This is a genomic window from Candidatus Fukatsuia symbiotica (genome assembly GCF_003122425.1).
Classification (GTDB): Bacteria; Pseudomonadota; Gammaproteobacteria; order Enterobacterales; family Enterobacteriaceae; genus Fukatsuia; species Fukatsuia symbiotica.
This window is the reverse complement of record NZ_CP021659.1, coordinates 1,437,138-1,494,808: the sequence shown is the minus strand read 5'-3', so window position 1 is coordinate 1,494,808 and position 57,671 is coordinate 1,437,138. Positions and strand designations below refer to the sequence as shown.

The following is a 57,671-nucleotide window of genomic DNA, read 5'->3' as shown; positions in this document are numbered from 1 at the left end:
CCGTGAACGTATCCGCCAGATTGAAGCCAAAGCATTGCGTAAACTGCGTCATCCAAGCCGTTCCGAGGTGCTACGTAGTTTTCTCGATGATTAATATTACCACCACCTACTCTCCCTACCCAAGGTAGGGAGATACTGCGTTAATATGGCGAGATCCTTATCAGTTTCCAGACACTGCCACCGAAATTAACGGAGTCACCATGAGTCAGGAAAAACTCTACACCGAGAAAGAACTGAGCTGGTTGTCTTTTAATGAACGAGTACTGCAAGAAGCGACAGACAAAAATAACCCACTGATTGAGCGAATGCGTTACCTTGGCATTTATTCCAATAATCTGGATGAATTTTATAAGGTGCGTTTTGCCGAATTAAAAAAGCATATCTTGATTAGCGAAGAACAGGGTTCACGCGTCGCGTCGCGCCATTTGCTAAAAAAAATTCAGGTCAAAGTCGTCACGGCCGAACAGGCCTTCGATAGCCTATATAACGAATTGTTATTGGAGATGGCACGTAAACAAATATTTTTGGTTAATGAACGACAAATTTCAGAAAATCAACAAATCTGGTTGCGATACTATTTTAAACAGTGTCTGAGGCAACATGTCACGCCGATTTTGATCAACCATGATACCGACCTGGTACAGTTCCTAAAAGACGATTATACCTATCTGGCAGTCGAAATTATTCACGGTGCCGATACAAAATATGCACTGCTAGAAATCCCGTCAGATAAAGCGCCACGTTTTGTTAATTTACCCCCGATGCACCTCGGCGCCGCAAGCCCATCATACTACTGGATAATATACTACGTTATTGCCTCGATGAAATTTTCAAAGGCTTTTTCGATTACGATGCCTTACACGCCTATTCGATGAAAATGACCCGTGATGCCGAATACGATTTAGTCACAGAAATGGAATCCAGCCTATTGGAGCTGATGTCATCCAGCTTAAAACAGCGTCTGACCGCAGAACCAGTGCGCTTTGTTTATCAACAGGATATGCCCAAAAAAATGGTGGCGCTGTTGCGCAAAAAACTGGCGATCTCTAATGACGACTCGGTGATTGCTGGCGGGCGTTACCACAATTTTAAAGACTTTATCAATTTCCCCAATGTTGGCAAAAACAATTTACTTCATCGCCCAATGCCCCGCTTACGACATAGTCGTTTCAATCAATTCCGTAATAGTTTCGATGCGATCCGCGAACAGGATATTTTATTGTATTATCCTTACCACACCTTTGAACACGTCCTGGAGCTATTGCGCGAAGCTTCCTTCGATCCGAGTGTCCTTGCGATTAAAATCAATATTTATCGAGTAGCAAAAGATTCACGTATTATTGATTCCATGATCCATGCTGCACATAACGGTAAAAAAGTCACGGTAGTCGTGGAATTACAAGCCCGCTTTGATGAAGAAGCGAATATCTATTGGGCAAAAAGCCTGACGGCAGCGGGAGTGCAAGTTATATTCTCGGCACCTGGCCTAAAAATTCATGCCAAACTGTTTTTAATATCTCGCTATGAAAATGAGCAAATTATCAGATATGCACACATAGGTACCGGTAATTTTAACGAAAAAACCGCTCGCCTTTATACCGATTATTCCTTGTTAACAGCAGATGCACGTATTACTAATGAAGTACGCCGTGTATTTAGTTTTATCGAAAATCCTTACCGTCCGGTTAAATTCGATCATTTAATGGTCTCACCGCAAAACTCACGGTTAATGTTATATCAGTTAATCGATCAAGAAATTATCCATGCCAAAAATGGAAAAAATGCAGCCATTAAACTGAAAATTAATAACCTAGAAGATCACGGATTGATCGACAAATTGTACAGTGCTTCGAGTGCTGGTGTGCAAATTCGCTTATTAATACGAGGTATATGCTCACTGATACCCAATATAGCCGGTATCAGTGATAATATTCAGGTCATCAGTATTGTTGATCAGTTTTTAGAACATGATCGCGTCTATGTATTCGAAAATAAAGGCGATAAGTTAGTTTATCTATCATCTGCCGACTGGATGACCAGAAATATCAATTACCGGATTGAAGTCGCCGTTCCTATACTCGATGTACGGCTTAAACAACGAGTATTAGACATTTTGGATTTGTTGTTTAGCGACACAGTCAAAGCCCGTTATCTTGATAAAGAACTGAGTAATCGTTATGTGCCTCGCGGCAATAAGCGCAAAGTACGGGCGCAAAGTGCTATTTATAATTATTTACAAGCGTTAGAACAGCCAGAAAAAGACGCCGCGCAATAGGTTTTGCAGTCAGTCTCATGTAATATTGCATTGCACAAACCCATCACAAGGCAGTTCGTAATGAATCAGTCCACTTACGATGCGATCCAGGAAAAACGCTTAAAGCCATGGCAAGGCGAAGAAGAAGTTCGGTATACATGGAATAAAGCGATTGAAGATGAAACCGGGCTCCACTTAAATGCTGAACGAGAGCGAAAGGATGCCAGCCTCAACCATGTGATTATTGAGTACAAAGCACCGGGCTTGTTCAACGGTAAAAAGGGTAGCCCTGCCTTTAAAAATGCATCTCAAGAGCGCTTATTACCTTATATTCAAAAAGAATCAATAAAGACCGGAATTCCAGAGTCCGATTTCATCGGTATTGCGATTGACGGGGAGCATATTTGCTTTACCCAGGTCATAGACGGTGAGATAAAAACACAGCATCTCATGCCATTCTCCCCCTATTCTGTGGAGATGGTGCTCGATGCTTTTCGTTCTGATACCCGTAAAGGGTTGACAGCCGAGAACTTGCTTGCAGACTTCGGGCATGGCTCATCAAATGCAAGAGCCTTTATGCAATGTCTATCTGATGGCCTATACCACTATGTCACTGCAAGTAGTAACAATAAAGTTCAAATGTTATTTGAAGAATGGAGAACGTTATATGGCCAGGTTGCCGATATGTCGGTTCTGCAAGCGGAAGCCATAAATAAAGAACTCGCATTTAGCTGGATAGGTACAGAGAAAGATTCAATTCCAGCAAGGCTGTTCGTCATTCATACTTATAATTCGATGTTAATCAAACTGCTTGCGGCAGAAATCGTTGCCGCCCATGGCATTACGTCATCTGAACAACCTGCTCAAAACATGGCAGCACTTAAAAGTGACGATCAGTTATTAGATTTTCTTTATCAAGCGATTGAACACGCATCATTGTTTAAAGATGCAGGGATAAATGGATTCATTGAAGAGGCCATTTTTAGCTGGTATATCGATCTCGCCCGACACGACATCCTACCCTCGTTACTACCTTCATTGCGCCGTCTATTGTCAATGCTGTCGCTTTACCGTTTGGATAAACTTGAGCGCACCCGGGATGTTTTACGTGACTTATACCAGGGGTTAGTTCCCGGCAAACTGCGTCAAAGCCTAGGGGAATTTTATACACCAGACTGGCTGGTTGACTTCACGCTAAGTCGTGCCTCCGATGATGCGATTTTACATCAGCGAGCGCTCGATCCGACTTGTGGCTCTGGTGCATTTTTGTTGGCAGTGATACGCAAGAAACGAGCATTAGCCCAGCGAAAAGCGTGGTCGGCTGAGACAACGCTAAAAAATTTATGTAACAGTGTATGGGGTTTTGATCTCAACCCGCTTGCAGTTCAAACAGCCCGTGTAAACTTCTTAATTGAAATCGCGGATTTACTGGCCCAATGCCCAGGCACTGAATTTGAAGTACCTGTTTTAATGGCAGATGCTGTCTATTCTCCAGCGTCTTTGCCTAATGGCAATACGTCTGTCGTTGAATATAGCATTGGTAGCCAAATAGCAAAACTTAATATCCGCTTGCCTGTTGAACTTGCGTTTAACCGCAAGCTGCTTGATGATGTTTTCGAGCGTATGGCGCAAGATGTAGAGCAGAGCCTTGAATACGATGAATCAAAGAAGAAACTATCGAGCTATCAAGTCATAGATCCGCAACAATTAGAATTGTGGGAAAAACCGCTACGCTACACCTACGACCAAGTATTGCATCTCCATAAAAAACAATGGAATGGTATTTGGTTTCGTATTGTCAGAAATTTCTTTTGGTCTGCAACAGCAGGCAAATTTGAACTGATTATCGGCAATCCACCCTGGGTACGCTGGTCAAAATTACCGGATCTTTATCGTGAGCGAGCTAAACCCACATGTGAAGACTACGGAATATTCTCAAAAACCAAGCGGCACGGGGGTAATGAACTCGACATTTCCGCCATGATTACCTACATAGTGTCGGACAAATGGCTAAAAGATGATGGTAAGCTGGCGTTCGTCATCACGGGAACCTTGTTCAAGAACCCTTCATCAGCGGGTTTTCGAACATTTAAGCTTAAACCTAAACACTGTGATTCCATGTATCTACAGCCGTTATCAGTGGATGACATGAAGGCGCTCAAACCTTTTGAAGATGCAAGTAATCATACATCGGTCGCTCTCTTTGCCAAGGCAGCTTCACAAACAAGCTACCCTGTTTCATATCAGCTTTGGAGACCTTCTGCAGGACAAAAACGTACCATAAACGCAAAACACTCTCTCGATATCGTACTAGGGCAAATTGAGTCAATTGAGCACGAGGCATTTCCCGTGGAAGAACCGGGTTCTCCCTGGGCAATTTTGCCTCCTGGCCGATTTGAGGCGATTAAGTATTTATCTAAACCATGCACTTGGACCAAAGGCCGTAAAGGAATTACCACAGATTTAAACGGGGTTTATTTCGTCCCAATACTTCAAGACAACGGTACAGCAGTCCAAGTTCAGAGTCGACCAGAAGCTGGACGTAAAGACATTGCGGCTCAGAAAAAAGCATGGGTTGAACCTGACATGTTGTATCCCTTGATAAAGGGGGCTGGCGACTTTGAAGAGTGTTACCTCAAGTTTGCATCTGAAAAACACACTGCACAGCGACTATATGCGTTTGTACCAAACGTTGGTATTTCAAACTCTGATTACGAGAAGGCAGAAACGGATCTTGGCTCTCCACGATTAAAGAAAACATCAGCGTGGTTTAAGTCGTATCAACAGCTTTTACTTGATCGATCTACTTACCGCAGACAAATGAAAGGTGCTCCGTTTCATGCCGTTTATAACGTCGGTGATTATACTTTTAAACCTTGGAAGGTTATTTGGCCGGAAATGTCCTCATCGTTCTATGCTGCGGTTGCCGGTAGTGCGGATGTCCCAATTGTAGGAAGTCGCCCATACGTACCCGATCACAAAGTTTACTTTGCATCGTTTGACGACAGAAAAACGGCCTTTTATCTCTGTGGGTTACTCAATTCGACCACAGTTCAAGAGTGGATAAATTCTCACAACGTATCCATTCAAGTGGCAAATGTTTTTAAACATCTTAATTTACCCGAGTACGACTTTGGGAACATTCAACATCAAGAACTGGTTAAACTCGTTGAGTCGGCTCATTATGAACATAATAGTGAGTCCCGCAAAGGCATTGTTGGGAAAGTTAAAGCTACAGCCGAGAGAATTTTAACTACTTGGAGTGGAACACTAAAGGCCCCTATTTCAATCTTAAAATCTGAATACCCCAGAAAAACAGGATTAACGACTACTCCCGTTGATAATATATAATAATTTATGTTTGTCCATTATCAATAATGGGTATAAGTGGGTTTCGGTGCTTGTACCAAGCCATCGAATATCAATAACGGTTACTCAAAATACTATGCCGCTACACAGTAAATGTATTCCACAAGAAATTGCCGCCATCGATCTCGGCTCCAACAGTTTTCATATGGTCATTGCCCGTATCGTTAACGGAGCACTTCAGGTTCTGGGTCGTTTAAAAAAACGGGTTCACTTGGCTGAAGGATTAGATAACAATAACCTGCTTAGCCAAGAAGCGATGGAACGCGGGCTATCCTGCCTGGCATTGTTTGCTGAACGTTTGCAAGGTTTTTCACCGGATAATATCCGCGTCGTGGCAACACACGCGCTGCGACAAGCAGCCAACGCCGATGTTTTTCTGCAACGAGCAGCGTTAGTGATCCCCTATCCAATTGAAATTATTTCCGGTCATGAAGAGGCTCTCCTGATTTTTAGAGGTGTTGAACATACTCAACCAGAGAAAGGCCGTAAATTAGTGATCGATATTGGCGGAGGCTCGACAGAACTGGTGATCGGCGAAGATTTTAAACCCTTGCTAGTAGAAAGTCGTCCTATGGGTTGTGTCAGTTTTGCGAAAAAATTCTTTCCTGATGGGGAAATCAATAAAATTAATTTTCAACGTGCCCAACTGGCAACAACGCAAAAATTGGAAACCCTCGCCTCGCAATATAAAACCCAAGGCTGGCAATATGCGTTAGGCACTTCCGGTAGCATCAAAACGGTAACTGAAATTTTGCTGGCAATGGGCGAAAAAGATGGACTGATCACAGTAGAACGTTTGCAATTGTTGCGTGACCAAGTACTACAATTCAATCACGTTAACACACTTAAATTACCAGGCTTGCCCGAAGATCGTCGGTCGATATTTATCCCTGGATTAGCCATCATCAGTGGCATATTTGACACCCTCGCCATCAACACACTGCGCTTTTCCGATAGTGCCTTACGTGAAGGTGTTTTATACGAGATGGAAGGACGTTTCCGTCATCAGGATATTCGCCAGCGTACCGCCCAAAGTCTGGTTGATCATTATAATATTGATCGTAATCAAGCACGGCGCGTGATGCAAACCAGCCAACAACTTTATGCACAATGGCAAATGCAAAATAGCAAACTAGTGCAACCACACCTGACACCGCTACTAAAATGGGCAGCGATGCTACATGAAATAGGTTTAAGTATCAATCACAGTGCAATGCAACGGCATTCAGCCTATATACTACAACACACCAACTTGCCGGGTTTCAATCAGGAACAACAACTCTTACTGGCGATGCTGGTGCGTTTCCATCGTAAGACAATCAAATTAGAAGAATTGCCCAAATTCAACCTATTTAAGAAAAAACATTATCTGCCCCTGATTCAACTATTACGGCTCAGTACCCTACTTAACAACCAACGCCAAGCTACCACCACACCCGAAAGTTTACAGTTAATTACCCATGATAATCACTGGACATTGCGTTTTCCCCAAGACTATCTCGCGCAAAATAATTTGCTAGCGCTGGATTTTGAGCGTGAACAAGCTTATTGGAATAACGTCACCGACTGGCAATTAACTATCGAATAAATTAATCTACATTCTTTAGACAGGATATCTTCCTTAAGTTATCAGATTTGAGTTGCATATAGATCAAAAATTCAGTATCTTGACATTATTAAGAAATTATTAGGAAAGGATCATTTGCATGGCACTGGCAGCACTTGATACACAACAGGTTGTAGAAGAACTTGAAACAGCCGGCATCTTAACAGCTCACGCTAAAGCAATTTCTTTTGTTATCCGTAAGTCTCAGGAAGCCGTAGACGTCGTGACTAAGCGTGACCTCGATGACTTACATAGGGACATAGATACCAAATTTGAAAAAACTGACGCCAAAATAGCCGAAGTCCGCAAAGACATGGAAGCAGGCTTTGAAAAAACTGATGCTAAAATAGCCGAAGTCCGTAAAGACATGGAAGTAGGTTTTGAAAAAACTGATGCTAAAATAGCTGAAGTCCGTAAGGACATGGAAGTAGGTTTTGAAAAAACTGACGCCAAAATAGCCGAAGTCCGTAAGGACATGGAAGTAGGTTTTGAAAAAACTGACGCTAAAATAGCCGAAGTCCGCAAAGATCTGTCTGCTGAAATATCAGAAGTCCGCAAAGACATGGAAGCAGGTTTCGAAAAAACTGATGCCAAAATAGCTGAAGTTCGTAAAGATATGGATGTACGCTTCGAACAAGTCGATAAACGCTTCGAACAAGTCGATAAACGCTTTGAGCAGGCGGATAAATCACTGAACGACTTTAAACAAGAAACGATAAAACGTTTTGATAAACTTGAATCGAAATTTGATCGTGTACAATGGTTCATCGTTGCTGCTGCGCTTACCCTGATATTCAAGGAACACATTACCCGTTTGCTTGGCATGTAATTTTGTCACCGGAGCCTTCATGCTCAATCAACCACTGTTTGATGGTTAATCCTGCTGCGTAGCCAGTAAGATGGCCATTGTTACCTATCACGCGGTGGCATGGAATGATAATCGCAATCAAATTTTTCGCATTGGCAGCACCGACGGCTCGACAATAATTCGCCGATTCAACAGCTAATGCCAGTTGTTTATAGCTCCAGGTTTCGCCAAATTTTATTTTTTGTAATTCACACCATACTTTTTTCTGAAAATCAGTCCCGCCAGGATCGAGAGCAACAGTAAATGTTTTCAGTTTTCCGGCAAAATACTTTTCTAGCTCATCGACACAATGTAGCAATAGAGAAGTAGGCTTCACCTCAACGGTTTTTTCATTAACAAAGTCAATACGTTTAATGCCGATTTCGCTTGCCTGTATCTGCAAAAATCGGGTAGCAAACCCTGGAGGTGAATCAATATAATAATGATACATTTAAACCCTGCTCCTATGCGCTGTCGCTTCACCTTGTGATCAAAGGACTCGATATGCGTTAACCTGACGAAATACCGACTCTACTCCGCTCGCTACCGCTGCACAAGCCATCTTTTTTACTCAGTTCATGTATAAATAATCATCAAAAACGATTACCGACCTGTGGTTGAACTCGTGGTACATTGGGTCCCATCCCCCATCCTGATGATCCAGGTGAAAGAACCACTTTTTTGGGTGCATTAAGCTGTACCCATTTCCCTTTATCATTCTTTTGCCACCCTCCTATTCCTGTTCTCGCTTCAGGCGGCGCTTCTTTATTCTGCTCTTTGGGTTCTGATGGCTGAGCCTCTTCATGGATACGTGGATCGGGGACAGCCTGTTTGTGTCCATTTCGCGGTTCTTTTATTTCATTAGCCCGCTCTTCTACTAATAATTCCGTTTGATTCTTTGCATCAGCGGTCTCTTTTTTTCTTGACGGTGGTAAATTTGGGCGTTCAACCTCCTCCTCCGACGTTGGCAACTGTGCTTCAACAGTAAACTCAACGCTGAATGGTCCGAATGGTCCGAATGGTCCGGCAAGTTCTTGCTCATTACTTTGAGGTTCAGGTACTCTTAATGAAGAGTCGGGTGAAACACTGTGCTTTTCAGGCATTTCCTTCGGATCCGCTTTCTGACTGCTAGCACCAAAATTTAGTAGCATCGCAGCTACACCTTGCCTATGAGTACACAGCTTATAAGGGTCTAAAGATGCTGGCTGTTGCATCAGTGTTTCAATCATCGTTCTAACATTTTTGCTTAAACTGTCATAGTCACAATCAAGAAGTGATTTAATGTGCTTTAGATATTCAGCATTGATTTCTTCATTTGTAATGCGTTTTGATTGCCTATAAGCACTGACTTGTTCTTTGATTGCCTCAAATTTACCATATTTTGTTCCGTTCCCACTATTGATAAAGAGCTTATGTAATTTTTCTGTTTTAACGGTTTTAAGTAATTCAGAAAATTCTTTAACTATTTTTTTCAATTCAGAATCGTCTTTTGTACCTGATATACCTTCGATAATAGAAACTGTTCGATAGAAGTCATTAATCTCATTATTAACAGTGATATTTTCTTTCGAGATACTTGCAAGCTTAGCGTCAATTTCTTTAATTTGCTCAGCATTCATCCCTATTTTTTTCAACCAAGTCTCTCTGTTAGCCTTGCCTTCATGAGTCAAAAAAACATCTGAGCGCGACTTTGTTGTGGCAACATTTGGCGTTGTCGTTTCATTACATTCATTGGTACTAGCAGCCTGGTTATTTTCGTTGGCACTACTATTACTCTGGTTCTTTCCGTTGAGACCAGTAGTCTGACCCTTTCCGTTGGTATGGGTATTAGGAGGAGTGCTGCCAGTCACTCGTTCTAATTCCCCAGAAAATGTTCCGCTGCTTTCAAGTGAGCTGCCGTTCTCACTGTTACACGATGATAAAACTTGAGGATCATTACCCCCAAATTTAAACATTACTGTAAAAGTAAGACCCAATCCTTCATTATTTTTACCATGAGGAGTGGCTGTCTGAATAACCGCACCTCTTGAAACACTTCCCGTTACCGCTGTCATATTTCACCCTGATTAATAAAATAATTTTTAATTATTATAAGAACGCCTTATCGGTTTCTAATAAAGTTTGTATAGTTTGACTCAATATCCTTACCACATTATCATACACGGCGTTAGCTTGACTTAATTTTTTGAATAAAGTATTTACCCTGTTTTCTATCGCATCTTTTTGTATATCAAATCCGACCTGAAATTTTTGATGTTCAGTGGCGGTCATATCCTTATTTGGTTCTGGTAAGCTGGCTATTATCTTTTCCACAGGATCAAAATCAATATAAACAACGAACTTCTTGCTATTTCTATCAAGATGAACGTTTGAGCTTGAGAGTCCGAAATTTTCTGCCCACTTTTCTGCTTTAGCTTTAGCTTCCGCTATACTATCTCCATCGCTTTCGATATAACCAACGCTATACAATTTTCCACCCTCTGAATTCGCTGAAAAAGGAGCATAGTGGTCACGTTTCAAAGCATCTAATTCAATTTTTAGATTAGCAACATCTATTTTAATTTTATCGCCATTACTTGTGGTTAACTTGCTCATTTTGGTAACCAGAGCACTGAAATCTTTGTAAAAATCAGCATATTTTTGCGCTGCAGCTTGATAAATATCTAAATAATGATTTTTTACATTGTTGATCCCTTCGACAAGTTTGTCAGCAATTTCAGAACTGGATAACATCTTTTCTTCCGTTGTTCCATTTTGCTGTATAGGAGGAGAAAACATATGATTATCCAATAATGTATCAGATACAGCCTGCATTTCAGGATCTTTCTGTAATCTGGGTACCTCCGCCATCTCTCCCTTTATCTGTTTTTCTAATTTTTCGGGATCTATTTTAGATAGCCAAGGCGTTACCTGTTTTAAAATAGTCTGATGTGCCGCGGCATTGCTTGACATTGAATGTGTGGCTAATTCTATTTTAGTAAAGCTACGGGATAAAGATTTTTCTAAACCGGCGAGACGTGGTAACTCGCGATTTTTTTTCTGTGTTAAATCTTCTAGTTTTTTGCTGGTCTCTTTTATTTCTTCGCTATTTTTTTCTATATCATTTTCTGAACTGCTGTTACCCTGTAACAAGTGATCTCTTTCTTCATTTAACCGGGTTAACTTTTCAATGTTCTGATATATTTCTATATTATTTTCACTTTGTGCTTTTTTTGATTCAAAGATAGAACATAAAAAACCACATTCTTCCTGAATTTTTTTGTTGTCAATCCTTAATTCTCTGGTGAATTGTTTTAACTCTTCTACTCGTTCATTACCTGTCGTCAGGCTATTAACGCTTTCTTTTCCCAATTGGACAAAATCACCAGCCGGCCTGGTATCCGGTTCAATGCCCCCTCTTCCTTTTGCATGATGAAGCCCTACAGAAAGAAATGTAACATTATTTGATGTATTAAGAACCTCACCCATAGTAGAGTATCCTTTTATCTGTTGCTTAATTTAAGCATTAAAATTGCGTGATGCTATTATAATGAGATTATTTTGATTAACCGTCAGAAAATGTAATTTCATGACAGTGATTATTAAAGTTATTTAAAGAACAATCCGAAAATAAACGCATACCGTCTTTATCATTTGAAATCCCCGTTGATTAAGCGGGGATGATAATAAAAAAATTAACAGCTTATGCTCTCATGTTTCCAATGATTGTACCGTCAGTACTGTTCTTATTTGCCATAGTATTAAATAACGTTTCGATTATTTTATTAAGAAGCTCTTGCTGCTCCCTCAATTTTTCCTGACTGTGCTTGGCTGCCTCAGCAAAAACACCGGCTGCATACTGAAACAGGATCGCCTTTGCTGATTCCGCATGTTTTAGACTTTCACCAATACCGCCAATCATACCGGTCAGAAGACTATTACTTTGAACCAGTGCTTGACCGACCATCTCCAGACGCCTGCCATCACTCTTCAGTTTATCCCCAGCGTCTTGATGGGACTGGGCCTGGTCATTATTCGCCTTAATCTGCGAGCTGAGGTCCTTTTTATCCTTCGCAGTCAAGCCCGTATTATTATCAAGCTTAGATTGATCCTGCTGTGCTAGGTCCCGATGTCCTTTCGCAGCAGGATCGTTATGTTTAAGCGCACGGTTTGACTTCGTTATCCCTTGATGCTGTTTATACAACCCAACCCCGGTAACCAGTGCTCCAACAGCGGCTGAGGTTATCGCTACCGTCAGCGCAATTCTACCTTTTGTACGTTCGGTTTCCGCTTGACTTTTTGTCGCATCCAGGCCCATCTGCATCTGTTTTGTGAGAGTTTCCTGCCTACTATTTCGCATTTTGAGCATCATCTCAGCAATCAACGCCATCATCTCATTAATGCCACTTTGAGACGAAAAGTTAGTAATATCAAAATGGTATTCTTCTTTTGCTTTCTTTAAACTCTCCTGGGTAGATTTATCAACCCGCTCAGCAATGTTATCTCTAACCACACGCATCTCATGTTTTTCAATTTCTTCACCCTTATCCCACTTGTCCATAATAGGCTCAGCGATCTTATAGATTTCACCCAGGGTTTTCTCATCAAAGATGAGAGCAATAGCATCACGAGGTAAAGTACCCGCACTGCTTGGCAGTGCTTCTTTTGCCATGCTAGCCTCGTCAATACTTTTTTTAGTACTGTTAGCCAGTTTCTGAAACAGTTCCAGTATTTCTTCTGCTTCTGCACCAGGGTTTTCTGTCGGTGGCGCTAAAACAGGATCAAAGGTTCTTTCACCCGAAGAAGATTTTGTCGCGTGATTGATGATCTGACTTGATATGCCTGGTGCTACCGTTTTAATTCCATCCTGATTTTGTTGATGAGTAATGGTTCCACTTACATGAGAGGTATCCGTTAATCTAACTGAAGCTCTAGTTGATACTTTCAAATCTAGCATAGTCTATTTTCCTTCTTTATTTTGATTTTAAAATTAAGCGCGACGACGACCACTCAGATTACGTGTTATCGCTCGAGCGGTATTGTGTCTGTCTTCTTCAAAGCTAGACATAGTCGTCATAATGTCCTGTGTCGTCTTCAACGATCTCTCAAAAGCCTCAACGAGCAGTGACAAAAACTCGCGGATCATTTCCAACTCTTTTTCTGTCAATATCATATCGGCCTTCGCATTGAGTGCATTTTTAACCGATACATTAGCGGCAATATTTAACCCCGATTGCGTAGCAACATTGGTTCCTGTCAGCGCAAGATTGGCATACTTCAGTTTGTTACCGATCAAGGCGGGATCGGATTTAATGTTCAACTTGTCGAGCGTTTTCTGCGTGCCCTTGGTGATAGACTTTGAAATATTGCGCGCCATGTTTGCCGCTTGCCGTCCGCCCTGGGATACTGACTTACCGACAGCACTCTTTGCTATTTTACTGCCCACATTGGACACGGCCTTGCCAACAGCTGTACTAGCAAGTTTACCCGCCAGTTTTCTTGCCAACGGCCCGCTCATGGCTTTTATCGCAGCACTGCCGCCCGCTTTCAGTAACACCACAGCAGCAACCATAACAACCACGGCGGCCACTGCTGCTAATGTAGCCGCAAGAATGTCGGTAGCCTCTTGACCAATGACTTTATCAAGCCCCGTCTCTTTTAATATCTTGATAAACAGGTCAGTAAAAAATTTTATCATCGGCTCGACGATCTTTTTCATGACCGGATCCATTATCCGCGCTGACAATGATTCCACGCCGGCCGCTTCCATAATTTTATCTGTTGCCAGCAGAGCCAAACCCACCGCAGCAAACGCTAAACTCGCGCCGCCCGTAAATACGGCAGCGACGACCGAAACCGCCAGGATTAAGTAGCCAAGAATTTGACCGATACAGCCCATGGTTTTTTGCAACTCTTCCGCTTTACGCAGTTCTGCGGCCTGTTCTTCCGCTTGCTTTTCCAGCTCTAACTGACGATGTTCCTGTATTGCCTGAAACAACTCTTTATCGCTTTTTAACTTCTGGATTGCATTGTCACTCAACAGGCTGCTAAAAGTCGCCATCAGTAAACTTAAACGCGCCGTGTTATTGACTATCTCCTTTGAGGATGCTTGTAATAGCTGAGGGCTAATACCCGGGAGATTTTTAATTTCAGTCAGCAAGTTATCACTGATGGTCAATTTTTCTTTCGCCACACTGCTAGCAGCAGATAATTTGTCTTCTAGCAATCTGATTTTTTCGTTCGCGTTGCTAACTGCCTGATCAGCTTCTATTTTTTCATTCTTTGCATTATTGAGTTCAGCCTCGGCTTGTCGACGCTGCAGCGCATGTTTATCCGCATCCTGTTTCGCAGCTGCGGGCGTCTCAGTCAAGGCTTTTAATGCTTTTTTTGCCTGCTCCAAACGTGCATTTTTTCCCGTTGAGATGTCTTTTTTCTCTTGCAAACTATTTACTGCGTTTTCTAACAGTGCATCCTGTTTTTCAACTTCGTCGGTGGCAATCTGCAATACTTGCTGTGCATCTGTCAGCTCAGCTGACATCTTTTCACCCTGTGCTTTCAATGCATTGCGCATATCAGTGAAAAGGGACAAACGGTTTTTAAGTTTTTCTAGCGACATATCTCCCAGCAAGGCCGTCAGTTGCCCCATCAGTAACACCAATTTAGCCGTACCATTGAGATGTTCACCCTTTGCCACTTCGGTTTTTAATAGGGCTTCAGATCGGTGCTGTGCCGCTTTATTGCTGATTGACTGTTGCACTGTTGTTTTAGGTAACGCCAGTTCGGGTATGCCTTGAATATCATCTTCTGATAGCATGGTTTCCCCTGTCGCGAGACTCACAGCAAGAACGTCGTCAAATGCTTTTTGTGCTGAAACATGAATCTTCGCAATATTTTTTTCACTGATATGCGCTTTATCAGCAATAACATGGGCGAGAAGATGATCTCCACGGTTATCACCGCTAAATATTCGATTTAAATTGGCCTGGGCTGTCCCCATTTTTGACCAATCTTTTTTATTCATATCAGTCATTATTATTATTCCTCTTCTGCTGTCTCTTCAGACTTTATTGGTTTCAGGGTGTCAAGATAAGCTTTTGCTTTCAGACATAAGTTATTGTCATTACTCTGTTGGCACACCAATTCAAAACATTTTTTAGCATTGAGGATTTTCCCCATCAATAATTGACATTGTCCGTTGAAAAAAACGGTTTTGTAATCGTTTTTACTCAATGCGAAGGCCACAGCATATAAATCGGCAGCCTTCTGAAATTGTTTTTTAAGTTGATATACTGCTGCCAAACCGGTGAAATAGTCAGGATTGTAAAAATCGTACATACAAAGAAAACGAAAAAACGTTTCTGCATCATCGAGTCGACCTTGATGATAAAAATCATAGGCATGTGCATACAGCCCTTCCATCATTTCTTCAGGGATCCCATGAATATCTTTGAGGGTCGCAGAATCATTGACGGCATCCAAAACCATTTCGGTGATTTGTTCTTCGGTGATATTATTTTGCTCTTGCATAAAAACTCCTATTAGAATGTCACCACCAAAAAGATGGGGTGAACGAATTAAAACATCATAGTGAGCGCGCATCATTCAAATATCGCTCATCCAAAATATTAGGTTATGTTCTACTCTCTTATTACTATTACTTTTAAACCGTTTTCAATTTCGCTTATAAATCACTTTATCAAGAAATAACGCGATAATTATTTCGGTTTCTTTACTGCCTTTTTTCTCCTGCGTTCAATTTGCTCGTGTTTATAAGCAATTTCAGCAAGTTCTTTAAATCTGTCATCCAATAATTGGCTATCTTCTGGTTCAACAAAAATTTCTAATGGTAAAGATCGACAAGCACGATAAATCACTTGTAATAATACAGAGCGCTGGGCATGTCGACTGAAGAAAATACGTTCTCCAACCACTTCACGTAAAAAATCATCGAGGTTATGAGGCTGTTGCAAAACACAAAGCATAAACAGTAACCATGCTTTTTCACTTTCATTAAACGTACATACCAAGGGGGTCTGTAGTACTTTTTTAATAAACAACTCATCACTGGAACGTAATAATTTAAGCTGCCCAAGTTTGCCTAATAAATTACCGAATTCATGGCGCGAACAACTCGGATCCTGTGATTCGATATCCGTTAGCAACGTACTTTCCATAAAATCGACAATAGCCGCACGCCGTTGATAGCCGTAACTCACAATCCAATCCTGATAAATATCAATTTCTCTGGCATCGCTCTCTAAAAAATTACGATAACTTTCACGAATTAACGCCGGATTCAGTGCTAATGCTTTGCCAAAAAGCCGCGCTTTTAACGCTGAATTGATACCGGCTTTCAAACGACGTGGGTCCGCCGTGGCCTCAACATGCTTCAGCAAGGCGAGAAGCCGTTTTCTTATCACTTCTTCTAAATTACGACGACGTAATAACTCACGTAATACCAGTGCTAAATCACTATCATCAGCAAAAAAGAGGTGCGCATGGCGCAATAAATTTTCAATATTCACCCCTGATAAGGAAGAAACCGCTTTGAGCAGGGCATTGACTTTAGGTAACACATCCTCATCAAGCACACGTTCAAAACTTTCTGATACAGCTCCGCCGGTTTTCTTTTCAAGATCACGTCTATTACGAAATAATGTCAGTGCTGCCGACATTTCATCGGTAGACTGATGAAAACGTTGTGCCTGTGCTGCCGGAGAATCATCATCGAAAAATTCGGTACCTCCTGCTTCCATTGACGCAGCACGTGTTGCTTTTTCTTTGTTGACTTCCTTTTCTGCCAATTTCCTTGCGTCCTGTTTAGCATGGTAGCGCTGACTATTCACTTTGGCGATGGAAGGACGTGCTCGACTTATCATGTCCATTTTTGGCTATCCAGATAATTGCGCATCCAGTCCTGCAAGGGTTCAGCCGAGAGATCTTTCATCATGTCACCCACCATATCACTGGCATCACGGCTGAGCGGGGCATCAATTTCACGCGGTTGGATGAGGAATACCCGTACAGTATTAGCATTAGAGGCCTGGGTGTAGCGAAACAAACCGCCTACCCAAGGTAAACTGCCAAGCCCGGGGATTTTCGCCTCCTTGGTTAAACTAGAGTCACGGGTGTAACCGCCGATCAGTAAACTTTTGCCTTTGGGCACCCGTGCCACAGTACTGATATTGGTTCGCCCTACTTTGGGTAGCGCGGTTTTTGTTTCATTACCGGTTTGTGGCACCTCATTACCATCTTCAATGTTGAGCATCATTTCTATCTGATTAGCTTCAGAAAAACGCGGTAATACACTAACCAGGGTGCCGTAAGTCACATGCTCTAACGATGCCACTTTATCGCCCACCACAGAGCTGTAAAAGGTGCGGCTGTTATCAAAGATGGCAGGAATATTTTCTTGTGTTAGGACAATCGGGCGTGAGACAACGTTGGCTTTTTCTTTTTTACTCAACGCCAGAATGGAAGCGATAAAGCGACTACCATTTAGGGTACTGTAAGATCCGCCATTGAAACTCGCTCCCATCTTGCTACCAATAGTCACACCGCCTTGCCATTCAACACCCAGTTGATCCAATGCCGTTTTTTCTAAATCGATGATCCAGACTGAAAGTTCTATGTGGCGTTTAGGTTGATCTAATTGCGCGATCAGATTTTTTACAAAGGTAATCTGTTCGCCGTGCCCTTTCACTAACAGACTATTGGTGCTGGGATTCGCAACCACTTGCAATACATTACTGGGCGCCCGTTTTCTCAATGGCTGCGCTATCGTATTACTAATCGTATTCTTTAAAGAATCGGCAAGCCCCATGGGTGCTTTATAAGGCAAGGATTTATTTCCTTGCTCTGAAAAATTTGGCATTGTCGGCGCGCTCTGAAAATCTTCTATTTTATCCGCCTGGATAACTTCTACCCGTTGCTGATTGCCTGCCAATAAATCTTTAATAATCCGAGCAATACCAGGGATTTGTACTTTTTGACCACGGTAATCATAGCTACGATCATCAACAAAGGTATTATTCAATTTAATCACTGCCACTTTTTCTTTGCCATTAAATCCAGAAACCTGGTTATCTAAAAATTTGGCGGTTTTAGCCACTAAATCGATATAAACGGGTGGCCCGGAAACATAAAATGTGTCGCTAACCTCATCACCACGCAAGGGATAACGTTTATCATAAAGATTGGCTTTGATTAAAAAGTTTTTAACGATCGAAAACGAAGTGTTATTCAAATTTATCATTGAATTACGCATTTCAGTTGAATCATAAACATAAATTGACTGACCGTCGTGGTACCAGATTAATCCCAACTGAGAGGATAGTTTTTCTAACAATCCCTGGGGATTATTTAAATCAAAATTGCCGCTAATATTTTTGCGTGCCGCTTGTTTACTGAGTACTATCGGCTTATTTAATACCGATGAAAGTGCATCGAAAATACCTTTAACACCCTCTTTTTTGGCAATATAACCTTGAGGATTAGTTTGTTGAAACGTAATAGGTTGCAATTCCATAGATTGTGCTAATGATAAGTTCGATGAACCTAGAAAAATAACGGAGGTTAATATATAGAATAATATTTTTTCATATACCCATCTTGTTTAATTGAATTGTGTTAGCCATGTGATTAATTGACGAGGATAATGCCCTAATAACCGTTGAATGATCCTGATGTAAATATGATGAGAGGAAATAAATTTTCCTCTGCAATCAAAACAAATTTAAATCAAAAAGAGTATTTCAATCTTCATCATATTTACATCAGGATTGCTAGCCGGCTTTAGGGCATTATCGCCGCCAATGAATAACAGTTTTAAATTGAAAACATCAGGGCGGTATATAGATGAAGACGCAATATGACCAAGAACTGCTAAACAACGGGCATAAGAAATATATAGTAGAACCCGAGCTTTGGTCGATAGAAATCGGAGATGCTCCTTGTACGGTAACGATGCAATGGGAAAATGAAAATACTGAAATGACCTTTGATCCAGGCTGGAAAGGGTTTATGGCAGTAAAGCGTTCTTCATTAGAAGTGGTAAGCGGTTGTTTACCCTATCAACCGATGGATATTGAGATAATGGCGAAACTACAAGCATTTATTGATAAATCAATGAACGATAAAGTAGAAAAAACGTCACCGCAACATTATTTTGCGACAATAAAAATGGACGATGATCTACTTTTAACCTCTCGACGTGATATCGAGTATTGGTTACTGCGACAAACACTGAATCCAACAGCGGGTATGGAAAAGTTTATTGCTTTATTACGTAATACCGAGTGGTATTGGTTAGTCTATTTTCTACTGGATGAATTTAACGGTAGCAGTAAATTACAAGATCTGGGTCAACGTTATGGTTTATCCGCCTCGCATTTCCGGCGACTTTCCCGTCGTGCTCTAGGTAATACCACCAAAGTGACATTACGTGATTGGCGCATGGGAAAGGCGGTACTGGCCTTAATAGATGAAGAGCAGAATCTCACTGATATTGCTTTTGAACACGGTTATTCGTCTCTTTCCCATTTTTCTAACCAAGTGAAAGAAACATTAGGCGTTTCACCGCGTGGTTTACGCCACCTGATTACTAGCCCGACACAATTAAATTAAGATATATGGATAAATCACAGTGATTAATAATTTTTTATACCATATGCGCACCAGACCAGAATTGTTGATCCTGGCCTTGGTAATGATGATTATCTCCATGTTAATCATCCCGCTACCCACTTATTTAGTGGATTTTTTAATCGGACTGAATATCGTTATTTCGATACTGGTTTTTATGGGATCTTTTTACATTGATCGCATCCTCAGTTTTTCGACTTTTCCTGCAGTATTACTGATTACCACCCTATTCAGGTTGGCTTTATCGATCAGTACCAGTCGTTTGATATTAAATGATGCCGATGCAGGTGACATTATCGCCACCTTTGGTTTGTTTGTTATCGGTGATAATTTGGTTGTCGGCTTTGTTATCTTTGCTATAGTCACTATCGTTCAGTTTATGGTGATCACCAAAGGGGCAGAACGGGTGGCTGAAGTAGCTGCACGTTTTTCTCTGGATGCGATGCCCGGGAAACAAATGAGTATTGATGCCGATCTCCGAGCCGGTGTTGTCGATGCTGAGGCCGCTAAAGAAAGGCGTAGTGTGTTAGAAAGAGAAAGCCAGTTGTATGGTTCTTTTGACGGTGCAATGAAATTTATCAAAGGTGATGCCATAGCCGGTATTATCGTTATCTTTATCAATTTTATTGGTGGTATCAGTGTGGGTGTCAGTCAACAGGGTATGAGTATGTCAAGCGCCCTGTCGACCTTCACGATGTTAACCATTGGTGATGGTTTAGTCGCCCAGATCCCCTCATTATTGATCGCCATCAGTGCCGGTTTTATCGTCACCCGGGTCAATGGTGATGGTGATAACATGGGGCGTACTATGATGAGCCAATTGTTATCTAATCCTTTTGTCTTGATGGTGACAGCGGGACTGGCACTGGCTATCGGCTTTTTACCTGGCTTCCCACTGTTTATCTTTATTATTCTTGCCGCTCTGCTTAGCGGGTTGTTTTTCTTCAAACGCCGTGCTAGCCAACAGCAAGACAAGAATAAATCCTCATCGAGTTCAAATAGCACACCAGATGACGAGCTGTTTAACGATAGCCATTCCATTGACAGTTCTTTAGGATTGATCGGTGATCTGGACAAAGTGTCTTCTGAAACTGTGCCCTTTATCATCCTGGTTCCTGCGGATAAACTGGCAAAACTAGAAAAAGAAAAACTTTGTGATCATTTACGTAGCCAATTTTTTATTGATTATGGTATTAAGCTACCTGATTTATTGTTACGGGCATCTGAGACCTTGGCAGAAAACCGTGCAGTCATCTTAATTAATGAAATCCGTGCCGATGAATTTGTGCTCCACTTTGACCGGCTCTGTGTGGTCAACAGCAGTGACGAACTGATGCAATTAAATATCAAAACAGTGGTCGATAATGGCAGTATTTGGGTCGAACCACAGGACAAAGTGTCTCTAACGAATCTCGGTTATCAACTTCGTTCTGCCAGTGAAGAACTCTACCATAGTGTGGCGGCCTTATTGTCGCGCCATGTCAATGAATACTTTGGTGTGCAAGAAACCAAAGACATGTTGGATAAACTGGAAAATAAATACCCCGATTTGATGAAAGAAGCAATGCGCCATGCCACGGTTCAACGGATCGCCGAGGTGTTACAACGCCTGCTTTCGGAGCGCATTTCCGTGCGTAACATGAAGCTGATTATGGAGTCCCTGGCTTTGTGGGCACCACGTGAAAAAGATGTGATTGCTTTGGTCGAACACATTCGCGGCTCGCTGTCACGCTATATTTGCCACAAATTTGCGGTTAATAATGAGTTACGTGCGGTGGTGTTATCGGCAGAAGTAGAAGACAGTTTACGTCAAGGAATACGTAATACTTCATCAGGTGCCTTTCTGAATTTAGAACCGGCTGCCTCTGATGAACTGATGGATTTGTTTGCCTTTAATCTGGAAAACTTATCTATCGCTTACAAGGATCTTGTTGTGTTGTCATCGGTAGACACACGACGTTTTATTAAGAAATTTATAGAAACACGTTTCCGTGATTTGGAAGTGATGTCTTTTGGCGAACTTTCCGAAAGTGTCTCGGTCAATGTGATCAAAACCATTTAATACAGAGAGGAAAACTAAACGATGGAAAATATCGACATAGCAGCATTAGTCCGTGAAGCATTACTAGAAAACAAATGTGATCCTAGTTTATTGGGGGATTTTGATAGCCATTCCACCATTACTCTGGATTTTAAAGATTCACCCAGCATTCTGGTGAGTAAAATACAGAGAGAAGACGAACATGGCAACGCCAATGGCGAGGATGAGATTTGGGTGTGGGCACGTATCGAACATGTCAGTCCGCACGTTTTCGAACAGTGTGCAGGCAAATGTTTATGTGAATTAGGACAAAACTGCCCTTTTACACAGAGTCGTCAATTGCAAATTAATTATGTTGAAGATCAAGAAGTTGTCGAATTAAAAGCCCATATACATGTAGATTATCTGCAAAACGGTCAAGAGTTCGCCAAAGTATTAAGTCAATTTTTTGACGATATCGCAAAGTTTGTTGGGATCTACCAAGGATGAAGCCATTACGGTTGTTGCGCCACCAAGCTCACCCTCTGCGATTAGCGGGTTCCATTATTGAAGCCCGCTTATCAGATGTAAAAGTGGGTGAGATCTGTGAAATCAGACAGCATTGGTTGGACAAAGACAGGGTTGCCAAGGCGCAAGTGTTGGGTTTCAATCGTGATAGGGCCTTGCTTAGCTTAATCGGCAATGCACGCGGCCTATCACGTGAAGCGGTATTAACGCCAACCGGAGCAGGTCTGTTAGTCACCTTGAATGATTCACTTTTAGGCACGGTACTGGATCCTTCGGGTCAGGTGGTGGAACGTTTTGTTGATCAGGCTGAAGGCGCAGAGAATGATGCGATTCGGCCTATTGATGCCACGCCTCCTTCTTATCTTGATAGAGAAAGTATTCAACAACCGTTTATTACCGGCATCAAAGCCATTGATGGTTTACTCACCTGTGGTATCGGACAACGTATGGGGATTTTCGCTGCCGCCGGCTGTGGTAAAACCTCGTTGATGCATATGTTGATTGAACAAGCGGATGCAGATGTTTTTGTCATCGGTTTAATTGGTGAACGTGGGCGCGAAGTGACTGAATTTACGCAAGCCTTAGCCAAATCGGGCCGTCAACATCAATGCGTGGTGATCTATGCCACCTCCGATTTCTCTTCATTAGACCGCTGTAATGCTGCTTTATTAGCCACCACTGTCGCCGAATATTTTCGCGATCAGGGTAAAAAAGTGGTGTTATTTCTTGATTCGATTACGCGTTATGCCCGTGCGCTACGTGATGTCGCGTTAGCGGCAGGTGAAGCCCCCGCTCGTCGGGGGTACCCTGCTTCAGTTTTTGATGCCCTGCCCGCGGTACTTGAACGCCCCGGTAACACTAAAAATGGGAGTATTACTGCTTTTTACACTATTTTGCTCGAAAGTGATGATGAACCTGATCCCATCGCCGACGAAATTCGGTCGATCCTTGATGGACATATTTATTTGAGTAGAAAATTAGCGGTACAAAACCATTACCCGGCGATCGATGTACTCCGTAGTGTTAGCCGGGTATCCGGACAAGTATCGAGTCAGAAGCACTTATCGTTGGCTGCAGAATTTAGACGTCTGTTAGCCAAAATTGAAGAGCTGCAAATGCTGCTCGATTTGGGCGAATATACCCCGGGAGAAAATGCCGACAACGACCGAGCGATCAACAAACGCGATGCCTTATTACAGTGGTTACAACAGACGATGCATGAACATTCTTCTATCGATACCACTTTGCAGGCCATGAATGCGCTGGCTAAATAAAATTCGGCCCCTCTTGCGGCGTTGTGAAATGAATCAGCAACGCTATGAAAGTTTGATCCATCAGGTGGAAAGCAAAGAACGGGTATTGCGCAAAGAATATACCTCTCTTGACCTACAAAGAGAGGCTTTGCAAAAGCTACTGCGTTCACAACGGCCACAGGGGATAACCGACAGAAGCGAGCTTTATGCCATCCAACGCCGTCTATCAATATTACGTCGTCAGTTGAGCCTATTGGATTTACAGGAAGTCGAGTTAAAAGAAAAGCAACTACAATATGAAAAAGAGAAGGAGAAATTACAGCAACAACGCCAATACTGGCGGCGTAAATCAGACAAATATTTACATTGGCAGACGGTGCAGAAACGATCACAACGTCTGATTCGATTAAGGCAAGAAGAAACAGAGATGGAAGACATAATCACATGCGGCAAATAAACACAACTAAACCGGGTATAGATCCGGTGTTATCGAAATCGATCCTGGGTAATAAGGGTAAAGTCATTGAGCCCTTATTGGATAAACTTCATCAGTCAGGTAAAAACATAGACAGAAAATGGCTGACAGAATTTATCGCAAAAGAGCTTTCTCTGTCAGCTGATCCAAATCAGAAGAAACGACCGACCATGGATAAGCTCGATGAGCCGCGATTGCCTGTTGTAAGTCATGACAAAGCACCGCTACCCTTTAGCGAAGCGACCATTGCTGATAATACAAAGTCTAATTTGATGCATCAGAAAAGGGATCTTGCCGAGCTACCATCGACAAAAAGCCAGGTATTAACCGAAGAATTCGCTGCCGGTGGTCGACTGCAAGCGGAAGATATTGATATCGACGAGTCGCTGCCGCCGGCTGTCGGTCACAATAAAACACCCCTACCCTTTAGTGAAGCAACCGTTGTTGTCAATAAACAGTTTAATTTAATCGATGCGATCCGTCAGGAAATGGAGCCTGCCGAGCGACTATCGACAGAAAACCAAGTATTAACCGAAGAATTCGCTGCCGGTGGTCCACTGCAAGCGGAAGATATTGATATCGACGAGTCGCTGCCGCCGGCTGTCGGTCACAATAAAACACCCCTACCCTTTAGTGAAGCAACCGTTGTTGTCAATAAACAGTTTAATTTAATCGATGCGATCCGTCAGGAAATGGAGCCTGCCGAGCGACTATCGACAGAAAACCAAGTATTAACCGAAGAATTCGCTGCCGGTGGTCCACTGCAAGCGGAAGATATTGATATCGACGGGTCACTGCCGCCGGCTGTCGGTCACAATAAAACACCCCTACCCTTTAGTGAAGCAACCGTTGTTGTCAATAAACAGTTTAATTTAATCGATGCGATCCGTCAGGAAATGGAGCCTGCCGAGCTACCATCGACACAAAACCAGGTATTAAACGAATTAGCTTCGGATTATCCACGACAGGCAGAACATATTGATATCGCTTCTCTTCTTTCACCCACTCTACTCACCCGTCAGCGACAACCGGTGGTTAAGGTGGTTAAACGTGATAAACATCAAGCGACATCGCTCAACAGCCTGTCACGGCAAGAAGGCTTGCGCAGTAATACAAGGCAGCTTCAGCCTGAAAAACCACGAGCGGATCAATTTGACAGACAACACAGACGTCCAGCGGCTGACATGTTTCCTACTGCATCACGAAGGGATTTGGCGTCCTCTACGGCTGCATTACTCAATCATACTGCGGCAAAAAATAACGTATCGGACAGGATATCATCAGAGGGTGCAACATCTGACCCAATATTATCGGAAGAAGAAAGCGCACTTTCTGTCAATCAAACGGCGCCGCTATTAACACAAGGTGCTCCCTTAACGTATAGCCAGATAACCAACCCTATACAGTCAGCGCTCAATAACGATAAATCTCAGATCACACCACATCGTGCGAGACCGTTCGGATCCTTTACTTTGCAACAACAGATGACCTTGCAAAACAACCGGCATCATCAGCCAGAAAATTATGCAACACTTCAGCCTAAAAAACAGCAGCCACTGCAATTTGATCGGCAACGCGGATCAGCGTCGACACAGTCTTTGCAGCCGGTCGACAGGCTGGCAGCAAAAAAGGATGCATCCGATCTCGCATCATGGGATAACAGTTCATCAGCTCATCCATTATCAAAAAAGGAAACAGCAAGCGCCGTCAATCGAAGCATGCAACCCTTGATACAAAGTGATCCCTTAGCAACCTCACCTTCTGGTGATAAACGGCAATCAGAAGAAGTGACTCATGCACTTCCTCTTGCTCATGGTCAAAAAATGGAGCTGCCACAGCAGACTCTCTATCAGGATCCACAGCAGTCGACTCCGCTCAAGCAGTTTGTGCAGCAACATAATAAGCCCGCTGATGTCATGGATCCAGAACAGGATGATCAGCGGTCAGAAGGGAAACAAACTGCAAGCTCAGGGAGTGTTTATCGCTTTCAAAGTTGGGGAAAAGAGCATAACGTCAGAATTATGCCACAAGAAAATACTTCACAACTGGTTTTACAGGCTTCAAATGCAACGGTGGAACAAGGTTTACGTGATCAGTGGCAACACGCCAATGATGAACGTTGGAGTCTACTCTCTGATGATCATCAGCAGCAAAAAAATAAACATGAGCAGCCACATCAAGAGCAGGATGATGAGGAAACACGGTGAGCAAACTATCATTACGTCAGCTCGCCCAGCTGCGTGAGCATCAAGCTGAAAGTCATTGGTTAGCGAGCGGGAAGATCACTCGATCAACACCTAGCAATGTTGGGGAGTTACTGGCGTTTACCGCAGACAATAGTTGGCAAGGTCTGATCAAGCTGCGCGACTGGTTTCATCATGTTGCGCCAGATTTGGCCGCTTTATCACCGCAAGCATACAGTAGCGAACAATTGCAGGCACTTTTTGCCGCCACCCCACGTCCGTTAGAATTGACAATGAAGGAATTATCTTACCAAAAATTGCAGGTTGACGGGTTAATCGAAGCACAGCAACTGCCACAACGCCCCATGCTCTGTTTAGCAACACCCAGTGGAGAAGTTTGGCTACGTAAATTACCTGATGTGGATTTTTCGCCGCCACCCACAACAGAAAAACGGCAGCTGTCCGCATTACCATTACCACTGACATTTGAAATCGGCACCAGTCAGTTAAGTCTAAAACTTTTGCGCAAACTGGCTGTCGGGGACGTCTTACTCATTACCAATAAAACACAGCGTGTTAGCACACAAGGCACAAACATCGGCCGTTATCAGCTAAATAAATTACCTGAACAACAAGGAAATTCTATCATGATTGAAAAAAATCAAGATGATCAAGAACAGTATCAAGAACAGTATCAAGAACCAGGCTATGAAGAAATCGATGATGACGATGATGATAATGCTGTAGTTCAGGAACAACAGAACCCAAAAAAATACGGAGCACCCAGTGATAACGAAAAAACATCATTATCGTCTTGCGCTAATATTCCGATAAAACTCACTTTTGTCTTGCACCAACAAACTATAACCTTTGAAAAACTGGAAGAAATGTACAATCAAGGACAAGTGATAACCTGTCAACCAGAAGCAGAAAAGCACATTGATATCAAAGCAAACGGTAAGCTGATCGCCCGTGGAGAATTGGTTCACCTTGATGAAACCAAAGATAAATTAGGTGTGGTATTAACAGAACTACATCATCCTGCATCATAAACGAGGTGTTATATGTCAAATGACATTTCTCTGATTGCTTTTTTGGCTTTTTCTACCTTGCTGCCGTTTCTTATTGCTTCCGGTACCTGCTATATTAAGTTTTCGATTGTTTTTGTGATGGTCAGAAATGCGTTGGGTTTACAGCAGATACCTTCAAATATGACGTTAAATGGTGTGGCGTTATTATTATCGATGTTTGTGATGATGCCGATCGTCAAAGATGTTTATCTCAATGCAAAAAATGAAAATGTTGATCCCAGTAACGTTGAATCTGTCAGCCAATTTGTTGAAAATGGTCTCGATGGCTATCGGGCTTATCTAAAAAAATATTCCGATCCCGAGCTGACACGTTTTTTTGACAAAGCACAGGCTGATCGCAGAGAAAATGAAATCGGTATCGCACAAGAGGAAGAAACCGCATCCATTTTTGCTCTCTTGCCCGCCTATGCTTTGAGTGAAATAAAAAGCGCGTTCAAAATTGGTTTTTATCTTTATTTACCCTTTGTGGTGGTTGATTTGTTGATATCCAGTATTTTACTGGCATTGGGGATGATGATGATGAGTCCAGTGACACTTTCCGTACCCATCAAACTGGTGCTGTTTGTGGTACTTGATGGCTGGACGCTGCTTTCTAAAGGACTCATATTACAATATATGGAATTAGCGGGATAAACCCACTACAGCCTATGCCACAGCACAGTATACCGAAGTCAATACCGAGGCAAACATGAACGATCTGGTCTTTGCAGGAAATAAAGCACTGTATCTGGTGCTGATGCTAACGGCGATCCCGATTGCCGTCGCCACTATGGTGGGCTTATTGGTGGGGTTGATTCAAGCCGTGACCCAGTTACAGGAACAAACGTTGCCATTCGGCATCAAATTATTAAGTGTCTCATTATGCTTATTTCTGCTGTCAGATTGGTATGGTGATACGCTATTGGCTTTTGCCCGTGAAGTATTAAGCATGGCATTAAAGCGCCCATAAACATAACCTGTGCAAAATATGCAAAATTCGCTTGTTTTCGAGATGTTTGAGTACTTAAGCGCCATGATTTTATCTTCTGCCCGGATCGCGCCGGCGTTTTTTCTGTTGCCATTTTTCAACAACAATGTACTCAGTAGCGCTATACGTATGCCAGTCACCCTGTTAGTAGCATTGGCATTGTGGCCACATGCTCCTGAAGCACGCCCCCTTTCGACACGCTGTTATATCTTGGATTCATTGCTAAAGAAGTGTTTATTGGCTTACTGCTAGCCATCTTGATTGCCTGGCCTTTTTGGATATTACATGCCGTTGGCTCAATCATTGATAACCAACGCGGCGCAACCTTAAGTAGCAGTATTGATCCCATCAGTGGAGTCGATACTTCAGAGCTGGCGAACTTTTTTAATCTCTTTGCTGCAGCAATATTTTTGCAAGGCGGCGGCATGACGTTACTACTGGAAAGCTATGATGCCAGCTATCGTCTTTGTGATCCCTTAGGGGATTGTTCCCCTGCGTTAACGCCGTTGTTATCCATACTGACAAAACTGATGTTTCAGTCGTTGATTTTAGCCAGTCCGGTGATTGCCGCCTTGTTCATGACAGAAGCCATATTAGGATTGCTCTCACGTTTTGCACCACAGTTAAATGCGTTCTCTATCGCCATGACTGTCAAGGGAACGGTCGCTTTTTTAATTATTATGATTTATTTTTCTGCCACCCTGCCTGATACCATTATGAAAGCCGCTTTTTATCCTGATTTATTGAATCTCTGGTTTAAATAACTTTAATAATACTTGGCATTAAATTACATTTGATGACAATTAGCCGGGCTATTTTGATTATAATGGCTAAAAAAATTCAACCTGTTTTTAAGAAGCTATTCGAAATCTCTTGTGCGCGCTGTGTTTTTATCAAGTCATTCGTCAAAAACGCGCTCAACATACTCATTGACTCTCTTGCGTTATATATAAAGAGTAACTGCGCTTTTTCGCCCATTTTTTTCTCGTCTGAGCGTCGCCCAAGAAGATTTTGAATAGGCTCTCACCCAGTAAAACGCACTCATAGTCGGATAAAAAATAATATGGCAGGCAATAAAACAGAGAAACCTACGCAAAAAAAATTAAAAGATTCGGCGAAAAAAGGCCAATCATTTAAGAGTAAAGATCTGATTATTGCTTGTTTGATACTCTGCGGTGTGCAATATTTAGTTTCAATGGGTTCATTAGTTGAACTGATGGGGGCTTTCCAATGGGTGATTGCCCATAATTTTGAATACGATATTCATCGTTATGCGACAGCAGTGTTATTTATCGGGCTACAGCTCTTGCTACCGATTATTTTGCTTTGCGTTTTTGTTTCTGCTTTACCCACATTATTACAAACAGGGTTTGTCATAGCGACCAAAGCCTTAAAACTTAATCTTGGCGCAGTCAACCCCGCGAAAGGATTCAAAAAAATATTCAGTTTACGTACTGCAAAGGACGCAATTAAATCATTGTTATATCTCACTACTTTTTTTGTTTCTGCTTTAATTGTCTGGAATAACAAAAAAAGCCTGTTGTTCCAGCAATTACACGGCACTCCCTATGACATGACCGTCGTTTGGCGTGAGTTATTACAATCACTGGTATTTACCTGTCTTATTTGCATCATCATCATTTTAATTTTAGATGCGCTCGCAGAGTTCTTTTTGTATATCAAAGATCTGAAAATGGATAAGCAAGAAGTGAAGCGCGAGATGAAAGAGCAGGACGGTAATCCTGAAATTAAAGGCAGACGACGTGAACTGCATATGGAATTGCTTTCTGATCAAGTCAAATCGGATATTGAAAACTCAAACGTGATCATTACTAACCCAACCCATATTGCAGTAGGCGTTTATTTTAACCCTGATCCCGATATCCCTTCCATACCCTTGATTTCTGTTTTGGAAACCAATCAGCGTGCATTAGCCGTCAAGGCTTATGCCAAAAAAGTGGGTGTTCCTGTGATACAAAATATTCCCTTAGCACGCCGTATCCTTAAAACACATAAACGTTATTCTTTTATCAGTCTTGATGAAATAGAAGAAATCGTACGCGTTATTATTTGGTTAAGACAGGTAGAAAATGCCGGTCATTCATGAAGATGACAAATAGATTATTTTTTTAATCCGTTTTGTATAAATAAGTAAAGGCGGCTTACGCTCCATTTAATCAGCGTTTTTTGATACTTGTTGCTCTTTCTAACCCATTAGAATATGAGTCACTAGAATTATATACATTACCAAACGAGGTTAATAATTATGCCATGGCTACAATCCTTTCGTAGGAATACAGGAAAACCATCTATTGTGGGCACTTCTTATACAAAAATTAATGAAGAGAAAGGAACTGTATCTGCATTATCTCGTAAGTTCATTGCTGGAGGGCAATCAACTGAAACCCCCTCTACAAAAGAGCGAAAATCGAAGTTTTCCGGGATAAAAAAATTCTTTAATAGGATGTGTGTGTTTTTTCTAAGAGCGTCTACAAAGCCTGCGGGTTCTACAGGGCCTGTAGCTACAAAGGCTACAGAGCTTACCCAACCTACCAAGCTTACTCCTGCCGAGGAGAAAAACTTGCAGGCAATTTGCGACAGAGTAAAACAGCATGTAGAAGACAAAGATACTGCTGGATTATTCAGAAAATCACCACCACAAGATGCATTCAAAAATTTTTTGGGACGTTTAGACAAAGGAGAAGTAAAGGTGGATGAATATGATAAGCTAATCTTATCTTCAACGATCAAAGATTATATAGGTAAATTGTCACCTATTACAAAAGAAGTACTTGAGGAAATGGAAGAGAAACCTAATGAATCAGCTGTCATATTTAATAGAGCAATTACAAATATGAAGGGAGATGAAAAAGAGATATTTAAGACATTGATGAAAACTATAGATCATTGTTACGATAAGGCACCCGATAATGATAAGGCACCCGATAATGATAAACAATTTAATAAATCGTGTCTATATAACATTATAGGTATGCCGCTTTTTAGTAAATGCGAAGTAACATTCGAAAAAGTTAAACGCTATCCTGAACTAGTGAAAACTCTGTTGGAAAATAGGGCATCTGCAAACCGGGATAATGAGTCAGAGGCAACAGAGCCACTGACAGCTAATACTAATGAACAACTTATTGATGCACTTATTGGTGGATTATCCAGATCTGGCCAGCCACCTCTTCAGGCTGAGACACCGGATCACGTTATTAAATCTGCTCCGACAGTAGAAGGACCAATCATCCCTGAATTTGAAAACATTAAACATAATGCTAGAATGTATTTAACGTCAATACAAACAGACCAGCAAATCATTGAAGAAAAGAAAGAATATATAGAAGAAAAACAAGCAGAGATACTCACTAAAAATCTTTCAGAAGATGAATCGACTATAGATGACCAGAAAAAGGAAATGCAAAATATTCATGAAAGCATTACTAGAAATGTTAAAGAAATGGAGAATATTAAAACAGAAATAGAAAAATCTGAAAAAAAAGCCCGATCATTTATGAATGAAAAAAAAGACGTGTCTAAGGACATCATCGACAGGCACATTGCTAACGCAAAAAGATCCCTGGATAGAATTCGCACATTATTCTCTGAAAATGAAGAAAAATATAAAAAATTACATAGTATTAAAAACAAAGTAAATACTAGATTGACAGAGTTAAGCTTAGGTAACAGCTTGCGTAACAGAATAAAGACTATTATGGATGGATTTGAAAAAATTAAACATGATGCCACAAAGCATTCAACGTCAATACAAACAAAACAGAAAAGCTTTACAGAAGAGATACAAAAAATAGAACAAAACCGCAAAAAAATAGAACAAAAAAAGATAGAATCAGAAAAGAAACTAGAAAATCAACTAGAAGCTATAGAACAAGAAGATAAAAAACTAGAAGAACTAGGATCAGAAGAGAGAATAAAAAGGCTACTAGCTAGCAAGCTTTCAAGAAATACATCGACCATAGATGAAAAACTAACGACTATAGATAAAGAACTAACGATTATAGATAATGATCTAAAAGAAAGGCAAAAACTTCTTATAATCGCCACTAACGAGGATAAAAAAATAGAGAGTGTTATGAAAAAAATAAAAGAATTTGAAAAAATAGCCGAATTATTGATAACTGATGAGAGCATCGACCACGTGGCTAAAGCCGACAGATCTCTGGCTGAAATTCACGAATTACTAGAGAAACATAAGAAAAATTACGCGGCTCCAGCAGCATAACTGATTCCAACCGGGAAGTATTCAACATCCCGTGTCAGCAGAACTGGCTAAATAATAATTTAGCCATCAAATCTTCCTTGAAGTAAATAACGAATTGTGACAATGCCGAATCCCCGTTATGGGTCGGCATTGTCCATTTACACTGTGTATTGAGAATACCCAAATTTAGTATTTTACGTTATTATCCTGATTCTCAAGGTTTCGTTTGACGCCTAATTGCAATAGAAAATTTATGTCACGTAGCTAATTAAGGATGATTATCATGGCAAATGCCAATCGGGAAGGTATTACTTTAGAACAGTGGACATGGTTGGTTCAGTGGGTTAAACGCATTGAACCAGGCTACTCATCAGCCGAGGCAGAAGTATTCCTCGATCAGTTTAATTATGCCAGAACGACTCGATTTAACGATTATCAATTGATGCTACAAGGGATTGAAGAAAATCACGTTAGCCCCGCCTTAGTCAATCCCGGCCTAGAAAATAATGGGCATCATACGTCTGACAGTTGGACAATTGTAGAAGCAAGCGTCGTAGAACGGCAGGATCAACCGGCGAAAAAAGTAAAAACCGACGTCCCCGTATCTTCCCAACCGCCCTTCTCTGCAGAGCCTCCTAAAGCAGACACCGTGCCAGTCACAGCAACCCCAGCCAATCCCAACCGAATGGGTATTCCTCCCAAAAAATGGGTATCGTTAATTACAAGGGTACAAAATATTCAATCCGGCTATTCGCACGCTCAAGCAGAAGCCTTCCTCGACCTGTTTAATTTTCCCGAAAATACCCGAATCAATGACTATGAGCAGCTGTTGCGGAATATTCAGGAAAATGGCTTGAGCATAGTTCGATTAGAGCAACAGCAAAGAGAAAGGAATCGTGCATCTGCTCGCATCAGTGTTCCCACACCAGTCTACTATATGGGAGGAGAAAACCTTGCTGATGCGACGAATACTGGGGATGCCATTGGCGCTGCTGTAAACAGCTTTAAAGAATCGGAGGAGTATCCTCAATTTTTGGCACAATACCATCAAGCTATTGATAAAATCATTGCATTTTATATGGTCAATGTTGACGATCAAGCAGGCAAAACTCTGGTCAGCCACAATTTTGAGGAATTTAAAAAGAAAATATCAGACAGTGATCATCAGAACAGCCATCGCTATTACCAAATGAAAAGTGTGATTGAGGAGATTGCTCGGCTATTGGCACTCCCCAATACCAAAGAAAATCCACTTTCCCATAAATTAGCCGAAATTTACGAGTTGGCTGACAGGATCGCACACTGTGCTGATGGTGCAATCTCAGACATCTTAAGGGCCAGTGCAAATCTGTTCGCGCCTGGTGCAGATTTACTGAGTAGCATGCATAAAACAAGGGAAAAAATAGCGCACAGTACCCTTAGAGAATTTATGGTTTATAAAAGAATAGGCAATAACGTACACACCTTTAATGCATTCTTAGATCGCTTCAATGAACAACTCGGCATGCCGGCCAGTCAAGATCGCTATAGAAATCTGGATGCTGTTACCCAAACACGGGTTGAAAGTTGTCAGCGAAAGTTGATCAATGCGCTGACACCGTATCGTATTACCTATGAATTAGCCAACGCGCATCTGAGCTTTCTTCTGAGCAAACTGGGGGCTGATGCGCTCGCTAACTACGACAAAATAGATGAACTTAGGCTGAGCCTGGATATAGAGGATCCGGAAGAAGGTTTTAAACCCGGTTATAAAAATCTCGATACATCTGCCCTTTTCATCGAGAATAACGGTGGATATCAGCTACGACAGGATCCCCTTTTATTACAGATAGAAATGGCAAAAAAACTCTCGCGTGCCAGATCAAGCACCATTTGGCCAAGTTGGTCGATCGAAACCGTGGATAATGGCCTGGGAAAGACATTCCAGCGAATAGGTGATCTATTTTGGCAGGAAATTGAAGGTGAAGTGATCCTGCCCACGATTAAAAGTATCGGTAATCGTATTAATCAGATCGCGCCTGAGCAATTGATACGAATGATTGAGCAAGCCAATGCAGGAGATGCCGCATTATTCGACATTAATCCTCAGCGCCTACATGCCGCAACCGGGCAGCAAATCGCATTATTTTTCGCAAAATTAGGCGATGTACGTGGCCTTAACTACGTGATAGCGCACAATAACTGGTTTAAAAACTTAGATACCAACCCATTGGTACCGATTATTTTACAGTTTCCTCCCACCGCATCGGCTAACCTGCCCACTTATTTATTACATCATATGTCACCTTCTGAACTGACTCAGTTTCTAGAAAAATTGGGAGTTCAAGGCAGTATTGACTACGTGATCAAGAATTTCAGCTGGTTCCGGCAGTTAGAGAGTAATCCACTGGTACCCGCTCTTTTAACCTTACCGCGCGATAGACTGGTGACAATTTCCAGTGAGTTATTTCATCATTTGACCACCGAACAAGCCACTCAATTTTTTACAAAATTGGGCGTTGAGTATGGTGTTGCTTATGCAACCAAAAATTTTGATTGGTTCCAACAACTCAATAGCAATCCACTGGTACCGGCTCTTTTAACCTTACCGACCCATCAATTTACCCAGGTTTCCACTGAGTTATTTCATCACATGACTTGCCAACAAGCCACTCAGGTTTTTTATAAATGGGGGTTTAATGCCAGTGTTAACTATATTAGAGATCACTTGGAGTGGTTCCAGCAATTAGAAAGTAATCCATTCGTACCGCTTCTTTTGAAGAGTACCCATAAAGAATTGATTACATTTCCGCCAATATTGTGGCAATTGATGACAGTGACGACACTGTATGATTTTTTTAAGCAACGAAATGATCCCGGTGCAGCGGCTTATATAGACTATTACATCAATGGCTGGCCTCATCACAATAATCAAGGTACTGACAGTAAAGCTCATCCTATTCAAGATATTAATCTCAATGCGCTGCTGTTAAACATTGTCTTTATAAAGGTACATACGATACATAATAATGTCACAACCTATCCGATTCATTACCTTAGCCGGTTATTTATCTTAGCCAGCGAAGCTGAAGATCGGCAAACAATAGAGTTATTGCTACAACAATCCGAGCTCGATTTAAAACAGAGTCAATATGGTCATGTTGAGAATCCTTTATTTGTGGCAATAAGAAAAGATTTGACCTGGTTAGTTCTTATGCTGTTGGCAAAACATCCATTGTCAGATTATCAGGATGCAGGTCGGCACAATGTGCTATTTTACGCGATTCAAAATAAAAACTTGCAGATACTGACAGCATTATTAGATACCGGGGCGGATGCGAACGAAAAAAATTTACTAACCAATACCACTGCCTTGGAACAGGCTGTTTTATCAGAGGATCCTCGTCTGGTAAGCAAGTTGTTAGAGCATCATGCTAAGGATGATTCAGCTAACGCATTGATGCTCGCCATAAAGCAGGGAAATATCACCATGGTGGAAGCCCTGTCGGCAGCAACGATAGAACACTATTACCACCACATAAAGCAACAAACCAGTGTTTATGATCGAGCCTGGTCTTTAGCTCACGAACAGCCCTCATCTGCTGACATCATCAAGATCCTCGAACAGAATAAAGCACATTTAGCCAAGATGCTCCCAGCGCTGACTCTATCCGATTTGTTTCGCTATGGTGTGATGTCCACTACTGGACTGCAATCCCCTATTTCAGGAACCGAAGTCAATCCACTTAGCTTACCATTGTATGCAAGTATCCAGGCTACCCTGGCCAAGCTACATGAAACAACAGGTAGTGAGCAGATCGAAACCGCTTTTATCCTGCTAAATCAGGTTAATTTTTCTCTGAATAGGCCCTTTGGCAATATTTCCAGCAACATGGTATCAGTCATATCAAGACTCCAGACTCAAATCGATCATATACTCTTTGCTAATCTGGCACCCGACTCGATGAAAGAAAACCTGCTCGCGCTTACAGAAATTCAACCCGCGCTCGCAGCTGATGTATATCAGGCCCTGTTGCAAAAAACACCGGCTACCCGACTATTTTTCATGAATTTTATATTCAACAGGATGGCAGAAGATCTTTACTTCGACGTTCCAATAAAATTCCGTAAAACAAATCCTTTTTCTCTCTCTACACAGAAATTTTTGGGAAATTAGGCTAGACGGTTTTAATGGTCAGGTGCCGAATGAAGAGGATCTGGGCTTTAAGGCCATTTACCACTTCCCGTTTGATGAACAATTTAATGGTTTTGAGACGGCACTATCGAAAGAACAGGCACAGGGTGAACTAAAAAAAATTAAGATCGATACACCTGAATAAAAAGAGAACGAGAATCAGAAAATTTATTGATGCTTTGTTAGCGAAGCTAGAGCTGCGTTCTGTTGGTGATCAACGTAATCCCGAAAATCGCAGAAATTTCTTCTTCAGAGATATACGAAACCATCGACGTAGAATGTTGGCCACCTACGGTGATAAAGCCCACTTACGTAGGGAACAAAAAGCACGAATAACGCAAATAGAGAAGATGTATCGTAGTATTTACCATACAGACGTGGCGATCTGGGATCAACAGTATTCAACTGAAGCACTGAATCGACTGAATCAGCAACTTACTCAACAGCCAAATGTGCGAGAGCAGTTGGCGTTCTTACTAGCAGAGCGCCAAGGTCTGCTGATGAACAGTCATAATGGTGATTATGGTTATCAACGTAGTGATTACGTCACTACTGCTTTTATTGTTCAGCACATGGATACGCTTAAAGAATTGGGTATTTCCATTCTTGGATTGCCTTTAGACAAAGTGACCCAAACATTTATTGACCATTTCCGACGCAATCCCAGACAACCAATCTCTCCCTATTTAAAATCCGTATTGAAAAAGGAGGGTTTGACTACCCTATTTATTGCCGCCTGTCAAAAAGGGCTGAAAGTGGTTGCTTTGGGGCAAACCTATCAGCCTTACGCCGAAACCTATATTCAGGGTGTAGCCAATACTTTGGCAGAGGAAAAATTAACATCGATACCCGTGGGTGAAAAATTCATTGCTATTGGTGATAGCCACCTTTTGTTATCAAGTGCGGGATATGATCGCTTCTTACCGGGTCTTGCTCATCGCCTAAGGCTACCTGTACTACAAATCGTCAATAATCAACTGTCGATCCAACCTGATGATATTTCTAGGCGTATTGCCAGTGTTGGCTTACATACATCAGGCCCGGCAAAACGAAATAATGTGGAAAGCTGGCAGAAAATAGAGGTAAGCCCCCATGAACGAAACAGTCAAACAAGGTTCGACGGCATCCTTATCCTACAACTGGAAGATGATGCCGAAAGTATGAAAGCAGCCGCCAATCTGGCAGCTAAACATCCTGATAAATCCGTATTATTTCAGTGTGATAAGCATGGAAATTTGCGTTGGGTGCATGGTAACCCATTTGTACTGGCCGGTAATATACGTTGGCATTTAGTCGGTCATGGGCGTGGTGGTACAAATGATCACAATCATACATCGTTAGCGGAGTACTCACCCTTCGAGTTGTATCAGGTCGTAGAACAGGTTCGTAACAAGCTAAGTATTAATTATCATATCCAGGGAGTCGTACCCCATGAAATTGTCTTGATGGGATGTGGGCTGGCCAGCAGTGACATCGAATCTGAGGATTATAGAACGCAAGTTGACACATTACTGAACCGTCGGCAAGCAGGACAATCAACAAAAACGCCAATTAAAGTGATAGCGTATCGAACTACCCTTGATGTTGACCGACAAGGTCATAGGCGTACGCTGGAGAACCCACATCGGTTACAACGTAACCGCCATGAAAACAGGATGACGTCAGGAAAGTTGGGTATGACGTCGGCACAATGGTCAAATGTGATCAGCTGGGTTCAGCGTATCGATCCCACTTATTCGCATTCGCAAGCAGAAGTATTTCTCAATCAGTTTAATTATTTCGTGGAAACACGCCTGAGCAATTATCAGCTTATGTTACAGGCTATCGAGCAGAATGGCACCAGCCTGGCTTCGATCAGGCCGGGTCCTACGGATAGCAACGGTTATCATTTGCCAACAACCTGGACAATTGTAGAGGTTGCCGCCACAAGACAACAGTCACCCAGGGTATCGTTAGCTATTCCTCAAGAAAACGAATATTGGGCGCAGAAAGTGAAGGAAGAATTTTCCTCCTTAAAAAAAGGCAAACAGCAAGCATTCAGAATGTTACGGATATTGTATCCAACAGAAAATGATATCGAAACACTGTGGAAAAGTTTCAATCTGTCAGGCGAAGCACGGCAGCAGTTTGTTTTTGAATTGACAAATACGGCAGTCCTTCCTTCATGGGCACAGCAGTATAAAATTTCATCACTGGATCCCAACAACCTGCAACGATTTGATCATCTTCGTGCTGTCACTGATCCGATTATCGCCAGGCTGCAAAAATCAAACGAAGGAAGCGTTTATGAAGATGACCGCCGAGCAATTTTTGATTTTAGTGATCAATTTATTACCTCATATGCTGCTGCTAGAGGCTATCAAACCAATCAAAAACGGGCCTTTTTTAGAACAGATATCAGCGGGGTATTTCGTGGTGATCATCGTACTCCCTATAAATTAGCACTAGATGAAAAAATGTTGGCATTTGATGACAACCATGCACAACGTCATACTACCGACACAACACTCTATGCAAGTACTTCTTATCAGCATGATGCTGTACGATACGGTTATGGAAAATTCGTCTACCTAATTGATACACGAGGTTTAGAGGCTGTTCCGGTAGCCGATAACGTTGTGCTCAATCCGAAAAATTCAACGACTGGCAATCTTACTGTTTCAGCCGAGGTTTACATTTCTGTGCCCAGCACTACAGGGATCCCATCCAGTCGCATATGGCTGGTGGACTCGGAAGGTCAAGAAGCGGTCAATGTTGCTGATCTTGCCGAACATTTTTATAACGATCTCATTGATCTTGAAGAGGAAACGTTACAAGGTAAAAAATCAGAAATCTATGATCGGCTATTTTATAAAGCCCGTCATAAGGGTCTAAGGCTATTGGATATTAGCGAAATAACTCAGCCAGATGCCACACAAAACATTCGTGACTATCAACACCCCCACTACCAGCACGTTGATCAGGGCTTAAACGCCCTCGGCTCGGCTAAACGCGAAAACGTTGACCACTGGATAAAGCCGGTAGTGAACATTGACAACACCCATACCGCTGGCGAAGGTAAAAAAAGTCGCATCATTATTCAATTGGAGAATGATGCTGAAAGCAAACGATCAGCAGGCGATTTGGCGAGTAAGCATCCAAACGAATCTGTCATCTTTCAGCGTGACGTACAAGGAAAATTGCGTTTGGTGTACGGTGATCCAGACACGCTGGGTAACGAATTGTATCTGCTGTTTGTCGGTCATGGTCGTGGTGGCGAGAATGATGCACACAATAATAGCACCTTGGCAGAGTACAATGCTGCTGGACTGGCGGAGGTCACGCGGCAAATGGTGGGTGTGCTAAACACGCAATATCATCTCCATCGTCCGATAAGTAAGCTAATTCTTGTGGGTTGTGCGCTGGTCAATGATGATCAAAACAGCGGCTTTTTATTTGAATTTGTGCCCAAATTGCTTGAACAGGGTATAAAACCAACCACCCTCGTCGCTTACTCCGCCGAAATAAAGATCAGCAGGAAGGAGAGTGCACAAGGCGTCGGCCATAAACACCGTATGTCAGCAGATACAGAAGACAACCGAGCCAGCGCTGTGAGACTGAGTCTTACGCTTGATGCTAAACAAAACAACTATTTTCCCACGATTCAGAACGAGACTCAGAACGATTTTGCTGTCCGTCTACAACGAGTGATGACGATTGTCAACGATCTAACCTCTCAACAGATACAACTTGATGCACTCAATGCCCAGCAACAGCACGACCTGGCAGATTTTTTCCATTATCCCGACGGGGATCTAAACGAAGAACGAGTACATCAACTTATTACCCATGAGCAGGATTATAGATTGTGGCGTAACGAAGCCGAACAGCTGCTACAATTGCGAGGGGTGCATCGGCAGCTGTCGGCATTGAGTGGACAAACGGCGTTGGAAAAGACGCAGGCTTGGAATAACCACCAAGTCCACAGTATTACCGCATGGCAGGAGATAACCGATGGCATCAATGGCATTAAAATCGATCTTGCCCCACAGGCATTGTTTATTGGTGACAATAGCCCACAAGCGCACGCATCGGCAACCGCAGCCGCACTGGGCTGGTTACATAGTCGTACGCAAGGAGAAAATGTAAGCCAGCATTATCTTAATGGACTGAATACTTACGCTGAGATTAATGAACATCACACCGATGGCCCACTTTCTGACAATGATACCCTTCAGGTACAAAAATTCCGCTTACTGTTTGATGCTTTGCGATCCACTCCTGACAGATCCCCCGATATTTTTACCCGACAGGCATTACCGACGACCTATACTGAGGTTGCTGAGGGAAATTATTTATTAAAAATCGGCCAACATGCACTGACACTTTCTATTAGCCAAGATGAAACAGGATCACGTACTTTCGATTTGTACGATCCTAATGCTGGCGCGATACGTATCCGTGGTTCCGATACCAACCAGAACCAGCAGACACTTCATGCCGCCTTGCAAACTTACCAGGCTCATCTGAATAATAGCCCGATGCAAACAGTGGATAATCCGTCTGTTCCGGTGTTATATAAAGTGGATATAGCGGCTGCCCGCAAACGCTTCAGCACATTAGCACAGCTGAAAACCTTGTTGGATGATTTTAAAAGTGAGTCGCAGCGACTGGCAACAGCGGGAAATATGACCCTCAGCAATGTTGCGATTTCCGTCCGCATATTAGGGAAAATGGGGGCAAGAATAAAAGGTAAACCTTTTTCTGTGGCTCATCTTACTCAGCTTACTCCATCGGAACTCGCGGACCAATTGCATTTTGATGTAAAAAAACTCTCTCGCTACTTGCATCAGGCCGATTACACCGATACAGCGACCCAACAGGCAGTGCGTTTTTTGAAGCAACAAATCATGGTTAAGGGAAATACCGAAAGTCTATTAGCACCAAGTCATCACGCGACTGCTGCCACCAGTGCACTTGAGCAATTAAGAATTATTGATCAATATGTTACTCTGATCCCGCTCGACGAAACTGTGCATACTATTCCTATCCCTGTTGATCCACATAAAACAACGCAAATAAGAGCAACACTACAGATCGAGCCGACGCTCGGAACGGCAGTGAAAAATGTACCAATCACCACAGGTTGGACAAAACTCAATCGTATCAGTGGCCATGTCGGCCGTACAATGCAAGGTTACGGTTATCTGCGAGCGCTAAGAGACATAGCAAAATATGATGCCTTGCTGAAAAATGACCACCTGAGTGTAGAACAGAGAGAATACCTCACCTTTGAAAAAAATCTAGCGCTGTTTTCCCTGACCAGCAACATCGCAATTGATTTGATACAAGAAGGTTTCGGTCTATGGAGCAGCCGTCTGGCTCAACTCGGCATGCGCTCCGGCTTTAAGTTACAACTGGCGCGCTTTGGTGGACCGGTTCTCGGGGTGCTTTCCAGTGGCTTTGATATCTACCAGGCTTATCGTGCATTCACGCAGCTGGCTGTCACCACTGACCCAAAACTTCGTCAAGATTTGCTGGTAAACGGTTCACTTTCAGTCGCCGGTGCACTGGTTAGTATCGGCGTACCTGTCGCTTTTGCCATCGGTGGCACCACAGCCAGCGTGGCCGGACCTGTCGGCTTGGTCATTGGGGCAGCATTATTACTTGCTGGTGGGATTTATTCTGCCGTTCGTGAGGTGGAAGACATCAAAAAAGTGGTTCCTTTAACCGATTGGCAGACTCTCCGTAGCGGTTGGCTCGCCTTTTGGAATCAACATCAAGATCCCCATGTTGCCAATTCGTTGACACGTCACCAAACAGAACAGGAAGCAGAAAAAACCATCAAAACACAGCGAGAAGAGGAGGCGCGCAAGCTACTCAACGCGAATATCAACATTGAAACCCTTTACCTAAGCTTAGGTAAGCCAAAGTTAATCAAACACCATTACAAAAAAATCGTCGCGAAAGACTTGGCGGATAACGAACACAGTATACGGGATCATATTCCCCTCACAGAGGACCCTACAAAAACAATGCACGCTGAAGCGGCCAGATACATAACAAAACATTCTGCGCCTATGGTAGATCTCACCTTCAAAGAAGGACCTACGGTTGTCAACAGTAAGTACACTTATTTTACTTATAGCTGGCAAGAAACGGACGATATCGTTAGTAGTGGCGTAAAAATGCCAGGATCTGTGCTACAAAAGTCATTTATTGGTGCATTCAGACAGGTAGGTCACTTTATCAATGGAACAGAAGACGAACACGCGGCGCTGAAAAGAGAGTTGGCATGCTTAAATCCGCTGCAAAATGATTATCGTACAGTAATGGGAGACTTCAACGGGGATGGTGCTCGTGATATCGGTTATCTCTCTACTCAAGGCTTTTATTTATTACTGTCTGATAAGCAAGGTCGTTATACTGAACGGCAGCATATCGCAGAGATCCGCTTAATAAGTGGTTTGACCGTACGCACCTTGGTAGGAGATATCGACGGTGATAAACAAGACGATATCGTTATCCTCATCGAGAGCCAATATCCTACGCGTATTTTGCTGGCAAAAGAAAACGGCCGTTTTATTGAAACATTCCCACAAGGTGTGCCCGTTCCCCCCTCAATCAATATCGATGCAGTTCCCGTATTGGTTGACATCGATCAAGATGGCCATGCTGATTTAGTCTCCTTTACCCGCAACATAATCAAATCCGGGGTTCACAACGTAAACCGACTGGATGGTATCAACATCAGTTATGGCAAGAAGACCGGTGAATTTGATCAGCCTCATGTACTCCCATTCTCGGAGTTAGCCATAGCACAACCTGCAGTCTCTCAATATACCCATCGTGTTGCCGGCGATATCAATGGTGATGGCTACGGCGATATTGTCTCACTGACCGCAGAAGGAAAACTGTATACCCTGTTAGGTACCGGAAATCGAAGAAACCCTTTTGTCGCACTGGCAGAACAACAACATGCAGGGATCACTCAGCTGGCTCGGGATTTTAATACGGCGCAAGTACAGCTAGGTGACATGAATAACGACGGTTTCGCTGATTTAATGGTTATCCAGGCTAACGGCCGTTACACCCTGGCTGAGGGAAAAAAAGACGGCACATTTGGTTCTCCGCACACAGATACCGGGAGTAATGAAACAGGCAGAACACGCCCGAACAGATTAGCAATACGAGGCGAACAACATACATTGGGTATCGGTCAAGATGAAAATGGTCAGAACCAGCTGTTATCACTCAATAAGGCCGGTGTGATCAACGCCCATAGCCTGACTAGCACACTCATCAAAGAAACGGTAGCCTGGTTTAGTTTGGGTGGTGGCAAGGATACCGTGACAGGCCAAACGACACAAAAAAATGTCTTCGAAGTGGGCATTGGACCAAAACAATTTACTGGTGGTCGATTGGCAGACAGCTTTTTATTAATGGGGCAACCTGCACCTGATGATGAACGCGACGCCAGTGTACTTAATGGCGGCATGGAACCAACGGAAACCGGCACGTTATCAACAGATACAGACGATAGGGTGATAGGTGCCGCCGCATTGAAAAATGGAGAAGGATATGACATCAATCTGGTTGAAAGGGTAGCCCGCTATAGAAAAAGCAAAAAGGTCATTACCAACTTGCACAATATCGAACATGCTTACGGACACCGTGAAACAGATGACACCCTGGTCGGCGACGACGCTGATAATCAGTTAAATGGTATGGGCGGTTATGATGTACTACGTGGAAACGGCGGTAATGATAGATTGACATTACAAGAAGGGCTTGCCATTGGTGGTACAGGCATAGATAGCTACCATATTTTGCAACATCAGAGATCTGAAGAAGTCTCCGTGGTACTGGAGGAAAGCACGAGTAGGCAGGAATTAAGTAAAATTATACTGGATTATAAGGCCGCTGCTATCAATAATATCTCATTGCAAAACGGTGATGTAGAGTGGGCATTGCGTAATGATAACGGTCACATTACTCGATTAACGTTGCGTAATATGTATGCTGTTAGTCCCGACGGTAAGCAACAAAACCTGCAACATAACTATGTCCTCTACACAAATGATGGATTGTGCCTTACTGGCTGGCCAGCCACACTGAGCCAAAACCCAGACACCAGTTGGCCATCACTGACGCCGTTACAAGCACAGTATGTGATTGCTCATGACCAAAGCCGTAGAGTACATTTGATGGCGGCTCCTCCAGAACAAATCAAAGTTGAATTACAAACAAGCGAAAGTCTAGGACGGATTGATGTCAAGGTTAACGGTCAATCTGTCAGTAATAATGAAAATAATGCGCCCACTGTTTTGCCAAACTTTTTGCAACTGTCGCTAGTCGGCACAGAATTTAGCACTGCAGTACAGGGAGATGAAAAAGACAACCGGTTATCGACAACACCCTCAGCAGGAGATGAAGACAATAGCCGCACCCGTATCGATACGCTGGTAGGTAAAGGAGGGGCGGATCAGTATTTTATTGGCAGTGGTACACGCCACGTTATCATTGATAACCAAGATGATCACAACAACACCGACAAGGTAGCGGCACAGGATATGTTGATCTTACCCTGGTCACTCAAAGAAACTTGTATAGATCAACAGGGTGACGATATTGAGCTACGTCACTATCAAACACCGGGCATCTATCCGACCATCCGTATTCTCAACTTTATGCTATCCGAACGTTATCGCCATCTCTTGTTACAGGGTAAAGGTGGCGCTTTTGAACCGCTGCTTATCAATCCACAAAAACAGGTTACCGTTGGACAAGCGGTTGCCACAGAGCAAAATGATATTATCCTGATACGCCATGAAACAGCATTGATCGATAAAAAACTAAACTTACTGGCTGGCAATGACATATTCAGTGATCTCAGCGAAGGTGGGTATCATGTGCAAGGTGGAGCAGGTAATGACTTCATCGCATTTGAACAGGGTGATAACATTCTAGAAGGCAACGCCGGCGACGACATCCTAAAAGGTGGTGCCGGCAGTGATAAGCTATACGGTAACCAAGGTCACGATCAGCTTGATGGTGGTCAGGGAGACGATGAACTTAACGGTGGCGAAGGAGACGACACTTACCGTTACACGCTCGGTGACGGTCATGATGTCATCCATGATAATGCAGGTAAAAATAGCCTACAGCTATTCGGTGATATCAGCCTAAGCAGTATACGCACGCGCAGAATGGGTCATGATTTACAGATCATCTTCACCGCTTTGGATAGCAACGGTGACGATGATGAGACTCAAGCCATCACGCTAAGTAATGGCTACCATAATCACGTTATCGATAGCATCGAAATAGCCGGCAAGTTTTATACCGTTGATCAATTGAAGGCAAATACCTGCATACAATTCACTGCTACAAACAACAGCATACACGGCATTCGAGGAAAGACTGGCGACGATCGATTAACCGGTGGTGCGGGGATCGATTGGATCGACGGTGGAGCAGGAAGAGACTGGATCGACGGTGGAGCTGGCGATGACGAACTTGATGGCCAATCAGGAAACGATCAGCTTTATGGTCGTCAGGGCAATGATAAACTCAATGGCGGAACCGGTAACGACTTACTTGACGGTGGTGAAGGCAAGGATTTACTCGGAGGGGGCAAGGGAAATGACCAACTCTATGCTGGCAAAGGAGATGACATGCTGGTTGGAGGTGAAGGGAATGATTATCTCCGTGGTCATGAAGGAGATGATACTTATCTATATTGGAAAGGAGATGGCCACGACATTATCAGAGACAGCAACGGTGCCAATACCGTGAAATTCTCGGGGCACCACTTTACGCTAGAAAATTTTCTGTTTAAAACTATTGCAAACGATCTGATCATTTTTATACTCGATGGTCAAGGTCGTGTTGATGGCAGCGTACAGGTCAAAGATCAATTCAGATCGTCATCTGATGGCACAGTAAAAATTAAAGTGCAAGAACGCGAGCTTACCCGTAAGGATATTCAACAGCGAACAGCACCCTGCTCTAGCGACAGTGTTGGCTATCAGTACCTGACACAGGCAATAGCGGCAATGCCTACAGAAGCCTCGATGCAAGCGGCATCAGAATCAATGTTATTCTCTGCTGCCCCTCGCCAACAACCGCTAGCCACATCTAATGCAGTGATTTAACCCCAATGGCCTCTCTTTCGATGAGAAGGAGAGGTACATCATCATTCTAAATGAGGCATTTTTAACTTCATTTCACCGGTAATGTCATATCCCTAAACACCGCTTCTATGTCTTCATTGGAACGTAATGTCAACACGCTATCAACCAGATCAGGGGTTAAATGTGGTGCAAAACGCTGAATAAAATCGTACATATAACCACGCAGGAAGAGACTGCGGCGAAAACCAATTTTAGTGGTACTGCAAGTAAATATATTTTGGGCATCAACAGTCACCAAATCAGCATCTTGTAACGGATCCACCGACATATTAGCAATCACACCCACACCAAGACCGAGGCGCACATAGGTTTTAATCACATCCGCATCCGTCGCCGTAAGCACAATACGTGGGGTCAATTCGGCAAGATTAAATGCCTTATCCAGCACAGAACGCCCAGTAAACCCGAAAGTGTAAGTGACTATCGGATAGGCCGCCAGTTCTTCAATTTCAATATTTTTTTTCCCCGCTAACGGATGATCTCGTCTGACGACGACCCCTCTATTCCAGTGATAGCAGGGCAGCATAATCAAATCATCGTACAAATGTAGCGCTTCCGTGGCAATGGCAAAATCAGCATCACCCTTAGCAACGGCTTCAGCAATCTGAGTAGGTGATCCCTGATGCATATGTAAAGACACGCGGGGGTAACGCTGGATAAAACCTTTAATCACCTCTGGCAAAGCATAGCGAGCTTGAGTATAGGTCGTTGCAATACAAAGTGAACCCTGATCAGGACAGGTATGTTCCTTGGCAACCGATTTGATCGCTTCTATTTTCGACAGTACTTCACGGGCAATGGCAATCACTTCTTGTCCAGCTGTCGTTACCTGCGTTAAATGCTTACCACTACGGGCAAAAATCAAAATCCCTAGTTCATCCTCCAGCATTCTGATTTGTTTACTGATACCCGGTTGCGAGGTGTATAAACCTTCGGCAGTAGATGACACATTCAAGTTGTGCTTAACCACCTCAACAATGTAACGCAGTTGCTGCAATTTCATACCATCCTGTCCTCAATCCCTTACCTATTTTTACCCTCAACCCATTTGCCATCAATATAGAAAGCCGACCAAGAGGTTGCTTTACCCGCTTTCTCAGATGAAATATATTGCTGTTTTGTCTTACGGCTAAAACGGACCAAAGTCTTATTCCCTTCTTTATCGCTCACCGGGGCATCGGCCAGATAACGCAATTTTTCTGGTAAGAGATGTTTAAATCGCACCAACTCTTCTACCCGTGGTGCTCGGGTTTCCCGCGATTTAGGAAACGTATTAGCAGATAAAAATACACCGACAGCACCATCACGGAGTACGAAATAAGCATTTGATTTTTCACAGAGCAACTCCGGCAGAGGGATCGGTGCTTCTTTCGGCGGCGCCACTTCACCACTGCGTAAAATCTTACGGGTATTTTTACACCCATCACCGGTGCAACCCATGTATTTACCGAAACGACCTACTTTCAGGTGCATTTCCGCGCCACATTTTTCACATTCAACAATAGGGCCCTCGTAACCTTTAATACGGAACTCACCCTCTTCAATTTCATAACCCTCACACACAGGATTATTACCACAAACATGCAGTTTATGTTCTGTATCGATAAGGTAACTGTCCATTGCCGTGGCACATTTTTGGCAACGACGGCGTGCACGTAACGCATTGGTTTCAGCATGTTCCCCTTCCTGAACATTGAGGATCTCGGTTTCAGGGACCAAGTTGATTGTCGTTTTACAACGCTCTTTCGGCAGCAATGCATAGCCTGAACACCCTAAAAATACACCGGTACTGGCGGTACGGATCCCCATCTGGCGGCTACATGTCGGGCACGTAATCTGAGTCAACACTATGGCGTTCGGACGCATACCGCCTTCTTCTGGATCCTTTTCTGCCTCCGCCAGCTGCGCACTGAATTCGCTAAAAAACGCATCAAGCACTGTTTTCCATTCCGCCTGATTACTGGCAATCTGATCCAGTCTATTTTCCATCCGTGCCGTGAAATCATAATTCATCAATTCGTGAAAATTCGCTTCTAACCGATCGGTAACGATTTCACCCATTTTTTCGGCATAGAAACGACGGCTATCGACTCGGACGTAGCCACGTTCCTGAATGGTAGAAATAATGGAAGCATAAGTTGAAGGACGACCAATCCCCCTTTTTTCCAGCTCTCTTACCAAGGAAGCTTCATTGTAGCGTGACGGCGGTTTAGTAAAATGCTGATTTGGCCGCAATTTTTTTAAGTCTAATACACTGCCGACATCCACCACGGGTAAAGTACGATCTTCATCACCTTTACGCAACGCGGGCATCACTTTAGTCCATCCATCAAAACGCAACGTTCTCCCCTTGGCTCGCAGCCGATAATCTACCGCTTGAACAATGAGTGTGGTCGAGTCATACAGGGCAATGCTCATTTGACAAGCAACAAATTGACGCCAAATCAGTTGATACAGCTTCTGTGCATCCCCTTCCATATCCGTTAATTGTTCCGCCAATACATTAACATCCGATGGGCGGATGGCTTCGTGGGCTTCCTGAGAATTTTCCTTGTTATTATATTGATTAACGGAAGATGGCAGATAACGCTCACCAAAGTTAGCATGGATATAATCTCGCACCATCGTCAAAGCATCTTGACTCAAATTGGTGGAATCGGTACGCATATAAGTGATGTAACCCGCTTCATACAACCGTTGCGCCATCATCATGGTTTTTTTTACCCCAAAACCTAAGCGAGTACTGGCAGCCTGCTGTAGCGTCGAGGTAATAAAAGGAGCACTAGGTTTACTGCTAGTGGGTTTATCTTCCCGCTCCAACACCTTATATTGAGCATTTTCTAGTAATGTTACTGCGACATGTGTCTGTTCAGCATTAATAGGTTTGAATGCGTGATCCTGCGCGTGAGTGACTTCCATTTGGAGGATAACGCCACTTTGCGTTAACAATTCTGCATGAAGATCCCAATATTCTACCGGGACAAAGGCTTTAATATCACTTTCACGTTCAACCACCAGACGTACGGCAACAGATTGCACCCGTCCGGCAGACAGACCACGGGCAATTTTTTTCCACAATAACGGTGAAACCATATAGCCTACGACCCTATCCATAAAACGACGGGCTTGCTGGGCGTTGATACGATGAATGTTTAACTCTCCAGGCTGCTCAAAAGCCTGTCCGATCGCATTCTGAGTAATCTCGTTAAACACCACGCGACTAAAACGTTTGTCATCGCCACCAATAACCTCACGCAGATGCCAGGCAATAGCCTCTCCTTCGCGGTCAAGATCGGTCGCAAGATAAATGTGGTCCGCTTTTGCCGCTAACGATTTCAGTTCAGCAACCACCTTTTCCTTACCGGGTAAAATTTCGTATTGCGCTTGCCAGCCATGATAAGGATCGATCCCCATCCGGTTAACTAACGCTATTTTTTCATCTTTTTTAACTTTTTTCTTCGGCTGATCCTTTTTTGACGCTTTTTTTTCAGCCAAATCCGTATTTTTTTTTCTGCTTGATCCACCGGTCGGCAAATCACGAATATGACCAACGCTGGACTTAACTACATAGCTATTGCCTAAATACTTATTAATAGTTTTGGCTTTTGCCGGGGACTCAACTATTACGAGAGCTTTACCCATAATTACCTTCAATTATTTACCGTAATACCTAGGCTTTTATCCGCCCGGACTCTGCATTCTGGAAAGATCCCGTTTCTTACATCAACGGCTTTCCACTACGCTGCCACCAACGTAACAACAAACGATCAGCGCTTTGCGTGATGCTTTCAGTAATTCGATCAATTAACCGCTTGCGATGTTTATAAACTACACCGAAGACTTCATATTTATCCATTTCAGATATCAACAAATCATCACTGGTTCCAATAGCGTCTACCAGCCCCTTTTCTTTAGCCTGAGTACCAAACCAATGTTCACCAGTAGCGACAGCATCAATATCGAGAGACGGGCGCTGCTGTTGTACAAACTGCTTGAATAATAAATGGGTTTCATTTAATTCTTCACGGAATTTTTCTCGCCCTTGCTCTGTATTTTCACCCAATAGCGTTAAGGTACGTTTAAATTCACCGGCGGTATGCAGTTCAATATCAACGTTGTTTTTTTGCAACAATCGATGAAAATTAGGGATCTGTGCCACCACACCGATAGAGCCAATAATAGCAAAAGGGGCGGATACGATGCGATCGGCGACACAGGCCATCATATAACCGCCGCTGGCAGCAATCTTATCGACAACCACCGTCAGACGAATATTGGCATGACGTAAACGTGTCAATTGTGAAGCCGCCAAACCGTAGCCATGTACCACACCCCCGCGCTTTCCAGCCGCAACAATACCTGATCTTCTACTTTCGCTACTGCCAGTACAGCAGAGATTTCCTCTCTTAGTGAGGTGACCTCATGCGCGTCAACACTTCCATCGAAATCTAATACATACAAACAGGGTTTTGCCGCCACCATCGTGCCTGATTTAGCCTGTTGTTTTTTTAATTTTTGCTCAGCTTTTTGCTTTTTTTTAAATTCTTTATGCCAATTTTTTTGTTCCACGTCGGACATCCGTGATAACTGCATCTCACGCTGCATTTCCTTGTATTGCTCACCTAAATCAATCAGGCTCAGTTTGCCTCGATGCTCAGAATTGCGCTGCCCAAAACTAAACACAACGAATATCAGCGTGCCTACAGCGGCAGCAATAGTCACTATTTTGGCAAGAAAAAGCCCGTACATAGACATGAATTCCATAACTACTGCCTTGTTTTATTTTAGTGTGTGCCGACATTTTGACGATTGGAACTTCTCGGCGATGATCCGTGACGCCCTACCCTCTGAGTTATCCGCCCACTCTTACTGGCGGCTGTTTTTCCGCTGAATAGCGCATGGCGTTTCACTGAGCGGCGGATTTGACCGGCTTTCATCGGGCGGCGCTCACTCTCAATCGGCAATTTACTCAGGGTTTCAACCTGCAAACCTACTGATTCGCGCAAGTAGTTGATGGCTTGCAGATCAAGCTCCGTCCACCCCCCACGTGGCAAATTTTTAGGTAAAAGTATACTACCGTAACGAATACGGATCAGACGGCTTACCTGAACCGCTACTGCCTCCCAAAGACGGCGCACTTCGCGATTACGCCCCTCCGTCAAAGTAACGTTATACCACTGATTCAGCCCTTCACCTCCCTGAAAACTGATGGCACGGAAGCAGGCAAGTCCCTCTTCTAACTGTACACCTTGCCCTAACTGCTTGATTGTATCATCACCAATTTGACCAAAAACCCGTACTGCGTATTCACGCTCAACTTCGTGACTTGGATGCATCAAACGATTGGCTAACTCACCATCAGTAGTAAACAGCAGTAGACCCGAAGTATTAATATCCAAACGCCCCACCGCAACCCAACGCGAACCGCGTAATTTAGGCAGCCGATCGAACACCGTTGGTCGTGCTTTAGGATCATGGCGGGTGCATAATTCACCCTCAGGTTTGTAATAAGCAAGAACGCGGCATACCGTTTCTTGCGATTCAGTGATCGATAGCACTCGACCATCTAAACGAATTTTTGTCGACTGACGAACGTAGACGCGATCACCCAGTTTAGCCACCTTACCATCAACGCTAACACGGCCTTGCTCGATGATGCTTTCAATTTCACGACGGGAACCGTGACCGGCTCGCGCTAACACTTTTTGTAACTTTTCGCTCATTGAGCAACCTCTATGTCACCTTCACAGGCGTCGGGGGATAAAATTATCTAGCGTGCCATTCTACATTTATTTATCTGTTTTGCATTGATAATCATTAAACCTCTTTCGAAACCTACTGTATGATCTGTATTTCGAAAGAAGTCTACTGTTTAACAGATCGACTAGCTACTAGCTAAAAGGAGACAAATCGCCAGATCCTTCTCGGATCACTGTTGGGATAGACTCAGTCATATCAATCACCGTGGTTGGCTGCTGACCCAAGACACCACCATCAATAATTAAATCTACCTGTTTGCTCAGCGTTTCTTTGATTTTTTCTGGATCAGATTCAGCAAAATCGTTACCCGGTAACATCAAGGTGGTCGACATCAAAGGTTCTTGCAATTTATCCATTAATGCCAGGGCAATCGGGTTAGATAATACCCGTAAACCAATGGTTTTTCGTTTATCATTCATCAAACGCCGTGGGACTTCCTTCGTCGCTACTAAAATAAAAGTATAGTTACCCGGTATATTATTCTTTATTAATCTAAAGGCTCTATTATCAACCTGTGCATAAGTAGCCAGTACGGATAAATCACGGCATACCAGCGTAAAATTATGACTACTGTCGAGTTGCCGAATACGGCAAATACGCCCCATTGCATTTTTTTCTTCCAACCGACAACCTAACGCGTAACCAGAATCTGTCGGGTAAACAATCACTCCTCCTTTCTGTAAGACATCAACACAAAGCTTGATCAAACGTAATTGCGGGTTTTCTACGTGAATACGAAAGTACTGACTCATGACATACCTCATTATTTCTATTTTATATTGGACTTTACATCACTCGCCCAATCACGCCATATGGGTTCCACTCCTGAAGGTAGCCACAATTTACGTCCCAGTTCGATCCAAGCACAGGGCTGATGAAAATCAGATCCTTGCGAAGCTAATAAACTATAAGTTCGCGCATATCGCCCCAACAAGGCACGCTCATCAGGGGTTTGTTGACATTGTGCTACCTCTACACCATCGCCACCCTGTTCAGCAAAATGAGCGAATAACCGTTTTAACCATTTGCTCGAAAGAGGATAACACCCAGGGTGCGCCAACACCGCTTGTCCCCCCGATTGTGTAATAACATCAATGGCTTCTTCTATAGTACACCACTCAGGGGCACATAGCCGGTCTTACCCTTTACCAAATATTTTTTAAACACCTGTGCAACATTGGCTACCCTCCCCTGCTTTACCAAATAACGAGCAAAATGGCTACGCGTGATCTGTCCGCCATTCGCCAAACACTGCGCGCCCTGCCAGGCATTAGGGATATGTGCTTTTTCCAAAAGAACGCCGATCGCTTGAGCTCGTTGAGAACGCCGTTTCGCTTGTGCAACTAACAGCTTACACATGCTAGGATGAGAGATATCGATCCCCAAAGCAACAACGTGTATTTCATGGTGTTGCCATAAAGTAGAAATTTCTACCCCATGAATCAACCGTAGTGGCAATTTCTGCTGTTTAATTGCCACCTCGGCTTCGGTTAATCCAGCAGTCGTATCATGATCAGTGATAGCTAATACATCGACACCCATTGAGGCAGCACGCATAACCAATTCTGTTGGTGTCAATAAACCATCGGATGCCGTCGTATGACTATGAAGATCATAAAGTGTAAAAGCGGAAGGCGTCGCACTTCTTAAGATATTTTTTGTGCTGCTGTTGATCAAATGAACGTCCACATTTAAGTTACTTAGAGCCTGTTCGTGTTCAAAATTTCTTGTGCTCGCCGTGTTTGGGTCAAGTAATTCGTCAAAAACGCGCTCAAAATGCTCATTTATTCCTTTTTGTTGTATACAAAAGGTAAACTGTGCTTTCCCGCCCGTTTTTTCCTCGTCTGAGCACAGCGAAAAAGATTTGGAACAGGCTCTTACAAAATACGATACTGGGCCAATTTTTTTTCACGTGCAGCGGCCTGAACCCATTTTTTTTTGCGGATATCACAAGGTTCAGGGCAATCACAGACTTTCTCCATGCCTAACTGAGTCATACCACCACAACTGCCTTGTAAACTTTTACGGTTGACTAAATATCCTAACGACATCCCGGCTGTGATTAACAGAAAAAAAATAAAGGATACGATAAATAGTGTCAGCATTAATTTTTCTCCTAAACGCAAAATCCCTCGAGCCTGTTCGGCATCTTAAGGGATCAGCAACGTCAGCGTTTTTTTCCTAGATAAGGCTTAAAAGCCGTTGAATAACGCTCTTCAAATCCATTATCAGTTTTAACGATCATAAATACCGGAATATTCAGTAAATTTGCCAATTCCATACCACGCTGTGGCCCCATCACATCTAATCCAGTAGATAATCCATCAGCCGTCATACAGCTCGGATCCAATACCGTTATCGATACCAACCGATGGTTGATTGGCTGACCCGTAGTGGGGTCGATGGTGTGAGAATAACGCACACCTTTCTCTTCAAAATAATTGCGATAATCACCAGAGGTCGCAATCGACATAACACCCGGTTCAATGATTTCTTGTACACTTTGCCCACTGGCACCTGCATTAGGTTTCTCGATCGCAATGCGCCAAGGCTGATCCTTGCCATTATTGCCACTGGTGCGAATTTCACCACCAATATCCACCATATAATGATGAATGTTATTGGCTTCTAAATAATCAGCAATCACATCAACACCATAACCCTTAGCGATACCCGAAAGATCAACATAAAGTTCAGGGATAGTTTTGATCAATGCGTCTTTTTTCTGTTCTACTGCCAATTTATCGATGCCAACCCATGCACGGCGGTTTTCCAGTTCAACCTCCGTAGGCACTTTATCTGGTCGCCCTTCAGGGCCAAAACCCCAGAGGTTAACGAGCGGGCCTACGGTGACATCCAAAGCACCTTCAGTAATACGATTGATGCGAATCGCCTCACGTACCACCTTCGCTGTTGCCGCAGACACCGGAAAAGCGGTGTTTACCTGCCTACTTTGATTAAAACGACTTAACTCAGAACTCTGGCGGTAAGTTGACATCTGATCATTGACCCGCTCCAGTTGGCGATCAATTTCCTGCTTTAATAACTCAGGTGCGGGTGCTGACGGATCACTCACATATTTGATTGAGTAAGAGGTTCCCATCGTTTTACCCGAAAAATTAACCTGCTCGGGGTCACAGCCTGTTAGCAACAGTACATTTATCAGTATTATTAGAAAACAGATTATTTTTTTCTGCATGATTTTTATCAGTCATCCCAGCTTGATCAGCCACCAAAGTCATCGAGCATAATATTATCATCCTCAACACCCAAATTTTTCAGCATGTTGATAACCGCAGCATTCATCATCGGAGGACCACACATATAGAACTCACAGTCTTCCGGTGCTGGATGATTTTTTAGATAATTTTCTAGCAGCACATTATGGATAAACCCGCTGTAACCTGTCCAATTATCTTCAGGTAAGGGATCGGATAAAGCAACATGCCAGGTGAAATTATCATTTTCTGCCTGTAGTTGATCAAAATCTTGCTCATAAAACATTTCCCGCTTTGAACGAGCACCATACCAAAAGCTGATCTTTCTCCGGGAATGCAAGCGTTTAAGTTGATCAAAAATATGTGAGCGCATGGGTGCCATGCCCGCACCGCCACCAATAAACACCATTTCCGCATCCGTGTCTTTGGCAAAAAATTCACCAAAAGGACCAGAAATAGTGACCCTGTCACCCGCTTGTAATGACCAAATATAAGAAGACATGATCCCAGGGGGTGCTTCCGATTTGTTGGGTGGTGGCGTGGCAATACGGACATTCAACATGATAATGCCACGCTCTTGTGGATAATTCGCCATCGAATAGGCGCGCACAGCGGGTTCCGTCACCACTGATTGAAAACGAAAGAGATTAAATTTATCCCAGTCACTGCGATACTCTTCTTCTACCGAAAAATCAGCATAATTAACCTGATGGGGGGGCGCTTCAATCTGAATAAAGCCACCAGCACGGAATGGTACTACCTCGCCATCGGGTATTTTGAGTTTCAGTTCTTTAATAAAAGTGGCTTTATTATCATTAGAAATAACCTCACAATCCCACTTCTTAATACCAAAAATATCTTCCGGCAGATCGATCTTCAAATTCTGTTTCACGCTAACTTGGCAAGCCAAACGACAACCGGCTTTGGCTTCGCGTTTCGAAATATGAGACAGTTCAGTCGCAAGAATATCACCGCCGCCTTCTTTTATGGTCACGCGACACTGACCACAGGAACCCCCTCCACCACAAGCCGATGAGACAAAAATGCCATGACCCGCGAGCATATTAAGTAATTTATTTCCAGCAGGCGCGGTAAAACTTTTCTCGGCGTCACCGTTAATTTCTACCGAGATATCACCGGTATTCACCAATTTCGACTTGGCAAATAAAATCATTGCGGTCAATGCCAGTACGATCAGTGTGAACATCACGACGCCCAAAACGATTTCCATCAGTTATTCCTCAGCGAAAGCTTCCTTTATAAATTCACACCAGAAAAAGACATAAAACCCAACGCCATCAATCCCGTGGTGATAAAGGTGATACCTAGACCCTGTAAACCCGCCGGCACATTAGCATATTTCATTTTTTCACGGATCCCTGCCAGTGCAACAATCGCCAACATCCAGCCTATCCCCGAACCAAAACCATACACCACCGACTCAGGAAAGTTATAATCACGTTGTGCCATAAAGGAAACACCACCAAAAATAGCGCAATTCACGGTGATCAAGGGCAGAAAAATACCTAAGGCGTTATACAACGAGGGAAAATAGCGATCCAGTATCATCTCAAGGATCTGTACTAAAGCCGCAATCACACCAATAAAAGTAATAAAGTTGAGAAAACTGAGATCAACCCCTGCCACCAGCACCCCATCACGCAGCACCAGGTTATAAACCAGGTTATTGGCAGGTACAGAAATACCCAACACCACAGTGACAGCTATCCCAAGACCGAAAGCGGTTGAAACTTTTTTTGACACCGCCAAAAAAGTACACATGCCGAGGAAAAAAGCCAATGCCATATTTTCCACAAATACCGCGCGGACAAAAAGACTGATGTAATGTTCCATCATCCATTTCCCTTTTCAATCTGCGCCGGTTTGAACGTGCGTAAAGCCCA

General features: G+C 43.0%; 36 protein-coding genes and 4 pseudogenes (2 of these 40 cut by a window edge). 21 read left to right on the top strand and 19 right to left on the bottom strand.

The window, feature by feature from the left end:
• The 5 genes and pseudogenes from rpoD to CCS41_RS15640 all read left to right on the top strand — a co-directional run.
• Positions 1–94, top strand: the 3' end of a protein-coding gene (gene rpoD, locus CCS41_RS07405) for an RNA polymerase sigma factor RpoD (RefSeq protein ID WP_275887691.1). The gene continues 1,811 nt to the left of window position 1, outside the view; the window shows 94 of its 1,905 coding nt (coding positions 1,812–1,905); its start codon lies beyond the left edge, outside the window; the stop codon is at positions 92–94.
• 106 nt (positions 95–200) lie between these two features.
• Positions 201–2,275 (top strand): annotated as a pseudogene (gene ppk1, locus CCS41_RS07400) (polyphosphate kinase 1).
• Between the two features lie 60 nt (positions 2,276–2,335).
• Positions 2,336–5,605 (top strand): Eco57I restriction-modification methylase domain-containing protein, encoded by a 3,270-nt coding sequence (locus CCS41_RS07395; RefSeq protein WP_119797451.1) that lies wholly within the window; start codon positions 2,336–2,338, stop codon positions 5,603–5,605.
• Positions 5,606–5,699: 94 nt separating this feature from the next.
• Positions 5,700–7,211 (top strand): exopolyphosphatase, encoded by a 1,512-nt coding sequence (gene ppx, locus CCS41_RS07390; protein ID WP_072549583.1) that lies wholly within the window; start codon positions 5,700–5,702, stop codon positions 7,209–7,211.
• Positions 7,212–7,329: 118 nt separating this feature from the next.
• Complete coding sequence (locus CCS41_RS15640; RefSeq protein WP_072549584.1) at positions 7,330–8,058, top strand: hypothetical protein; 729 nt, start codon at positions 7,330–7,332, stop codon at positions 8,056–8,058.
• On the opposite strand, the gene CCS41_RS07375 is transcribed toward CCS41_RS15640, so the two are convergent.
• The 8 genes from CCS41_RS07375 to sctC form a co-directional block, all read right to left on the bottom strand.
• Entirely contained in the window at positions 8,036–8,527 is a 492-nt protein-coding gene (locus tag CCS41_RS07375; protein ID WP_072549585.1) for a methylated-DNA--[protein]-cysteine S-methyltransferase, read from the bottom strand. The genes CCS41_RS15640 and CCS41_RS07375 overlap by 23 nt on opposite strands.
• 142 nt (positions 8,528–8,669) lie before the next feature.
• Positions 8,670–10,130: a hypothetical protein gene (locus CCS41_RS07370; protein ID WP_072549586.1), complete on the bottom strand. Its 1,461-nt coding sequence runs from the start codon at positions 10,128–10,130 to the stop codon at positions 8,670–8,672.
• 34 nt (positions 10,131–10,164) lie between these two features.
• The gene (locus CCS41_RS07365; RefSeq protein ID WP_072549587.1) at positions 10,165–11,544 is read right to left on the bottom strand and encodes an IpaD/SipD/SspD family type III secretion system needle tip protein; all 1,380 of its coding nucleotides are present in this window, start codon (positions 11,542–11,544) and stop codon (positions 10,165–10,167) included.
• Between the two features lie 214 nt (positions 11,545–11,758).
• Positions 11,759–13,012 (bottom strand): IpaC/SipC family type III secretion system effector, encoded by a 1,254-nt coding sequence (locus tag CCS41_RS07360; RefSeq protein WP_072549588.1) that lies wholly within the window; start codon positions 13,010–13,012, stop codon positions 11,759–11,761.
• Between the two features lie 33 nt (positions 13,013–13,045).
• A complete protein-coding gene (gene sctE, locus CCS41_RS07355; RefSeq protein WP_072549589.1) occupies positions 13,046–15,085 on the bottom strand; it encodes a type III secretion system translocon subunit SseC family protein in 2,040 nt (679 codons plus the stop codon).
• Between the two features lie 5 nt (positions 15,086–15,090).
• Entirely contained in the window at positions 15,091–15,582 is a 492-nt protein-coding gene (gene sicA / locus CCS41_RS07350; protein ID WP_072549590.1) for a type III secretion system translocator chaperone SicA, read from the bottom strand.
• A gap of 188 nt (positions 15,583–15,770) precedes the next feature.
• Positions 15,771–16,940 carry a type III secretion system gatekeeper subunit SctW gene (sctW, locus tag CCS41_RS07345; protein WP_072549591.1) on the bottom strand — a complete coding sequence of 390 codons (1,170 nt, stop codon included), beginning with the start codon at positions 16,938–16,940 and terminating at the stop codon, positions 15,771–15,773.
• Positions 16,931–18,583: a type III secretion system outer membrane ring subunit SctC gene (sctC, locus tag CCS41_RS07340; protein WP_083429560.1), complete on the bottom strand. Its 1,653-nt coding sequence runs from the start codon at positions 18,581–18,583 to the stop codon at positions 16,931–16,933. The genes sctW and sctC overlap by 10 nt, the downstream gene beginning before the upstream one ends.
• A gap of 329 nt (positions 18,584–18,912) precedes the next feature.
• On the opposite strand from sctC, the gene CCS41_RS07335 reads away from it, so the two are divergent.
• The 16 genes from CCS41_RS07335 (at position 18,913) to CCS41_RS07270 (ending at position 46,750) form a co-directional block, all read left to right on the top strand.
• A complete protein-coding gene (locus CCS41_RS07335) occupies positions 18,913–19,680 on the top strand; it encodes a helix-turn-helix domain-containing protein (RefSeq protein ID WP_072549593.1) in 768 nt (255 codons plus the stop codon).
• A gap of 43 nt (positions 19,681–19,723) precedes the next feature.
• Positions 19,724–21,760 (top strand): EscV/YscV/HrcV family type III secretion system export apparatus protein, encoded by a 2,037-nt coding sequence (locus tag CCS41_RS07330; RefSeq protein ID WP_240313735.1) that lies wholly within the window; start codon positions 19,724–19,726, stop codon positions 21,758–21,760.
• A 21-nt stretch (positions 21,761–21,781) separates the two neighbouring features.
• The gene (locus tag CCS41_RS07325) at positions 21,782–22,228 is read left to right on the top strand and encodes an InvB/SpaK family type III secretion system chaperone (RefSeq protein ID WP_072549595.1); all 447 of its coding nucleotides are present in this window, start codon (positions 21,782–21,784) and stop codon (positions 22,226–22,228) included.
• Positions 22,225–23,520, top strand: a complete 1,296-nt coding sequence (gene sctN / locus CCS41_RS07320) for a type III secretion system ATPase SctN (RefSeq protein WP_072549596.1) — start codon at positions 22,225–22,227, stop codon at positions 23,518–23,520. The genes CCS41_RS07325 and sctN overlap by 4 nt, the downstream gene beginning before the upstream one ends.
• Before the next feature lie 28 nt (positions 23,521–23,548).
• Entirely contained in the window at positions 23,549–23,956 is a 408-nt protein-coding gene (locus CCS41_RS07315; protein WP_240313734.1) for a type III needle complex assembly protein, read from the top strand.
• Positions 23,944–26,181 (top strand): SpaN/EivJ family type III secretion system needle length determinant, encoded by a 2,238-nt coding sequence (locus CCS41_RS07310; protein ID WP_119797449.1) that lies wholly within the window; start codon positions 23,944–23,946, stop codon positions 26,179–26,181. The genes CCS41_RS07315 and CCS41_RS07310 overlap by 13 nt, the downstream gene beginning before the upstream one ends.
• A complete protein-coding gene (gene sctQ / locus CCS41_RS07305; RefSeq protein WP_072549599.1) occupies positions 26,178–27,209 on the top strand; it encodes a type III secretion system cytoplasmic ring protein SctQ in 1,032 nt (343 codons plus the stop codon). The genes CCS41_RS07310 and sctQ overlap by 4 nt, the downstream gene beginning before the upstream one ends.
• A 12-nt stretch (positions 27,210–27,221) precedes the next feature.
• Entirely contained in the window at positions 27,222–27,881 is a 660-nt protein-coding gene (locus CCS41_RS07300; RefSeq protein ID WP_072549600.1) for an EscR/YscR/HrcR family type III secretion system export apparatus protein, read from the top strand.
• Between the two features lie 55 nt (positions 27,882–27,936).
• Positions 27,937–28,197, top strand: coding sequence for an EscS/YscS/HrcS family type III secretion system export apparatus protein (locus CCS41_RS07295; RefSeq protein ID WP_072549601.1), 261 nt, complete (start codon positions 27,937–27,939; stop codon positions 28,195–28,197).
• 42 nt (positions 28,198–28,239) lie between these two features.
• The gene (locus tag CCS41_RS16605; protein WP_240313733.1) at positions 28,240–28,467 is read left to right on the top strand and encodes a flagellar biosynthetic protein FliR; all 228 of its coding nucleotides are present in this window, start codon (positions 28,240–28,242) and stop codon (positions 28,465–28,467) included.
• Complete coding sequence (sctT, locus tag CCS41_RS07290) at positions 28,446–28,979, top strand: type III secretion system export apparatus subunit SctT (RefSeq protein ID WP_240313732.1); 534 nt, start codon at positions 28,446–28,448, stop codon at positions 28,977–28,979. The genes CCS41_RS16605 and sctT overlap by 22 nt, the downstream gene beginning before the upstream one ends.
• Positions 28,980–29,278: 299 nt before the next feature.
• Positions 29,279–30,322: an EscU/YscU/HrcU family type III secretion system export apparatus switch protein gene (locus CCS41_RS07285; protein ID WP_072549603.1), complete on the top strand. Its 1,044-nt coding sequence runs from the start codon at positions 29,279–29,281 to the stop codon at positions 30,320–30,322.
• Between the two features lie 159 nt (positions 30,323–30,481).
• On the top strand, positions 30,482–32,461 hold the full coding sequence (locus CCS41_RS07280; RefSeq protein ID WP_072549604.1) for a hypothetical protein: 1,980 nt from the start codon (positions 30,482–30,484) through the stop codon (positions 32,459–32,461).
• A gap of 262 nt (positions 32,462–32,723) precedes the next feature.
• Complete coding sequence (locus CCS41_RS07275; protein ID WP_072549605.1) at positions 32,724–36,596, top strand: ankyrin repeat domain-containing protein; 3,873 nt, start codon at positions 32,724–32,726, stop codon at positions 36,594–36,596.
• Between the two features lie 22 nt (positions 36,597–36,618).
• Positions 36,619–36,759 (top strand): hypothetical protein, encoded by a 141-nt coding sequence (locus tag CCS41_RS15635; protein WP_162860027.1) that lies wholly within the window; start codon positions 36,619–36,621, stop codon positions 36,757–36,759.
• 34 nt (positions 36,760–36,793) lie between these two features.
• Positions 36,794–46,750: a C80 family cysteine peptidase gene (locus CCS41_RS07270; protein ID WP_119797447.1), complete on the top strand. Its 9,957-nt coding sequence runs from the start codon at positions 36,794–36,796 to the stop codon at positions 46,748–46,750.
• A 67-nt stretch (positions 46,751–46,817) separates the two neighbouring features.
• Here CCS41_RS07270 and cysB read toward each other — a convergent pair whose 3' ends face one another.
• From cysB to CCS41_RS07215, 11 genes and pseudogenes are all read right to left on the bottom strand, one after another.
• A complete protein-coding gene (cysB, locus tag CCS41_RS07265; protein ID WP_072549607.1) occupies positions 46,818–47,792 on the bottom strand; it encodes an HTH-type transcriptional regulator CysB in 975 nt (324 codons plus the stop codon).
• A 20-nt stretch (positions 47,793–47,812) separates the two neighbouring features.
• Positions 47,813–50,431 (bottom strand): type I DNA topoisomerase, encoded by a 2,619-nt coding sequence (gene topA / locus CCS41_RS07260; RefSeq protein ID WP_072549608.1) that lies wholly within the window; start codon positions 50,429–50,431, stop codon positions 47,813–47,815.
• Between the two features lie 76 nt (positions 50,432–50,507).
• Positions 50,508–51,553: pseudogene (gene sohB, locus CCS41_RS07255) on the bottom strand (protease SohB).
• 20 nt (positions 51,554–51,573) lie between these two features.
• Positions 51,574–52,512, bottom strand: a complete 939-nt coding sequence (rluB, locus tag CCS41_RS07250) for a 23S rRNA pseudouridine(2605) synthase RluB (protein ID WP_072549610.1) — start codon at positions 52,510–52,512, stop codon at positions 51,574–51,576.
• 168 nt (positions 52,513–52,680) lie between these two features.
• A complete protein-coding gene (locus CCS41_RS07245; protein ID WP_072549611.1) occupies positions 52,681–53,301 on the bottom strand; it encodes an L-threonylcarbamoyladenylate synthase in 621 nt (206 codons plus the stop codon).
• 17 nt (positions 53,302–53,318) lie between these two features.
• Positions 53,319–54,238 (bottom strand): annotated as a pseudogene (gene rnm, locus CCS41_RS07240) (RNase RNM).
• A gap of 188 nt (positions 54,239–54,426) precedes the next feature.
• Positions 54,427–54,654 (bottom strand): (Na+)-NQR maturation NqrM, encoded by a 228-nt coding sequence (nqrM, locus tag CCS41_RS07235; protein WP_072549613.1) that lies wholly within the window; start codon positions 54,652–54,654, stop codon positions 54,427–54,429.
• 62 nt (positions 54,655–54,716) lie between these two features.
• Entirely contained in the window at positions 54,717–55,748 is a 1,032-nt protein-coding gene (locus CCS41_RS07230; RefSeq protein ID WP_072549614.1) for an FAD:protein FMN transferase, read from the bottom strand.
• 26 nt (positions 55,749–55,774) lie between these two features.
• On the bottom strand, positions 55,775–56,998 hold the full coding sequence (nqrF, locus tag CCS41_RS07225) for an NADH:ubiquinone reductase (Na(+)-transporting) subunit F (protein WP_072549615.1): 1,224 nt from the start codon (positions 56,996–56,998) through the stop codon (positions 55,775–55,777).
• Positions 56,999–57,024: 26 nt separating this feature from the next.
• Positions 57,025–57,621 carry an NADH:ubiquinone reductase (Na(+)-transporting) subunit E gene (gene nqrE, locus CCS41_RS07220; protein WP_072549616.1) on the bottom strand — a complete coding sequence of 199 codons (597 nt, stop codon included), beginning with the start codon at positions 57,619–57,621 and terminating at the stop codon, positions 57,025–57,027.
• A pseudogene (locus CCS41_RS07215) lies at positions 57,621–57,671 on the bottom strand (NADH:ubiquinone reductase (Na(+)-transporting) subunit D); it runs 584 nt beyond the window's last position. Before CCS41_RS07215 ends, nqrE begins: the two are co-directional and overlap by 1 nt.

Bases quoted from the DNA above. Each gene is read 5' to 3' on its own strand.
- CCS41_RS07395 (WP_119797451.1), top strand. From the start codon at position 2,336: ATGAATCAGTCCACTTACGATGCGATCCAGGAAAAACGCTTAAAGCCA.
- ppx (WP_072549583.1), top strand. From the start codon at position 5,700: ATGCCGCTACACAGTAAATGTATTCCACAAGAAATTGCCGCCATCGAT.
- CCS41_RS15640 (WP_072549584.1), top strand. From the start codon at position 7,330: ATGGCACTGGCAGCACTTGATACACAACAGGTTGTAGAAGAACTTGAA.
- CCS41_RS07375 (WP_072549585.1), bottom strand. From the start codon at position 8,527: ATGTATCATTATTATATTGATTCACCTCCAGGGTTTGCTACCCGATTT.
- CCS41_RS07370 (WP_072549586.1), bottom strand. From the start codon at position 10,130: ATGACAGCGGTAACGGGAAGTGTTTCAAGAGGTGCGGTTATTCAGACA.
- CCS41_RS07365 (WP_072549587.1), bottom strand. From the start codon at position 11,544: ATGGGTGAGGTTCTTAATACATCAAATAATGTTACATTTCTTTCTGTA.
- CCS41_RS07360 (WP_072549588.1), bottom strand. From the start codon at position 13,012: ATGCTAGATTTGAAAGTATCAACTAGAGCTTCAGTTAGATTAACGGAT.
- sctE (WP_072549589.1), bottom strand. From the start codon at position 15,085: ATGACTGATATGAATAAAAAAGATTGGTCAAAAATGGGGACAGCCCAG.
- sicA (WP_072549590.1), bottom strand. From the start codon at position 15,582: ATGCAAGAGCAAAATAATATCACCGAAGAACAAATCACCGAAATGGTT.
- sctW (WP_072549591.1), bottom strand. From the start codon at position 16,940: ATGGACATGATAAGTCGAGCACGTCCTTCCATCGCCAAAGTGAATAGT.
- sctC (WP_083429560.1), bottom strand. From the start codon at position 18,583: ATGGAATTGCAACCTATTACGTTTCAACAAACTAATCCTCAAGGTTAT.
- CCS41_RS07335 (WP_072549593.1), top strand. From the start codon at position 18,913: ATGAAGACGCAATATGACCAAGAACTGCTAAACAACGGGCATAAGAAA.
- CCS41_RS07330 (WP_240313735.1), top strand. From the start codon at position 19,724: ATGCGCACCAGACCAGAATTGTTGATCCTGGCCTTGGTAATGATGATT.
- CCS41_RS07325 (WP_072549595.1), top strand. From the start codon at position 21,782: ATGGAAAATATCGACATAGCAGCATTAGTCCGTGAAGCATTACTAGAA.
- sctN (WP_072549596.1), top strand. From the start codon at position 22,225: ATGAAGCCATTACGGTTGTTGCGCCACCAAGCTCACCCTCTGCGATTA.
- CCS41_RS07315 (WP_240313734.1), top strand. From the start codon at position 23,549: ATGAATCAGCAACGCTATGAAAGTTTGATCCATCAGGTGGAAAGCAAA.
- CCS41_RS07310 (WP_119797449.1), top strand. From the start codon at position 23,944: ATGCGGCAAATAAACACAACTAAACCGGGTATAGATCCGGTGTTATCG.
- CCS41_RS07300 (WP_072549600.1), top strand. From the start codon at position 27,222: ATGTCAAATGACATTTCTCTGATTGCTTTTTTGGCTTTTTCTACCTTG.
- CCS41_RS07295 (WP_072549601.1), top strand. From the start codon at position 27,937: ATGAACGATCTGGTCTTTGCAGGAAATAAAGCACTGTATCTGGTGCTG.
- CCS41_RS16605 (WP_240313733.1), top strand. From the start codon at position 28,240: ATGTTTGAGTACTTAAGCGCCATGATTTTATCTTCTGCCCGGATCGCG.
- CCS41_RS07285 (WP_072549603.1), top strand. From the start codon at position 29,279: ATGGCAGGCAATAAAACAGAGAAACCTACGCAAAAAAAATTAAAAGAT.
- CCS41_RS07280 (WP_072549604.1), top strand. From the start codon at position 30,482: ATGCCATGGCTACAATCCTTTCGTAGGAATACAGGAAAACCATCTATT.
- CCS41_RS07275 (WP_072549605.1), top strand. From the start codon at position 32,724: ATGGCAAATGCCAATCGGGAAGGTATTACTTTAGAACAGTGGACATGG.
- cysB (WP_072549607.1), bottom strand. From the start codon at position 47,792: ATGAAATTGCAGCAACTGCGTTACATTGTTGAGGTGGTTAAGCACAAC.
- topA (WP_072549608.1), bottom strand. From the start codon at position 50,431: ATGGGTAAAGCTCTCGTAATAGTTGAGTCCCCGGCAAAAGCCAAAACT.
- rluB (WP_072549610.1), bottom strand. From the start codon at position 52,512: ATGAGCGAAAAGTTACAAAAAGTGTTAGCGCGAGCCGGTCACGGTTCC.
- CCS41_RS07245 (WP_072549611.1), bottom strand. From the start codon at position 53,301: ATGAGTCAGTACTTTCGTATTCACGTAGAAAACCCGCAATTACGTTTG.
- nqrM (WP_072549613.1), bottom strand. From the start codon at position 54,654: ATGCTGACACTATTTATCGTATCCTTTATTTTTTTTCTGTTAATCACA.
- CCS41_RS07230 (WP_072549614.1), bottom strand. From the start codon at position 55,748: ATGCAGAAAAAAATAATCTGTTTTCTAATAATACTGATAAATGTACTG.
- nqrF (WP_072549615.1), bottom strand. From the start codon at position 56,998: ATGGAAATCGTTTTGGGCGTCGTGATGTTCACACTGATCGTACTGGCA.
- nqrE (WP_072549616.1), bottom strand. From the start codon at position 57,621: ATGGAACATTACATCAGTCTTTTTGTCCGCGCGGTATTTGTGGAAAAT.